The organism is Lacipirellulaceae bacterium, from assembly GCA_040218535.1.
Classification (GTDB): domain Bacteria; phylum Planctomycetota; class Planctomycetia; order Pirellulales; family Lacipirellulaceae; genus Adhaeretor.
The window spans coordinates 865,073-922,743 of the sequence record JAVJRG010000005.1; the positions used below are offsets into that span (position 1 = coordinate 865,073).

At 54.7% G+C, this 57,671-nt stretch carries 45 protein-coding genes and 2 tRNA genes; 22 read left to right on the forward strand and 25 right to left on the reverse strand.

Going from position 1 to position 57,671, the window contains the following annotated elements; genetic code table 11:
* Positions 1-150: 150 nt before the first annotated feature.
* Entirely contained in the window at positions 151-1,272 is a 1,122-nt protein-coding gene (locus RIB44_03685) for a Gfo/Idh/MocA family oxidoreductase (GenBank protein MEQ8615675.1), read from the forward strand.
* Positions 1,273-1,368: 96 nt separating this feature from the next.
* Here the strand turns inward: RIB44_03685 and RIB44_03690 are convergent, their stop codons facing one another.
* Positions 1,369-2,169: a DUF2817 domain-containing protein gene (locus RIB44_03690; GenBank protein ID MEQ8615676.1), complete on the reverse strand. Its 801-nt coding sequence runs from the start codon at positions 2,167-2,169 to the stop codon at positions 1,369-1,371.
* A 328-nt stretch (positions 2,170-2,497) separates the two neighbouring features.
* Positions 2,498-2,571 (reverse strand) — tRNA-Val (locus RIB44_03695).
* 152 nt (positions 2,572-2,723) lie between these two features.
* Between RIB44_03695 and RIB44_03700 the strand changes: the two genes are divergently transcribed.
* On the forward strand, positions 2,724-3,695 hold the full coding sequence (locus RIB44_03700; GenBank protein ID MEQ8615677.1) for a hypothetical protein: 972 nt from the start codon (positions 2,724-2,726) through the stop codon (positions 3,693-3,695).
* A 13-nt stretch (positions 3,696-3,708) separates the two neighbouring features.
* Here RIB44_03700 and RIB44_03705 read toward each other — a convergent pair whose 3' ends face one another.
* The 3 genes from RIB44_03705 to icd all read right to left on the reverse strand — a co-directional run bounded on the left by RIB44_03705 (position 3,709) and on the right by icd (position 7,440).
* Entirely contained in the window at positions 3,709-4,206 is a 498-nt protein-coding gene (locus RIB44_03705) for a hypothetical protein (GenBank protein MEQ8615678.1), read from the reverse strand.
* Positions 4,207-4,416: 210 nt separating this feature from the next.
* Positions 4,417-5,991, reverse strand: a complete 1,575-nt coding sequence (locus tag RIB44_03710) for a serine/threonine-protein kinase (protein ID MEQ8615679.1) — start codon at positions 5,989-5,991, stop codon at positions 4,417-4,419.
* 204 nt (positions 5,992-6,195) lie between these two features.
* Entirely contained in the window at positions 6,196-7,440 is a 1,245-nt protein-coding gene (icd, locus tag RIB44_03715; protein MEQ8615680.1) for an NADP-dependent isocitrate dehydrogenase, read from the reverse strand.
* Between the two features lie 191 nt (positions 7,441-7,631).
* Here icd and RIB44_03720 point away from each other — a divergent pair, with 191 nt between their 5' ends.
* Positions 7,632-8,570 (forward strand): sugar phosphate isomerase/epimerase family protein, encoded by a 939-nt coding sequence (locus RIB44_03720; GenBank protein ID MEQ8615681.1) that lies wholly within the window; start codon positions 7,632-7,634, stop codon positions 8,568-8,570.
* A 413-nt stretch (positions 8,571-8,983) separates the two neighbouring features.
* Entirely contained in the window at positions 8,984-9,526 is a 543-nt protein-coding gene (locus tag RIB44_03725) for a hypothetical protein (GenBank protein ID MEQ8615682.1), read from the forward strand.
* 434 nt (positions 9,527-9,960) lie between these two features.
* Here RIB44_03725 and RIB44_03730 read toward each other — a convergent pair whose 3' ends face one another.
* Positions 9,961-10,938 carry an HD domain-containing phosphohydrolase gene (locus tag RIB44_03730; GenBank protein MEQ8615683.1) on the reverse strand — a complete coding sequence of 326 codons (978 nt, stop codon included), beginning with the start codon at positions 10,936-10,938 and terminating at the stop codon, positions 9,961-9,963.
* A 288-nt stretch (positions 10,939-11,226) separates the two neighbouring features.
* Entirely contained in the window at positions 11,227-12,204 is a 978-nt protein-coding gene (locus RIB44_03735) for a DUF1571 domain-containing protein (protein ID MEQ8615684.1), read from the reverse strand.
* 318 nt (positions 12,205-12,522) lie between these two features.
* Here RIB44_03735 and RIB44_03740 point away from each other — a divergent pair, with 318 nt between their 5' ends.
* Positions 12,523-13,248 (forward strand): MBL fold metallo-hydrolase, encoded by a 726-nt coding sequence (locus RIB44_03740; GenBank protein ID MEQ8615685.1) that lies wholly within the window; start codon positions 12,523-12,525, stop codon positions 13,246-13,248.
* Positions 13,249-13,371: 123 nt separating this feature from the next.
* Here the strand turns inward: RIB44_03740 and RIB44_03745 are convergent, their stop codons facing one another.
* Entirely contained in the window at positions 13,372-15,162 is a 1,791-nt protein-coding gene (locus tag RIB44_03745; protein MEQ8615686.1) for an ATP-binding protein, read from the reverse strand.
* Positions 15,163-15,574: 412 nt separating this feature from the next.
* On the opposite strand from RIB44_03745, the gene RIB44_03750 reads away from it, so the two are divergent.
* The 4 genes from RIB44_03750 to RIB44_03765 all read left to right on the forward strand — a co-directional run bounded on the left by RIB44_03750 (position 15,575) and on the right by RIB44_03765 (position 19,291).
* The gene (locus RIB44_03750) at positions 15,575-16,186 is read left to right on the forward strand and encodes an OmpH family outer membrane protein (protein ID MEQ8615687.1); all 612 of its coding nucleotides are present in this window, start codon (positions 15,575-15,577) and stop codon (positions 16,184-16,186) included.
* 141 nt (positions 16,187-16,327) lie between these two features.
* Complete coding sequence (lpxC, locus tag RIB44_03755) at positions 16,328-17,206, forward strand: UDP-3-O-acyl-N-acetylglucosamine deacetylase (protein ID MEQ8615688.1); 879 nt, start codon at positions 16,328-16,330, stop codon at positions 17,204-17,206.
* 148 nt (positions 17,207-17,354) lie between these two features.
* A complete protein-coding gene (gene lpxA / locus RIB44_03760; GenBank protein MEQ8615689.1) occupies positions 17,355-18,161 on the forward strand; it encodes an acyl-ACP--UDP-N-acetylglucosamine O-acyltransferase in 807 nt (268 codons plus the stop codon).
* On the forward strand, positions 18,158-19,291 hold the full coding sequence (locus RIB44_03765) for a Gfo/Idh/MocA family oxidoreductase (GenBank protein MEQ8615690.1): 1,134 nt from the start codon (positions 18,158-18,160) through the stop codon (positions 19,289-19,291). Before lpxA ends, RIB44_03765 begins: the two co-directional genes overlap by 4 nt.
* A 31-nt stretch (positions 19,292-19,322) precedes the next feature.
* Here RIB44_03765 and RIB44_03770 read toward each other — a convergent pair whose 3' ends face one another.
* The gene (locus RIB44_03770; protein ID MEQ8615691.1) at positions 19,323-20,786 is read right to left on the reverse strand and encodes an ABC transporter permease subunit; all 1,464 of its coding nucleotides are present in this window, start codon (positions 20,784-20,786) and stop codon (positions 19,323-19,325) included.
* 55 nt (positions 20,787-20,841) lie between these two features.
* On the reverse strand, positions 20,842-21,195 hold the full coding sequence (locus RIB44_03775) for an acylphosphatase (protein MEQ8615692.1): 354 nt from the start codon (positions 21,193-21,195) through the stop codon (positions 20,842-20,844).
* A gap of 96 nt (positions 21,196-21,291) precedes the next feature.
* On the opposite strand from RIB44_03775, the gene RIB44_03780 reads away from it, so the two are divergent.
* Entirely contained in the window at positions 21,292-22,356 is a 1,065-nt protein-coding gene (locus tag RIB44_03780) for a hypothetical protein (protein MEQ8615693.1), read from the forward strand.
* On the opposite strand, the gene RIB44_03785 is transcribed toward RIB44_03780, so the two are convergent.
* The 3 genes from RIB44_03785 to RIB44_03795 form a co-directional block, all read right to left on the reverse strand.
* Entirely contained in the window at positions 22,342-22,800 is a 459-nt protein-coding gene (locus tag RIB44_03785) for a hypothetical protein (GenBank protein ID MEQ8615694.1), read from the reverse strand. The genes RIB44_03780 and RIB44_03785 overlap by 15 nt on opposite strands.
* Before the next feature lie 102 nt (positions 22,801-22,902).
* Complete coding sequence (locus RIB44_03790; GenBank protein ID MEQ8615695.1) at positions 22,903-23,574, reverse strand: HAD family phosphatase; 672 nt, start codon at positions 23,572-23,574, stop codon at positions 22,903-22,905.
* 92 nt (positions 23,575-23,666) lie between these two features.
* Positions 23,667-25,301, reverse strand: coding sequence for a DUF6798 domain-containing protein (locus tag RIB44_03795; protein ID MEQ8615696.1), 1,635 nt, complete (start codon positions 25,299-25,301; stop codon positions 23,667-23,669).
* 97 nt (positions 25,302-25,398) lie between these two features.
* Between RIB44_03795 and RIB44_03800 the strand changes: the two genes are divergently transcribed.
* Positions 25,399-26,220, forward strand: coding sequence for a tellurium resistance protein TerC (locus RIB44_03800; protein MEQ8615697.1), 822 nt, complete (start codon positions 25,399-25,401; stop codon positions 26,218-26,220).
* A gap of 19 nt (positions 26,221-26,239) precedes the next feature.
* Here the strand turns inward: RIB44_03800 and xylB are convergent, their stop codons facing one another.
* On the reverse strand, positions 26,240-27,754 hold the full coding sequence (xylB, locus tag RIB44_03805) for a xylulokinase (GenBank protein ID MEQ8615698.1): 1,515 nt from the start codon (positions 27,752-27,754) through the stop codon (positions 26,240-26,242).
* 274 nt (positions 27,755-28,028) lie between these two features.
* Here xylB and RIB44_03810 point away from each other — a divergent pair, with 274 nt between their 5' ends.
* The 3 genes from RIB44_03810 (at position 28,029) to RIB44_03820 (ending at position 31,082) form a co-directional block, all read left to right on the forward strand.
* Positions 28,029-29,273 (forward strand): beta-ketoacyl-[acyl-carrier-protein] synthase family protein, encoded by a 1,245-nt coding sequence (locus RIB44_03810; protein MEQ8615699.1) that lies wholly within the window; start codon positions 28,029-28,031, stop codon positions 29,271-29,273.
* Between the two features lie 62 nt (positions 29,274-29,335).
* Positions 29,336-29,596 (forward strand): acyl carrier protein, encoded by a 261-nt coding sequence (locus RIB44_03815; protein MEQ8615700.1) that lies wholly within the window; start codon positions 29,336-29,338, stop codon positions 29,594-29,596.
* Positions 29,597-29,669: 73 nt separating this feature from the next.
* Entirely contained in the window at positions 29,670-31,082 is a 1,413-nt protein-coding gene (locus tag RIB44_03820; GenBank protein MEQ8615701.1) for an NAD(P)/FAD-dependent oxidoreductase, read from the forward strand.
* Positions 31,083-31,213: 131 nt separating this feature from the next.
* On the opposite strand, the gene RIB44_03825 is transcribed toward RIB44_03820, so the two are convergent.
* Together RIB44_03825 and RIB44_03830 are read right to left on the reverse strand one after the other, a co-directional pair.
* Entirely contained in the window at positions 31,214-33,736 is a 2,523-nt protein-coding gene (locus tag RIB44_03825) for a von Willebrand factor type A domain-containing protein (GenBank protein MEQ8615702.1), read from the reverse strand.
* Between the two features lie 154 nt (positions 33,737-33,890).
* A complete protein-coding gene (locus RIB44_03830; protein MEQ8615703.1) occupies positions 33,891-34,463 on the reverse strand; it encodes a sigma-70 family RNA polymerase sigma factor in 573 nt (190 codons plus the stop codon).
* A gap of 143 nt (positions 34,464-34,606) precedes the next feature.
* Here RIB44_03830 and RIB44_03835 point away from each other — a divergent pair.
* A tRNA-Arg gene (locus RIB44_03835) sits at positions 34,607-34,679 on the forward strand.
* 166 nt (positions 34,680-34,845) lie between these two features.
* Here the strand turns inward: RIB44_03835 and cysN are convergent.
* The 5 genes from cysN to RIB44_03860 form a co-directional block, all read right to left on the reverse strand.
* The gene (gene cysN, locus RIB44_03840) at positions 34,846-36,780 is read right to left on the reverse strand and encodes a sulfate adenylyltransferase subunit CysN (GenBank protein MEQ8615704.1); all 1,935 of its coding nucleotides are present in this window, start codon (positions 36,778-36,780) and stop codon (positions 34,846-34,848) included.
* A gap of 73 nt (positions 36,781-36,853) precedes the next feature.
* A complete protein-coding gene (cysD, locus tag RIB44_03845) occupies positions 36,854-37,798 on the reverse strand; it encodes a sulfate adenylyltransferase subunit CysD (GenBank protein MEQ8615705.1) in 945 nt (314 codons plus the stop codon).
* A gap of 70 nt (positions 37,799-37,868) precedes the next feature.
* Positions 37,869-38,450 carry a carbonic anhydrase gene (locus tag RIB44_03850; GenBank protein MEQ8615706.1) on the reverse strand — a complete coding sequence of 194 codons (582 nt, stop codon included), beginning with the start codon at positions 38,448-38,450 and terminating at the stop codon, positions 37,869-37,871.
* A 59-nt stretch (positions 38,451-38,509) separates the two neighbouring features.
* Positions 38,510-41,092 (reverse strand): DUF2309 domain-containing protein, encoded by a 2,583-nt coding sequence (locus tag RIB44_03855; GenBank protein MEQ8615707.1) that lies wholly within the window; start codon positions 41,090-41,092, stop codon positions 38,510-38,512.
* Between the two features lie 69 nt (positions 41,093-41,161).
* Positions 41,162-42,727: a proton-conducting transporter membrane subunit gene (locus RIB44_03860; GenBank protein MEQ8615708.1), complete on the reverse strand. Its 1,566-nt coding sequence runs from the start codon at positions 42,725-42,727 to the stop codon at positions 41,162-41,164.
* A 311-nt stretch (positions 42,728-43,038) separates the two neighbouring features.
* Here RIB44_03860 and RIB44_03865 point away from each other — a divergent pair, with 311 nt between their 5' ends.
* Positions 43,039-43,407, forward strand: a complete 369-nt coding sequence (locus RIB44_03865; protein ID MEQ8615709.1) for a MarR family transcriptional regulator — start codon at positions 43,039-43,041, stop codon at positions 43,405-43,407.
* A gap of 41 nt (positions 43,408-43,448) precedes the next feature.
* On the opposite strand, the gene RIB44_03870 is transcribed toward RIB44_03865, so the two are convergent.
* A complete protein-coding gene (locus tag RIB44_03870; GenBank protein ID MEQ8615710.1) occupies positions 43,449-47,573 on the reverse strand; it encodes a chemotaxis protein CheB in 4,125 nt (1,374 codons plus the stop codon).
* 237 nt (positions 47,574-47,810) lie between these two features.
* Positions 47,811-48,206: a hypothetical protein gene (locus RIB44_03875; GenBank protein ID MEQ8615711.1), complete on the reverse strand. Its 396-nt coding sequence runs from the start codon at positions 48,204-48,206 to the stop codon at positions 47,811-47,813.
* A gap of 258 nt (positions 48,207-48,464) precedes the next feature.
* Between RIB44_03875 and RIB44_03880 the strand changes: the two genes are divergently transcribed.
* Positions 48,465-48,827, forward strand: a complete 363-nt coding sequence (locus RIB44_03880) for a LysR substrate-binding domain-containing protein (protein MEQ8615712.1) — start codon at positions 48,465-48,467, stop codon at positions 48,825-48,827.
* An 85-nt stretch (positions 48,828-48,912) separates the two neighbouring features.
* On the opposite strand, the gene RIB44_03885 is transcribed toward RIB44_03880, so the two are convergent.
* Complete coding sequence (locus RIB44_03885) at positions 48,913-50,334, reverse strand: SLC13 family permease (protein ID MEQ8615713.1); 1,422 nt, start codon at positions 50,332-50,334, stop codon at positions 48,913-48,915.
* 176 nt (positions 50,335-50,510) lie between these two features.
* Positions 50,511-50,960, reverse strand: coding sequence for an Rrf2 family transcriptional regulator (locus RIB44_03890; protein MEQ8615714.1), 450 nt, complete (start codon positions 50,958-50,960; stop codon positions 50,511-50,513).
* Positions 50,961-51,077: 117 nt separating this feature from the next.
* Between RIB44_03890 and RIB44_03895 the strand changes: the two genes are divergently transcribed.
* From RIB44_03895 to RIB44_03915, 5 genes are read left to right on the forward strand one after another with little or no spacing between them, the layout of a single operon-like run.
* Entirely contained in the window at positions 51,078-51,635 is a 558-nt protein-coding gene (locus RIB44_03895) for a ubiquinol-cytochrome c reductase iron-sulfur subunit (GenBank protein ID MEQ8615715.1), read from the forward strand.
* A gap of 43 nt (positions 51,636-51,678) precedes the next feature.
* On the forward strand, positions 51,679-52,728 hold the full coding sequence (locus tag RIB44_03900; GenBank protein MEQ8615716.1) for a cytochrome bc complex cytochrome b subunit: 1,050 nt from the start codon (positions 51,679-51,681) through the stop codon (positions 52,726-52,728).
* 22 nt (positions 52,729-52,750) lie between these two features.
* Positions 52,751-53,152 carry a globin gene (locus RIB44_03905; GenBank protein MEQ8615717.1) on the forward strand — a complete coding sequence of 134 codons (402 nt, stop codon included), beginning with the start codon at positions 52,751-52,753 and terminating at the stop codon, positions 53,150-53,152.
* Between the two features lie 15 nt (positions 53,153-53,167).
* Entirely contained in the window at positions 53,168-54,844 is a 1,677-nt protein-coding gene (locus RIB44_03910; protein MEQ8615718.1) for a multiheme c-type cytochrome, read from the forward strand.
* Positions 54,845-54,847: 3 nt separating this feature from the next.
* Positions 54,848-57,181 (forward strand): molybdopterin-dependent oxidoreductase, encoded by a 2,334-nt coding sequence (locus tag RIB44_03915; protein MEQ8615719.1) that lies wholly within the window; start codon positions 54,848-54,850, stop codon positions 57,179-57,181.
* Positions 57,182-57,671: the final 490 nt, after the last annotated feature.

The following is a 57,671-nucleotide window of genomic DNA, read 5'->3' on the forward strand; positions in this document are numbered from 1 at the left end:
ACGCATGCGGAGCAGAAAGCGTAAACGGGGGCACGCCGCGGCTCTTCGCTTGGAACGGATTGCTACCGTAGAATGGTTTGCAGCAGTGGTCGCTAGCGGATGTCCCTGCTCTTCTGCAGAATCGTTACCAGTTGTACCTCCGAGTTCGTCATGAATCCAACAACACGCCTAACACTTACAGGCTTTCTTGCATCATTGATCCTTTTTGCGACGACCTATTCCATGGCCAAAGACCAGACAACTTCGAAGCCAGTTCGACTGGGTGTTGTTGGCCTCGTACACACGCACGTCCACGCGATCTTGGGTCGTCCTGACCGTGGCGATGTCGAGATTGTTGGGATTGCAGAGCCGAACACGGAGCTTGCCGAGCGGTATGCCAAGCAGCATGGCTATGGAATGGATTTGGTCTATCCCAGCTTGGAGGAAATGGTCGAGGCGACACAGCCGGACGCGGTGGCGGCGTTCAACACGATTCATGGCCATCTTGAGGTCGTCCGGGTTTGTGCGCCTCGCGGCATCCACGTGATGGTTGAAAAGCCGTTGGCCGTTTGCCTTGCCCATGCCCGCGACATGGCGGAACTTGCCAGGAAGCACAATATTCTGCTGCTGACGAATTACGAAACCACCTGGTACGCCTCGAATGCTAAAGCGCTGAAATTGGTTCGTGAGCAAGCTCTGGGAAAGCTGCGGAAAGTGGTCGTCCACGATGGGCACCCCGGTCCGAAAGAGATCGGCGTCAATGTAGAGTTTCTGGAGTGGCTCGTCGATCCCGAACTTAACGGCGGTGGGGCGTTGCCGGACTTCGGCTGCTACGGTGCGAATCTAGTTTCGCAGTTGATGGATAATGAGCGACCGCTCTCGGTCACGGCGATCACCCAGCAGTTCAAGCCTGATGTTTATCCAGACGTCGAGGATGAAGCGACAATTCTCATCCGTTATCCAAAAATGATCGGGATCGTCCAAGCCTCTTGGAATTGGCCTTTCCCACGGAAAGATATGGAGATTTACGGTGAGACGGGCCAAGTGATATGCGTTGATGGCAGTCGTCTGCGTGTGCGATTTAACGATGATGCGAAAGAGCGAGAGATCACCGCCCCGAGGATCCCGTCACCTCGCGACGATCCGTTTTCGCTGCTAGCCGCTGCGGTACGTGGTAAGGTTGAAATTCAACCCACCGACCTCTCCTCGTTGGAAAACAATCTGCTCGTAATGGAAATCCTGGAAGCAGCGAAACAGTCTGCGGAGGAGGGAAGAACCATTGAGCTTGACTAAAGCGGTACAGATGCTGGAAAAGCGGCAATCTGCATTGACTAGTTGTGGTCTTCGATCCGCGTATTCCAGCAGATGGTACTTTGCGGAATCGGATGCTCACGGATTCTCAGGTGTGCGTTCTTCTTTCGGTTCCCAACGCAGCGCGGCAATCAGTGCTTCGCCGTACCGTTGCCACAGTTCGTCGGGGTCTTCGCTTTCGTCCTTCGGCATTTCCAGCGTGATGATCGGTTTGCCTAGCGTCTCGCCGACGAAAGAGCCAAACGAGCCGGGGCGGCCACCCAGTTTCTTGACCTTCAGCGGGCACTTTTCTGCCATGAGCTTCGCCAGCTCCTCGCCAGGGCCGTCGTAGTCGATGCAGTTGACGGGTTGGTGAATACTAATCACACGGCTTGGAAAATACTGGCAGACCACCCGCATCAACACGCGCGACTCCGGTTCGGAGAGTGGCGTGCCGCCGTGCAAGTTGACCTTCTCCCGCTTCCAGTTTCCTGCCGGGAAGTTGCGGTTCAGATCGACGCCACGAACATTGAATCGCTTCTGTGCGGCGAAACCGTCTGGATTCGCCACCGGGACGATTACCACTTGTTTGCCGCGAAGTTCCTGCGGATTTGCTTTCAGCCACGCTTGGAAGGGTTTCATCAGCGGCGTGCCGGCATCTTCGTCACCGTGGATTGTGGCGATCACTAGCAACACATCCGGCCCTTTACCAAAGACGATGCACTCGATCGGACGGCCTTCAACCGATTTGCCGACTTCTATCCTTTTGGGCTCGGTTACAGGAGATGGTTCTGCGACGGCGAACCCTGGGTTAGCGATGGTCACAACGATCGATAGCCAAAGCGGCGCAATGAACGGGCGGGAAGCACTACGGCGAGGCGATGGAATTGAAAACGGCATGGCTGAGCCTGGAGACGTGGCAGGTGAGTTACTATTGAAGCGATGTTGAAAGCCGTGGCAAGTATCTCATAGGCGCACAATATAGCGGAACTCAGCCGGCGGTGCCGTGAATAAGGTTGCCAAGAGATGCAATCTGGCGACAAATCTGGAAGAGCCCACTCTGCGATGACGCGTTTGGCGGAAACGATTCGCACGCGTCGCAAAGCGCGCCTCGCACTCTGCATCAACGGGGTAGTTCAGGTTTGCACGCCGAAGAGAAGCGATTATGAGAAAATCCTACAGAAACAGGGAGACGCGAGTGAACGCGACTCCCTGCAATTGGTAAGTGTGGGCGATGAGGGACTCGAACCCCCGACATCTTCGGTGTAAACGAAGCGCTCTAGCCAACTGAGCTAATCGCCCATGATCTGATTGTTGTGAAGCTCAAACGGGAGCCGGTAGTACGTCTTTCGGCATTCCGCTTCACGCTCTTCAGCAAGTGCATTATTTTACAGGCCTTGCGGTTTGTGTAAAGCCGCCGCTCCCTAAGACGTAATTCTCTCTTTGGATTCGCTTTGATCTCTGCCCCACTACTTGCCGTCCACCTGCTGGCCATGAATTTGGCCTGCGTTTTACCGCTGCATGCGTGCTGGTTGGCTGGTAGAGAGGGGACACCCCAGCAGGCGAACAGGTTCTCGCCGCGGCAGGTGGCATGGCACAGCTTGCTGGCTCTTGTGCTCGGCTGCCTGTTGGGTGGATTGCAGTACTGGTTGGGGGAGGATTCTTTACGTGAGGCATGGAGCCGTCTGCCGGCACGTGCTTACAGGTTCGCACTCAGCGAACTCGCGTTTTCGGCAGCTTGCATCGGTTGGCTGATGTTCCTCTTCCCACCAATCTCTGGCGGTATTGAGCTTACTAGGAAGCGGTCAGCACTTGCTTGGATATTGGCGGTTTTGAGTTCATCGAATCTGCTGTATCACTTTCCTTCTCTGATGTCAGTGCTGGGGAAGCTGACAGCGAATCCGTCTTGGTCGCGACTTGAGCAGCTACCTCGGAAAGAACTCTTATTGTTGATGAAGCAACCTGACATCTTGGCGATCAGCGTTCACTTCGCGATGGCTTCAGTAGCGGTCGCGTTAGTTTACGTCCTGTGGTTGTTTGCAAGTGAGTGGTCACACGAAGACTTGCAGCACTCCGGCAGAATGCTCGCGGGGGTGGCTTTGCTGATTAGCCTGTTGCAGTTTGGCGTGGGTGTCTGGCTGTTGGCAAGTCTGCCGGCTGAGTCGCGTGATCGTCTCCTCGGCGGAGACATGATTGCGGCGATCGCGTTCGGTGGCGGAATCTTCAGCACGCTCCTTCTTTGTGGCAGCCTGGCGAACATCGCCTTGGGAAAGGTCACGCAAGCTGATTCCCGCAAAGCAGCGATGTGGACCGTTGTGACCGTTTTATTGATGACAGTTGCTCTGAAAGGGATTCGTTCCGCTAAGGCAACGGTGGAACAAAAAGAGCCGCGGCAGAAAACTGCCACGGCTCGTTTGGTCAGTTAGTTATTCGAAGCGACTATTCCTCTTTCTTGTCGCTGCCCTTCTTGTCGTCCTTGATCGGCTTTTTCTCTTCGGCTTCTCGCGCTTTGATTTCTTCCTCGGTAGGTTCTTTCTGAGAATCTTCGAGTTTTCCGTTCGGGAGTTTGCCCTTGGCGATCAATTCAGCGTAAGTGGGGCTTTTTTCGTCTTTAGGGTTCGACTTCATCTTCCCGACGACATCGAACGCTTGCATGATCTGCTTGGCAACTTTCTCATCCTTGTACTTCTTATGTTCTTTCTTATCGAGGATTCGTGCCAGCTGAACGCCATAGTCGTTGCGGTTTTTCTTCTTCTTGCCTTGGTGGCACGTGAAGCACTTTGCTTTTTTCTCGAGAAGCTCTTTGTACTCGGCTTGCTTTTCATCGCTCGCATACTTTTTGATGTAAAGCTTCTGGAAGCCCGGCAATGCCTGGGCACTTTCCAATGTTGCGAACAGCACCAAAGTAGCGAGAGCGAAACCAACGAAACGAGGCATAGAGAATTCTCCTGAGATAAACGTTTTGAGTGACTAGGAGGGCGGAGATATATGAGAGACAACCGCCTTGCGGCGAAGGCAATCTCTCGGCGGGGCGTACTCAGCAGGGGCATTTGCTTGCTGAGTCCTTACTAATAATAGAACTAGCCTGAAGATGAGTGTCAATCATGACTGACTCATCCAGAAAGTCTCAATTTTCAGCAAATTCTCTTATTCAAACGCGGGCCGCTGGTTGAATTCGATGCCCTCAGCCGATCTGTCGAGGGGATCCATAGAATCAAAATTCGTGATCGGGCTGATTACCTCCTCTTTGTCCGAATCATTCTTATCAACGATTGTTATCGTTGCAGGGTCAAACAGTACTTCCTCTACATCTTCGCGGTTATTGAGTTTTGGCTGATCGACTTCAGTATCAGAAAAGCTGTTTCTGAGAGCAGTATCCGTTGGAACGGCTTCGTTTTCCTTTGCCAAGTTGAGCGTGTTGATTTCCGGTGCTAGTTCTGAGCTTCCTGAATTCTCGGCAGGTACAGATTCTCTCGGCAGAGCGCTGACCTTTTCTTGGGTCGTTACTCGCAACGGAGCAAAGGGAGTATCTGTCGAGTTAGAATTCGACGGGCCGCTGAGCAATGGAATCGCAAGCAACAATGCGCCCAGTGGAATCAGCCACGGTAAATGATTTCGCAGCGGTGAGACCGACGGAGGCTTATTCCAACTGACAGGCCCTAAGGGGTGTGTGACGGTGCTTCCCAGCTCTTGCAGAATCAGGCGAATTTGCTGAGCTAACTGCGCGGGATGTTGCTGGCGTTGGGCGGGAGACTTTGCCAGCATGGTGCGTACGAGCACGTTGACCGAATCAGGGATGTCGTGACGGAAGCTTCTCAAGTCAGGTGGTGTTTCTGTCTGATGAAGCATCAGCTTCTCAACCATCGTGCCGTCAGCGAACGGAGCGCGACCGGCGATCATGTAGAAAAGCGTGCAGCCGAGCGAATAAATGTCGCTGCGCGCGTCGGCGGTCCGCGGGTCACGGGCCTGTTCGGGGGAGATGTAATCAAAGGTCCCCAGCGTCATCCCAGTCGCAGTTAAATCATTGTCTTCGGTGCCGAGCTGCTTCAACCGTGCTAGGCCCATGTCGACAAGCTTGGTCTGTCCTTCGGACGTGATGAGGATATTCGATGGCTTAATGTCGCGATGCACAACGTCACGATCAGCAGCGTGGGCCAGTGCGTGAGCCAATTGGTAGGTGTAGTGCAAGGCATCGTTGACGGAGAGGATACCACGTTGCGAAACCAAGTCGCGCAGGTTCACCCCGTCGATGAACTCAAAGACGATATAAGACAGTCCGCGCGCTTGATTGACCTCGTACACCCGAGCGATGTTCGGATGGTCGAGCCGGGCGGCTGACTGGGCTTCGACCATGAAGCGTCGTTCGAGTTCTTCGGTGCTGACTCGCTGCGAGGCCACCACCTTCACGGCGACGGTCCGGTCTAGCCGCGCGTCGTATGCCTTGAAGACCACCCCCATGCCACCGCCGCCGACAAACTCTTGTAGCAAGAAATGCCCAAGTGTTTCGCCTTTGAGTGCATGGGCGAGCTCTCGCGAGGTGATCCCCGAGGGATACTGCTCGGGCGAAAGAGAAGATGTCGGCGTGAGGACCGTGACTTCAGAGTCTTGGTTACCGCTCAGGGAACTGGGACTCGCAGGGGTGTGAGTGTCGGTGATCGAAGATCCCTGAGACGGCTGCACAGTCCGCGATGAATTCGAAGGCGACGGAGTCGGGGATTTCATGACAATCGTCGCTTGGAAAAGAATGCTGCGGAGGTTGCTTTCGTACCTTCTATTCTAGTTGATGGTCGATAGGGGTCAATTTTGATCCGCCAGAGCCGACAGGCGTCAGCCGTCGGGTTTGAAGCTCGCAACATGCTACGAGACCCGACGGCTGACGCCTGTCGGCTCGGGATGCTACTTCAGTGTCGGCAAGTAGGGGGGGAATTACCCCATGTGCTGAACGATCGCTTCGCCGAACTCGCTGCATTTCACGAGCGTGGCACCTTCCATCAGACGCTCGAAGTCGTACGTGACGGTTTTCGCGCCAATTGCACCGTTGATGCCTTTAATGATTAGATCAGCGGCCTCGCTCCAGCCGAGGTGGCGGAGCATCATTTCGCCGGAGAGAATTACCGAGCCAGGGTTCACCTTGTCTTGGCCGGCGTACTTCGGAGCGGTCCCGTGGGTGGCTTCGAAGATGGCATGGCCGGTGTCGTAGTTGATGTTACCACCTGGAGCGATGCCGATGCCGCCGACACACGCGGCCAGAGCATCAGAGATATAGTCGCCGTTGAGGTTGAGCGTGGCGATCACGTCGTACTCGGCGGGGCGGGTGAGAATCTGTTGCAGCATGGCGTCGGCGATCACGTCTTTGACGATAATCTCTTTGCCGCTCTTGGGTGACTTGAATGAGCACCAAGGCCCGCCGTCGAGTTCCGTTGCTCCAAAGTGGTCTTTCGCACACTGGTAACCCCAATCGCGGAAGGCACCTTCGGTGAACTTCATGATGTTGCCCTTGTGAACGAGGGTGACGCTCTCGCGATCGTTATCAATGGCGTATTGGATCGCCGCTTTCGTCAGGCGGGCGGTTCCCTCTTTGCTGACCGGCTTGATGCCGATGCCGACGGAGTCAGGGAAGCGTACTTTTTTCCAACGCTCGGGGAACGTTTGGCTGAAGCCCTGCTTGAACTTCTCCAGGTCTTCGCTGCCCGCTTCGAACTCGATGCCCGCGTAGATGTCTTCGGAGTTCTCGCGGAAGATCACCATGTCGGTCAGCTCGGGTTGCTTGACCGGCGAAGGAACGCCTTGGAAGTACTGCACCGGGCGGAGGCAGGTATAAAGGTCAAGGATCTGCCGCAGTGCTACGTTCAAGGAACGGATGCCGCCACCAACTGGCGTAGTGAGCGGGCCTTTGATGCCGACCAAGTATTGACGAAATGCATCGAGCGTCGCATCGGGGAGCCACTCTCCGGTCTGGTCGAACGCCTTCTGCCCGGCAAGTACCTCGTGCCACTGGATCTGCCGCTCGTCGCCATAGGCTTTTTCGACTGCTGAGTCGAAAACCTTCTGGCTAGCAACCCAGATGTCAGGGCCGATGCCATCGCCTTCGATGAAAGGAACAATTGGGTGGCTGGGAACGGTAAGCGTTCCGTCCTGCATGGTGATAGGCTCGGCAGTGGCGCTTGGCATGGTGGTGCTTCCTGAATATGTCTGGAGTGGTGAGAGCTTGCGAAGCTGTCTATTGTCGGATTCTGCCCAAAGGTGGTCAATGGGCGAGAGGTCAACTATAGAACGGCTACGAAATTGCGAGCGGCTCTACTTCACGGTAAGATGATTCCCTCCACTTCAACTCCCTCCCTCTCTGTTCCCAGGGGCACTTCATGTTCGACGATCCGCAATTCTCTCGCCGCGGGGTACTCGCCACCGGTGCTGCCGCCCTCGCGGGATTTGCTTTACCTACCCAAGCTCAGGAGTCAGTAGCCGTGTCGCAGTCCGCCGATGAACCACTTTTCAAGATTTCCCTCGCTGAGTGGTCTCTGCACAATGCCTTTGGCCGAGACGGCAAAGACAACCTGAGGTTCCCCTGGATCGCAAAGAAGCTCTGCGGCATCGATGCGATTGAGTACGTGACGGCCTTCTTCAAGAATCAGGCTGAAGACAAGAAGTATCTGACTGAATTGAAGGTCCGCTGCGACGACCTGGGCGTGAAAAGCCTGTTGATTATGGTCGACGGGGAAGGGCACCTGGGCGACCCCAACGAGGCAAAGCGAGCCAAAGCGGTCGACAATCACAAAAAATGGGTCGAGGCAGCGAAGTTCCTCGGTTGCCATTCGATTCGCGTGAACGCCCATTCCAGCGGGTCGCGACAGGAACAGATGAAATTGGCCGCTGACGGTTTGCGAAGCTTGACCGAATGGGCCGCACCACATGAGATCAACGTCATCGTCGAGAATCACGGTGGCCTCTCCAGCGATGGGGATTGGCTCTCCGGCGTCATGAAACTCGTCGATCTGCCAGGCTGCGGCACACTGCCCGATTTCGGCAATTTTCGCATCCAGGGCGACCAATGGTACGACCGCTATAAGGGGGTTACCCAGCTTATGCCGTTCGCCAAGGCTGTGAGCGCCAAATCCCACGAATTCGACGCCGAGGGGAACGAGACAAAGTCAGACTACTACAAGCTGATGAAGATCGTCCTCGACGCTGGCTACCGGGGCTACGTTGGCATCGAGTGGGAAGGCGGCAAACCGAGCGAAATCGAAGGCATCATGCTGACCAAGCACTTGCTTGAGAAGGTCCGCGAAAAACTGTCGGCCTAACTCGACAGGCGCTGGCTTCCACTGGACTTCTTTTTTCCATCTCTAGAGCCGCCAGGCGTCAGCCGGTGGGTGGTACTCTCTCACGCTGCCACCCGCCGGCTGACGCCTGGCGGCTCTTTCTCTGTTTGCATGGAACAGGATCTTTAGCTCTTTTTAGGCCTGGACACTTGGTTTTCTGGGATTTGGCCCCTGCCTAAAAAGTGTGCAGGCCGGCGAAATCCCGGCGAGGCAGCCCGTGCACAAAAATAGGCAGGCGGCAGGGAATGCCGTAAGTGCTGTCACTGCAAGTACCTAGGTGATGCACTTTGACCGCTATCAATCATTGGGGAAACGCTTCGGGTTGCAGAGCCGTTCTGACAGACGCCCGGCTCGAAGTGCCCCTCACCCGCTGATCATGTAAGGAGACTTCAGCCATGCTCACCCAATCGAAGGAAAAGTATCAGGAAGTTCTGCAAGTCGCAGAGAAGCTCAGTCGCCAAAGTCCCGATTGGGTTACCTTCTTCCGCGAAGTGCTTGGGGTTGAGGGCATCGTCCGCACGGCCTTCCCTTCTCACGACGCCCTCACTGAATTCGAGCAGAGCGAAGAATACGACGCCATCCAGCAGATGCTGGTCAAGCTCCGCGAGAAGCGGGCATCCGCAGATGCCGACAACGAGCCGACCCGCGTGATCACCGTCCGCCTGCCTAAGAGCATGCATGAGTATCTGCGCACCGAGGCCCACGACCTGCGGACCAGCATGAACAAGCTGTGCATCTCGAAGCTGCTGCAAGTGATCGACGAAGCAAAGATCCCCAACGAGCGAAGCAGCAGCACGCCCGCTCCCCGAGCCACGACCCCCGAGCCCACCACCAACGGTGCCCCCGTGGCCAAGCCGGCTTCGCAATTGGGCGATTTCACCCAACCGATCCCTCAGCAGTCGCCACCGCCTTATAAGCCGAATCAGACTCGGTTTTAGAGGTTGATTAGCAAAATTAATGAGCTAGGCCGGGGTGCTGAAGCACCCCGGCCTGTTGTCATTCGGTTCCGCAGCTTACTGCCTAGATGAGCGGTTCAAGACGAAGATCGTCCCGCACTCATAGCAGTTCTCGCTGAGGCGTCGGCAGCGGATCACCTCCAGCGTATAGCAACGATTGTCTTTGAGTCGAAGCCAAACGTGTTCTCTTGGGAAAAGCTGGACAGGCGAAATGAGCCCCATGCCGATGCGCGAGCAGTCTCTCATATAGCAAGCATGCGTTTCCAGCTTGCGTTCCATGATTGCTTGGCAACGCAAGTAGTGTCGTTCGTAGGCCCGCTTGGTGTGCGCTGTTTGGGTCGGGCCTGACTTGCCAAAGAACTCGTCCGGCGTCGTTGGTAAGATAGCTTTCGAGGGGAGGCTCTCCCATAAGTCGCTTATCTCTGTTGCATCGCTGAGCTCCAGCACTTTACGTACTCCTGGTCAAATTGTGCCCCTGCTTTGCTACTAAGAAAATCAAGTGTTTCGTTACAACTCATCGGGTTGCGGTAAGGTCGGTTGCCGGTCAGTGCATCAAACACATCAACGACGGCCAGCATCTTGGCCCACGGATGAATTTCATCCCCCATGATTCCCACGGGATAGCCTTGGCCATTGAGATGTTCATGGTGTTGGTAAGTCATCATGAGTTGGCCATCAACTAAATCCTCGCGTTGGCACAGCTCTTCGTACCCCCGTTGTGGGTGCTCTTGAATGGTGTCCCATTCATCTGGTGTGAGTGGCTCAGTCTTATTGAGAATCGAGCGAGGAATATGGCGTTTGCCCAGGTCATGCAAGAGTCCGCCGATAGCCAGCTGCTCTAACTCATTGGGGTCGCTAATCCCTAATTCCTTAGCAAGTAGGGTAACATAGCCCGCAACATTAGTGACATGAACGAAGGTGTGATGATCATGCCGAACAATGTCGAACAGATCTGCTGGCAACACCTGATTCTCATTCACCAAGCGTGCAATCTGGCGACCAATTGATTGGGTCTGCGCCACATACGTGTTGCTGTTCATCATGCAGAGCGACTGCTCAATTTCCAGCGACACAGCACATTGCAACAACTCGTATCGCTCGGTAGCTGGCAGCCTGTCAAGCTCAAGGCAGTCTTCCAGGGAATTGACAAACGCTTTGCTGAACTCCATGTAGTCGCGGCTGCGAACGAACAGCGCGTCGTGACATTCGTCGGCGAGGCCATTGGCACGATCTCGGGACAGTGGGTATCCAGCATCTCGATACAGCACGGGCGGTTCCATGACGTCGTGCTGCAGAAAGAGATCAACACAGATCGTATCGAGCGCCCGCAAGATGCAATTCGGGACGCTGACGAACTCATCCGTCGGAGAAATTGTTGGTGGGGCTAGGGCCATTATTATCCGTCAAGAGTGTGGCCACGAATGCAATGATTGACTCGTTGCTGAAACTTAGTTTCATCCTTTCAGGGGGCAAGCGTTCGAGTGCAGAATTCAGCCCTAGAGATGTGGTTCCAGGAAGTCGAATGCAGGAAAGTACGGAAGGTATGGGAAGTAACGGCATTAGGGATTCTGCTTGCCAGAGCCTCGATTAGGCTCGTTCCGTTTTCTGGTAAAGCAGAAACAAAAAAAGGCCGTCCCGCTAACGCGGCACGGCCTAAGAGTCTCAAAGTTTTCTAACCAACCCTACGGCTTAAAGTAGTCCGGGTTGTCTTTGCTGAAGTCGAGGTCGGTGAAGCCGTTGTTGATCTTCAGGTTCACGTACGTGTAAGCCTCTTCCAGCGGGGGTTGTTCGCCTGGCTTCTCGGGCCACAGGTACGCGGCGTAGCGGATGGGGATCTTTAGTTCGTTGTCGATGTAGACCTGTGCTTTATGGAAGCGGAAAGTCTTCGGGCGGGGCACGGGGTGGGTGACTTCGATCAACGTCACAGGGCGTTTGTTGCCCTTGGGGCCAACGGCGGTTTGGGCGGTGCGGACGTCGCACTCGCCGTACTTAACGTCGTTGCTGGCGACGGTGATCAACTCATTAGTCAGCTCACGGATGCCGAGCTTGGTGATCGGGTACTTCTGGCCGCTCATGGCGAGCTTGCCATTGGGGTCGAGTGAGAAGACTCCCAAGCGTTTCTTGAAGCCGCAATCGCGAGCGTTTAACTTGCCGATCGAGCCATCGGGGTTCTGGCTGTAAACCACCTCGCGGCCTTTGTTCTGCTTGGAAAGGAAGAACATGTAGACGCCGAACGGTTGATGGCGGACCTTCACGAAAGCGACTTCCTGATCTAATAACTCGCCATCGATGCGTTCCTGCTTGTACATGATCGCCGAGTAGTCTTTGATGTTCTGGTCGATGTCCGCCAGGCTTTGCTGCGCGAGACGCAACGAAGGCATCAAAGGATGCTGGCCGGGGATTGGGTCAAGATTCAACCCTGCCGACGTGGTTGTCGCCGGGACGATCCGCGAGGCAACTTTCGCTGCAGGCTCTTCGTTGGCGACGAGCTGAATGTGCTGATCCTGAATGGCTTGCTCATTGGCAACCCGGTAGATCGGTTCCGTCAGATTAGGAGTCGATTGGGCGTGAACGCTCAAGGCTGCGGCTGCGAGCAGGGCAGGTGTCGCTAGGAGTGTTGCCAAACGCGAATAATTGACGGTAGGGAAAAGATACTTCATAGGACTCGACTCTCCCAGTTAGGGATGCACGTGCGGGATCTCTTAGGAACGCCTACCAGTGGTGGCTATCGTTGGTGTATCGCCTGCTACAGACGAAACAATGAAAATTTTCGCTTCGATGCCGAGAGGCAACCCAACGCGGGAATTCTCGCCGACTGATAAACTTGGGCCAGTTCGTGTAAACTACCAGCCTAGGCGTTTCACTTACGTTTTGCGAGCATGTTCAGTTCGGGCGAGTTTTCGCCTGGTCTGAGCCGGTTACTAGCAAAATCGCGGCGAATCGTACTGTTTTGCCCAGGAACTGAAAAGACGGAATTCATGGCCGAGAATACTTCGACTCAACAAGAAGCTAGCAACCCAGACTCTAACAACTTAGGGGCTTCAAACGACCAGTCGCCTCTGAAGTTTCTCGTGGTGACTTCACAGCTGTTCGAAGAGAACTGCTACATCGTCCACCGCGAAGCTAGCACAGCTTGCGTGGTAGTGGATCCTGGGCTGGAGCCAGACCGCATCATCACAGTCATCGAAGAGGCGGGGCTGGAGCCGGAGGCGATTCTGCTCACGCACGGCCACGCAGATCACATCGCTGGTAATGCCGGTTTGCTCGAGCGTTGGCCCGGTCTGCCGTTGATCGTTGGCAAAGGGGACGCGACGAAGTTGCTCGACCCAGTAACGAATCTTTCGGAAGGATTCGGCCTCGGCTTCACCAGCCCTCCAGCAACGGGAACGGTCCGCGAAGGTGATACGCTCAGCTATGCAGGCATAGCTTTTGAAGTGCTCGATACACCGGGGCATAGCAGCGGGCACGTCGTGTTCGTTGCGAGGGATTCCCAGCAAGTGCTGATTCTCGGTGGCGATGTGCTGTTCGCAGGAAGCGTCGGACGGACTGACTTCCCCGACAGCGACCCGGCGGCGCTGTTTTATTCGATTCGCGAGAAGCTCTACAAGCTTCCCGACGAAGCGTTAGTTCTTCCAGGCCATGGACCCACAACAACAATTGGTCGCGAGAAGCGAACCAATCCGTTCGTTGGTGCAGTAGAGTGAAGCTTCTCTGAGCCGCCAGGCGTAAGCCGGCGGGTTGCACTCTCTGACGCTTCAACCCGAGAGCTTACGCTTCTCGGCTCGGAAGTCGTTTCACCTTCTCGCTCATAGCGTTTCGAAAAAAAATCAGTGCACTGAGGACGAGTCGCTGACTAAATCCTCGGGCTCGATCGACTCCGTGACGCGTGGGGGCGCGGCTTGTTCGGGTTGAGCGGGATTCGCGGGGAACCTTAGCGTGAACTTGCTGCCCTTACCTTTTTCGCTTTCGACAAGAATGTCGCCGCCATGTTCGCGGAGGATTTTTTGGCTCACGGGCAGACCGAGACCGGTGCCGCGGCCCCCTTTGTGCGAGACAAAGACGGTGAAGATATTCTCTAACTCCTCGGGGTCGATCCCACCACCGTTGTCAGTCACGATCAATTCAGCAGTGCTTTCCTCCTCAGAGTAACGTGTCTCTACGCTGACAGTGCCGTACTCGGTTTCATCACAGGCGTCGATGGCGTTGGTCACGATATTGAGAGCCGCCCGATGGAGGCCTTCGGGGTCGAACATTAGAGTTGGCATTCCCTTATACGGGTGCCAATCGAGCTTCACGTCGAGTTCCTTTGCTCGTGATGTCATCAGTTCCAAAACATCGGCAACAATCTCGTTCAGGCTACTGGGCTGTGGCTCTGGTTTGCGTTCCTTGCTGAAGGTCAGCATGTCCAGGACTAGAGTCGAAATGCGATCTTGGTTCCGCTCAACGATTGACCAGCCCTTGCGAATCGTGTCGACGGCTTTCTTCGAGTCTTCGCTACCAGCCTGCGTGTCGCTCGCTTTGTCATGATCTTGCAGACCAAGTTCGATGAGGTAGCTGCCGCCTCGAACACCTTGCAAGATGTTCTTAATGTGGTGCGAGAGTGAAGCGATTGTTTGACCGACCGCGGCAAGGCGTTCTGCCTGGACAAGCGCTTTGTAGTAGGAGGTGTCTTCAATCGCGAGCGCCGCTTGATGAGCAATGGCCACCATTAGTCGGAGATGCTCTTCGGTAAATTGTGGTCCCTTACCTTGGTTAAGCAGCATTCGCTGAGGCGATACTGAAGTGTCAATATAAATAACGCCAACCATGTCGTAGCGGCCTTGCATGGGGACGCAGATCGCTTCGCGAACGCCTTGGCTGACGATGCTTTGGGCCGGATCCCAACGTTCGTCATCGCGGGCATTGCTCGTGAGCACGCCCTCGTTGTGATCGACGACGTAATCGAGAATCGTCTTGCTGATCGTGAGCTTATCCGTATCGCGCACGCCACGACGTTGGCGGCGAACCTTGGGAGCGAGCTTGCCCGTCTCTAGGTTCTTCAACATGATGCAACCGCGGTCGGCATCGACCCAATCGAAAATCATTTCCATGATGCGATTGAGCAACTGGTCGATGTCCATCGTATGGCTAACTGCTAGAGCCGTACGATACATGATTTGCAAATTGTTCCTGGCGTTGGCGAGCCAGGGATTCGAGGGTTCGCCAGTGCTGGGACGAAGCCAGTCGCTTTCACTGCCGGCTTGACTCAGTGAGGCGACAATCCGTGATCCATCGTCATCCACACGCGGAATAATATCGATCTGGTCGGCGAGGTCCGATGGGTTTGCTTCCATCGCGCCAGTGAACAAGAGCAACGAACGACCAAGTTGCAATTGATCGCCACTGGCTAACTCATGCTCGGTGATCAGCCGCCCGTTCACAAAGGTGCCGTTGGAGCTTCCAAGATCCTTCAGCCGGTAACTGTTTCCACTGATGGAGAGCTCCGCGTGCTCGCGGGAAACTTCGGTGTCGTGAAGTCGAACGCCGTTGGAGTGCGTACGCCCGATCGTGTAGACCGGGTCCTCAAGCTGGAAACGCGTACCTTGATCACGCCCTTGAATGACAAACAGCGAAGCCACGACCGAACGACTCTCCGAAGATAAGATAGGTGCCCCGGGCGGTCTGGAGAGACCGCCGCCTGAACTCCAGAAGTTATTTGATTTTACGAGCGGCTAGGCCTTGAGGGTAGGCCTCGCCGAACGCCCTTTCGAGCAGATTTGCTCATCTGACGGGTAAGTGGAGCGATTGTGAGGCTCGCACTGCATCGAGTTCTTCAGGAAACCGGGTGTCTGCTGTTGAGAATAAACGAAATCGGCAGGATTTTACGGGAGCGGATAACTGCTATTTACGCGCTGCCCAGGACTCGACACAATACGCCGCGAATTGACCCAACGCCCCCGCCCGTGTTTTTCGGGGCGTGTTGTCCGCCTTTTGAGGACGGGTCCCAATCCCACTGGTCATGGATGGCCTTTTTCAGCAAGGAGTGCTGACGTGAGAACGCTTTTGCTCTCTACCCTCGTATGCGGCCTGGTCGCTTCCCAAGTTTCCACCGCGGTCGCTCAGAACCCAGCCGGCGCCAAAGCAAAGCAGTTCGGCGTGGCAGTTGTTGACGTGAGCTACGTCTTCAAAGAATATCCTCGCTTCACCCAAGCGATGGATGGCATGAAAAAGCAAATGGAAGCGGCTGAGGCTGACCTGAAGGTCGAACGCCAGAAGATTCAGCAGCAGGAAGAACAACGCAACGAAGCCAAAGTCGGCAGCGAAACTTTCAAGCGGCTTGATGAAGCATTGGCTCGCTCCAAAGCGGACTTCAACATCAAAGCCGGCGGTATCCGTCGCGACTTCCTCGAACGCGAAGCGAAGGTCTACTACGATACTTACTTGGAAGTAAACAACGCTGTAAAGTCTTACGCCGAGGCGAACAGCATTGGCTTGGTCTTGCGTTGGAACGGCAACCAAGTTGATCCTACCAAGCGAGACGATGTCTTGCGGGCGATCAGCCAGCCGATTGTGCATCAGAACTACATCGACATCACCCCAGACATCTTGGGTGTGCTTCAGCAGAGCAGCGGAGTTGCCTCGCGTCGCGGGACCACTCGCTAGTCGATTTCTTTGGAAACGCCGCACGTGCCTCGACGGTCGTTCAGACCGTCGAGGCATCGTCATGGCGGCTTATCAGATACACTTGGCTCGCGTAACGCAGGTTGGCTCGAGTCGAACGCCGCAGAGGGATGCACTTCTTCGATGATTGCAGCGCGTTGTCAAAATACGATCGCCCGACCCGTGGTTGTTTCCGGGTTTGGATATTGGAGCGGAGAAGACATTGATGTCGAGTTCCGGCCTGCTCCTCAGAATTGCGGCCTCAACTTTTTACGGCGCGACATAGGCCCACACGCGCGAATCCCCGTGCGTCCTGACTTGCGGGTTGAAGTGCCGCGGCGGACAAATCTCGAATGGGGAGAGGTTCGCGTTGAAATGGTTGAGCACGTCTTAGCCGCTCTAGCTGGATTGCAAATCGACAACTGCGAGATTTGGGTCGACGCGGCAGAAATGCCAGGCTGTGATGGCTCCGCTTTGCCGTTTGTTGAAAGCTTGCAATCGGCAGGAATCGTTGCCCAACCGATGCCGGCACGGCAATTGAATGTCACGGAATCGGTGCGTGTTACCGATGGCGACAGTTGGATCGAGGCTCACCCTTCGGCAGAAGGGGAGTTCAGCATCGAGTTTCAGCTCGACTATCCGCATAACCCACGGATCGGGCGTCAATCAGTTCATAGTGTGGTGACCCCTGAGAGCTTCCAGTACGAATTGGCTCCTTGTCGGACGTTCATTACTGAATCGGATGCGGCTCAGTTAACTTCGCAAGGCATGGGTACACGTGTTCGCACCAGCGATCTGTTGGTTTTCAACGAACATGGACCGATCGACAATCCGCTGCGTTTCGCCAATGAGTGTGCCCGCCACAAGGCACTCGACGTACTGGGAGATCTAGCACTGACGGGTTGCGATATCACAGGAAATATCGTTGCCTACCGTAGTGGTCATCGTTTAAACGCAGCGTTGGCCAAATTGTTGCTTGAGCGTTTTGCTAGCTCGAAGCCCGAGATCAGGATATCAGCCTAGTTCTGTTTGAGAGAAATCTGTAAGTACAAGATTGAGGAGCGGATCCAGAGAAGAAATGGAGCTCACGGAAGAGCCCAAGAGGAAAGACCAAACCGGTGTTGTCTCTTACCACAAGAGCGACCGAACGTCCCAGAAAAGAAACCCAGTCATGGCAACCAGCATCGCCGCAAACGCGTGGGTCGATCCCCGTGCCGAACTTGACGAGGATGTCGAGATCGGACCGTTCTGCACCATTGGCGCCGGCGCAAAGATTGGCCGCGGCACGCGGCTCTTGAATAACGTGACGCTCATGGGGGATGTAACCCTTGGTGAGAACAACGTCCTCTACCCCAATGTCGTCATCGGGGCAGAGCCACAAGACATCAGCTACCAAGGTGGCGAGACGTGCGTCGTTATAGGCGACGGCAATCTCCTACGTGAAGGAGTGACCGTCAACCGTGGCAGTGAGAAGGAAGACGGAATCACACGGCTTGGGAATCACAACTTTCTGATGGGCAACAGCCACATCGCCCACGATTGCAAGCTCGGCAGCCACATCATTATCGCCAACGGATCGTTGCTGGCAGGTCACGTGCACGTCGACGATTACGCTTCGATCTCCGGAGCATGTGCCGTGCACCACTTCGTAAGCATCGGCAGCTATAGCTTTATCGGCGGACTAAGTCGTGCTTTGCATGATGTTCCGCCCTACATGCTTTGCGAGGGGATTCCTGCCCGTCCGCGTTGCATTAATATCGTCGCTCTCAAGCGGAATAACTTTTCGAAGAAAGCGATTGATAGCCTGAGTGCTGCACATCGATTGCTTTATCGTTCGAAAGTCGGGCTACAACATGCGGAAGAAATCCTCCGCGGCAACGCCCAGAACACGCCAGAAGTTGAGAAGCTACTCGCCTTCGTCGCCGGCCAACAGGAAGGCAAGCACGGTCGAGGCCGGGAAGTGAGGCGAGCTGCGTGACGAACGCGTCGAAACTGCGTCTAGCAGTCGTTGGGGTTGGACACCTGGGCCGCATCCATGCGCGTCTCGCCGCTGCAATGGATGAGGTTGAACTGGTGGCCGTCGTTGATCCGTTCGAGTCGAATCGCGAAGCTTCCGCAGAAGAGACTGGTGCAAAGCCGCTGGCCGACTATCGCGATCTAATCGGAGAAGTCGACGCCGCGGTTGTTGCCACGCCGACCTTTACGCATCGCGAAGTCGCCGGTGACTTGCTAAGAGGCGGGATTCATACCCTGGTTGAAAAGCCGTTGGCTCTTTCTCTGGAAGAATCCGAAGAGCTGGTCCAGCTCGCCAAGCAGAGTCAACTGACGCTACAAGTCGGGCATGTCGAGCGGTTTAATCCCGGCTACCAAGCCGTTCAAGAGCGCATCGGGGACCCGAAGTTCATCCAGGCAACACGACAAAGCAGTTACACCTTTCGTTCGACCGATGTTGGTGTGGTTCTCGACTTGATGATTCACGATATCGATGCGACGCTGGCGCTGGTGCGTTCGCCAGTGACGAGCGTTGAAGCGCTCGGTATTGCCGTGCTTGGCGAACACGAAGACATGGTCAGCGCCCGGTTGAACTTTGCCAGCGGAGCCGTCGCCAGCCTGAGCGCATCGCGCGTGAGTTACCAGCCGCAGCGAACGATGCAGGTGTTCTCGTCACGCGGTTTCGGTTCCATCGACTTTGCCACGCGTACCGCAACGGTCGTCGATCCGACCGAAGGCGTTCTGCGACGTGAGTTCAATGAGAACGACTATACGCCGGAAGAGAAGAAGCAGATTCACGAGAACCTTTTCGACGAACTGCTCGTGAAAGAGTCCCTCGAAGTCGAGGAGTGCAACGCCATCGCCGAAGAAATTCGCGACTTCGCCCACTCGATTCAAACGGGCAGCACACCCCGGGTAACCGGTGCCGATGGCCGCGACGCCGTTGCCGTAGCGGCGATGGTTCTCGACCAAGTCGCCCAGCACCAATGGGACGGCACTGAAGGGGGCCGCATCGGCCCGCTCGCCATGCCTGCGTTGCCACTGCCGATTGCCGGGTCGTTGGAGCCGGCCTCGACAGATGTTGAGGATACGGTGGTTTATCGTAAAGCTGGCTAGGCTTCGCTCCGCGGCTAAGCCGGCGAGCGACTTATGCCAAGTCCCGATCTTCAAACAGAATCAGCGCCAGCAGCATCGCCACGGCGCAGTACAGCGCGCTATAGAGCCCCGCGTAGAGCAAATAGCTGCCGGGGATCGTCACGGAGTCCAAGGCGATCGCTCCTTCCGCTTCAAAGTGATCGAGCACCGGTAGGATCACCGCGAGCAATTGCCCAATGAAGCGGACGTAGACGATATCGCCCACGCTGGAGTTTACGATTAGTGCTGCCAAGTGGCCAAGCACGTAGATCGATCCGCAGATCACTAGGTTGGGGATCATCGGCAGGCGAGTGGAGACCGCCACGCTGATGGCGGCCATGATGACCGCTTCGAAAAAGGCGAGGGTTAGGCCGGGGAGGATTTGGATCACTTCGCGGTAGCAATCCTGCCAGATCGGTGTTCCCTTTGACGCCTCACGGGCGTCGTAGACCACTTTGAACGAAACAAGTCCCACGAAAAAGATGCCCAGGATAATGAACATCAACGTGACGGGCCAAACGATGCCGAGGAATTTGCCGAGAACAAACTGACGCCGACCGACGGGTTTAGAGAGTACAGTGAGTGCCGTGCGGCCTTCGATTTCGTCGGCGATCGTCACACTGGCGGTCCAGAGGGCCATGATGATCGAGAGGACCTTGATCGTCGTCATGCCAGTGGTTTTGACCATCTTCACGTCCTCGCCAAACGTGTTGTACGGAATCCAAACGTAGGCGAACAGCAGCACAGCCCCGCCCATCAGCAGGAGCAGAAAGATCGGCTGGCTGATCGTTTCTTTGCTCGTGGCCGAAGCAATCACCGAGACCTGCGGTGCAAGCAACTGGATCAAGAAATAGAGCAGCACCAGACCGATCACCGAGATTGCTGAGTCCAGAATCAGACGCACCTGCGGCATCTCGACGTCGCGTACGAAGTCGAGAGTGACTTCGCTATCCGATTTTGTTTCGTTCACCAAGTAGAACTTCTCGACATCGCCCTCAAACGCACGAGAGCGAAGGCCGCCAGTGTTCCATATGTAAGGAGTCTCGCCCTCGACGGTCAGCAACGGTGAAGCGTAGCCTTTATCGGGCTCGGTGTTGAGGACGATCTCTTCTTCGCTGGTGATCGTGTAACTCTGGAGCTCATCTGCTTCGAAAGCTGCAGCGACTTCCACTTCTTCGCCTGCGGGGACGGTCACGGTCTTGGAAATGGGCGACACGGAGCCGAGCTTCTGGAGTGACTGCCAAGATTCTTTCAGCGGCATTGAGGTCGTTGCCAAAGCAGCAATCAGCGCAAGTCCACCAATAAAGTAGCTCAGCGGCAACAGAATCCCCTCGCCCATCGCCCGCGTCACACTCCCAGCTGCTTGCGGCTTGGCCGCGCGAAGCACCAACCAAGCGAGAAACAAAACAAGTGCACCAGCAGTGATCCCCGTAGCGATCAACCAGAGCGGAGTAAACCAAATCGCGATATTTGACATGAAAAGCTTCGAGTGTTGTTCGGTAGAAAACTTGTGCCTGGACTGTCCCAGAACTCTAGCGGCGGATTGAAAACGTGGTGAGTCTCTCGGGCTGGCTTGCCGTACTGGCGGTATGCTGCTGCACGTCGAATATGTTCCTGGCCATCCGCTCGGCAATTGCTGCTAAAAAGTCCTTTAGTACTCTCGGTTCCCCTTCGGCAAGCAGGTGCACTCTGCCATCAGCAAGGTTCTCAACGTAGCCGACAACGGCGAATCGTTTCGCGATCTGGTTGACCGTGTAGCGAAAGCCAACGCCCTGCACGTTGCCGGTATAGAAGACCTCTGTGCATTGGAGATCCGTGCTCTGGAACTCAGCGCATTGAGGACCTGTCGGTTCCGCTTCACTGCTAGCTGCATCGTCCGAAGACATATCGCCAGTATATCCAGCGGCAATCGCCCGTTCTAGGCAGTCGCACAGCCTATTTCGCCTTGTCCACGGGTGGCGAGCCTCGTAGACTCCGCAGCCATGTTTTTCACTATTTTCGCGAATGTACGCCGGCTTCCCTGGGCGAGTCTTCTTGGCTCCGTCGTGCTGCTGCTAAGCATTAGCTTGGTAGGGCAGAGCGATGAGAAAGAGAGCTTGCCGGTCGAATCGATAAATCCGACTGACAACGCCGTTTTGCTGCTTCATACCGAGGGAGTGATCGAAGGGACCGTGAAGCGTGCGGGCGATTGGTATCAGGTGCGTCAAGCGAATGGGGCTGAGCTGGAGATTCCCGCAGATCGTGTTGCTGGCTATTTCCGTACCCTGCGCGAGGCTTACGAGTCAAGCAAACCGCGTGGGCAGCAAGCTACGCCGCGTCGGCATCTCGCTTTGGCGCATTGGTGCTTGGAGCACGATCTGATTGACGCGGCTAGGGAACAGCTCTCTGCAGCCCAAAGTATGACCGGGCTCGAAACGGAAAAGGTGCGACTTGAGAAAGAGCTACTCAAGAGAACCGAGGTTGCTAAGGCCTCTACTGCCCCATCGAAAGTTCCTCCACAAGTAGCACCAGTGAATCGTGTGGCAGAGGAAGCACCCTTAGCAGGATTCTCTCTCAAAGTACGGCAGGACTTCGTTCGTAGTATCCAGCCGATGCTCATTCGCAATTGTTGTCAGTGTCACGCGGAGAACTCTGATAGAGCGTTTAAGCTCAGTCGCGCTGCCCTCAACGGCAGCGGTGACGCGAACCTCATCGGCCAGAACTTTCTTGCAGTGGCTAACTACATCGATCAAGAATCGACCCTTGATAGCGAACTTCTAGCATTTGCAAAGCAGACGCATGGCCAGGAAGAGAGCAGAGCGTTTCCTAGCGGTTCGAAGCCCTTACGCCGACACCAAGCGATTCTACTGCGAGATTGGTGTTACGCTGTTTTCGAGGTACCAAAGCCTGGCGAGGTGGCTGACAGCGAAGCAACTGTCGAAGAGGGTGATCTGCGAATCGATGAAGCTGAGGATTCACCTATCCGGGACGAGTTCGACCCGGCGATCTTTAACCGCCGTTCAAAGCAAGTCGAACAGGACGCCGCTCAATCCTCATTGGACGAATAACGGTGGCAGGTTCGTGACGGTGGGCTCGTTTGGGATCTGCGGCATCACGACCTGAACGGTTGGAAGCGGTTTGTCTGCTGACGTTGGCTTATCGGCCATGGTCAGCTCTGCCTGCGGCTGCTCATCGGTCACTTCAGGGAGGGGAGCGAGGATGACGGCTTCCCCGGCGGGAACTTCATAGCTGGCGGGTTCGATCGCCAGCGAGTAATCGATTTCAGCGTGCTCAGCTTGAGGCTGTTCAGTCGCGACTGCTAATTGTTGCTCTGGCTGTTCCGTTTTGCGAGGAGTTTGCCGTGTGCCGTCGGCAAACACGGACCCAGCACGACCACGACCGGAATAAGGCCCTGGAGCAACGGGCGAGCTGTAGTCGTAGCAATTGCTGCACGCGCGACAACCTCCGCTGGCGGCGAGAATCAAGAGCAAGCAGGCGAGTCGGCAATTCACGGTGGGAGGGTCCTGTACGATCAGGGAACAAGTGGTCCTAATCGATTATTCGGCATCTGCGGATTGTTCGGTTGACGGAAACCCCTCGCGTTTTTGACCGAATCAGCCAACTGCTAGCTGCAACGCTTGATAGATCCTCGCGTCTCGCAAGGAAGTTGCTTCGAAATTCACGCCCTCGAATGAGTGCGTGTTGCTATGTTCGCTCGGGACCGCCACGGTGAAAGCCCTGGCAGCAACGCCGGCACGGCAGCCGATTTCGCTATCTTCCAGGACAAGCATCTCCTCTGGGAGAACGTCGTGCTTCTCTGCTGCTAGCAAGTAGACATCAGGAGCCGGTTTGCCGTGTTCGATATTCTCTGCGGTGAGAATGAATGTAAATCGCTCACGAATGTTCATTAAACTCATGATGTGATCGACAAACGCCTTTCCGCTGCTTGTCGCGATTCCTTTGGGAACGTTTGCCTGTTCGAGAGCTTCAAGTAGGTCCAATAGCCCGGTCATTGGTTGGAGTCGACCCGGTAGCAACGAGCCGAAGACCTCCGCGGACTCGACTGCCAGCTCGTCCGTCGAATCTTCAAAGCTGTGGTAGTCGATCATCAGTTGCAATGCGTCCGTTGACTTGCGACCCATCATTTGATTTCGCAAGTCTTCGGGGAAAGCCTTCCCGCGACGCTCGCAGATGGTCGTGCCCACTTGCTGGTAGATGTCTTCGGTATTGAACATCAAGCCATCAAGATCGAATGTGACGGCCTTAATGTTTTGAGTTGATTGCACGTGGTTTATTTCCTTAGTTTCTTTCCTGAGATGTCGAATGATTAGCCGCAGATGAACGCTGATTAACGCCGATGAATAAGCATTCAAGACTATCAGCGTTTATCTGAGTTCATCTGCGGCTGTTGCGTTGTTTCGGCGTCTTGATTGGTGCGAGCTTTCGGTAACTTATAGACTGCGTAGGTTTCGTTTTCGTGAAGTACCGTGAAAGGTAGCGTCGGCTTTTTTCTGGTAAGCAGATGAGTTGCGTCGTATTCTGTCGCAGTGTCAATAAGGGTTTGTGACCGCTGCTTGGCTAAGACGGAAACTGTTCGCCCTCGTCGATCGGGAGCGTAGAGTTTTTGGCAGCGATCAAACCAGTCAACGATTCCTTTTGCATCTTGCGGGATATCCTTCCAGTTGGCCACATCACCGCGGTGAGCGTACCACTTGAACGATTGCGCGTGGCGATCGACAAGGAAGATCGCTCGCTCGGGTGTGTTCTCACGAATCCAAGAGCAAGCGTCTCGCCAGTCCTCAGTGCTTTTCATCTTTTTGATTGCGGGCGGTGTCTTTGTTTTCCAACGGGCAAGCGCGGTTCCGCCTAGATGCGCGCAAGAACCGCAGATGGCGGCGAACACCAACAGGCCGGACAGCCAGCTTCGGCTTCCCTGTGAAAGTTGAAGCGTCAGCAATCCAACACCTGTCGCAACCGCCAAAGGAACGGCGACATCGGCCTGTCGGAACCAATAGTAACGGAGCACTTGAGCGGCGAACTCCCGGTTGCCGACAAGCAAACGCTCGAACGCCAAGCCGACGATGCTCGCTCCGACAGAAAAAACAGCGAACATGATTAGCCGTCGTAATCCATCGTGTCGCTGCTCCTCGCCATCCCAATTTTCGCTTTGTCGTCTGCCGGCGAGCCATACAACGAGCATTGCAGCCATCAGCCAAGAGAAACGCATCGCCTTCTTGGCGAGCTCACTCGGCTTGAGTTCCAGCGGCGCGAGATGATGGGGCAATCGCTCAAAGACATAGATTTCAGCCGCTTCGGCGCGGACTTCGCTTGAGGTGCCAAAGTTGAGCGTGAGCGTGAAAAGCAACCCCGGAACGGCAAGCAAACCGCCTACGATTAACCCTAGCGCGGCGCTGCGAGCGTTTGGCCTGTCCGACTTGTCGATGGTGGCCAGAACGAACCAACTTCCCAGCACGGCCCAGCCGCCAACCAAAGGGTGAAACGCCGAGGCAAGACCGAGCCAGATCCACGTCGCGGGCCAGCGATTCTCTACCATGGCTGTCATGCCGAGCAAGAAAAAGCCATAGGCAAAGCACTTCGCTTCGACGCCGCCGATCACCCACTCACCGGCGAAGTTTCCCCAAGCGATCAGCGTCGGAAAGAGAGCGGCACCAAGCACCGCTGTCCAGCGTACGGGAGCTACCGCCAGTGCGAGCCGTTGCCATGCGAAAGCGAGCAACCCCCACGAGAGCGCGCGACCGATCCATGCTGTAGCCTCCAAGGAAAAGAACTTCGTCAGCCAGCCGACGGTCCAATAAAAAACCAGATGAGCGTCCGCCGTATCAAGGAAGGTATCGCTGGGGCAGAAGCTGGCGTCCCAGTAATGTTTCGCCTTGGCGAGGTACTGCGTCTCATTCACGTGCGGGGCAGGCGCTCCGCCAGCGATGAAAAACACCATAAGAATCAGGACGAACTCGAAAGGTCGGCTCGGTTCTTGTTGTCCAATTCGCTCCATCCCCCTACATTAAGCCAACAAGTAGGGCAAACCTACCCCTGCGGTGACGTCTCCGCGAAGCTCACAACTGTCCTAGCAACCACGGAATCTTCTCAAGATGGAATTCTTGAACTTTGAAGGCGTATTTACCATCCAGAGCCTTTTCACGCTCCTCATGCTGATCCTGCTTCAGGCGGTTCTGGGATTTGACAACCTGCTTTACATTTCGATCGAATCGAAGCGAGCTCCCAAGGAGCATCAAGCGAATGTACGCAAGTGGGGCATTCTGATTGCAGTGGGCCTGCGCTTGGTGCTCTTGTTCGTCATCATGATGGTCCTCAATCTCGTGAAGAAGTCCCTGTTCGACGTCACCCTGGAGGGAGTTCTTGAATTCAAAGCGACTCTTCAAGCGCTGGTTGAATTTGCGGGTGGCGTATTTTTGCTCTACACCGCCTTACGCGAGATCATGCACATGCTTGCAGTCGAGCACTTGGAGCACGCTGAAGAAGAGCAGCCCAAGTCGGCAGCCGCGGTTGTAACGACCATTGTTTTAATGAATTTGATTTTCTCTTTCGACTCAATCCTTAGTGCGTTGGCACTGACGCAGGTCTTTCTGGTCATGGCAACAGCCATCGTGATCAGTGGCGTCATGATGCTTCTGCTTGCGGATTATGTCTCTGATTTTCTGCGCAAGAATCGGATGTATGAAGTGCTTGGGCTGTTCATCCTGTTTATTGTGGGCATCATGTTGATCTCCGAAGGGGGAGAAAAGGCGGCCCTAAAGTTGTTTGGGTACGAGGTCCACGCAATGACGAAGAGTACTTTCTACTTTGTGATCTTCGTTTTGGTGATTGTGGACATCGTGCAGGGGCGATACCAGAAGAAACTACTCGCTCAGCGAAAACGAGAGTTGGAGAGCGTCACTGAGACGGCCTTGTGACGTAGAACCAGCGTTTGATTCAGTTTGCTACACGCGAGAACCGATCTCTGAGATCCCCATACAGGCTTTGGAACTCGGGGAATAGCTGATCGTATTGCTTGCGTGCCTTAGTGCTTGGTTTCGTTTTCTCTGCCGTTTCGATGGTCGCTTTGCAGGCTTCTTCAATCGATTTGTATTCCCCCGCGCCAACGGCAGCGAGCAAAGCGACCCCATAGGCGGGACCTTCGTCGGCGGTCATCGTGCTGACTGGTTTGCCGAAAACATCGGCCTGCATTTGCCGCCAAAAAGGGTTTTTGCTGCCGCCACCTGAGCCACGGATTTCCTTCACTGGGACATCTAAATCTTGCATGATTGCCAGGCTGTCTCGTAACGCGAAGGTAACACCTTCAAGAATCGAACGCACGATGTGGCCTCGTCCGTGAGCGAGTGTCAATCCAACTAGTGCACCACGGGCATTGGCGTCGAGGTGTGGGGTGCGTTCTCCGGCAAGGTAAGGCAAAAACTGTAGTCCTTCGGCTCCTTCAGGGGTTGCCTTCGCTTCGTCGACGAGTTGATCGAAGGAAACGGCCTTACCATTTTTCCCCAACCCTCTGCAAAGAGCCTCTTGGAACCAACTGAGCGCACCGCCTGCGGTTAAGGTAACGCCCATCATGTGCCACTTACCACGAACAGCATGACAGAAGGTATGGAGACGGCCAGCCGGGTCGTATTGGGGCTCGTCGCTGTGGACAAACATCACACCACTGGTGCCAATCGACGTGCTGAGTAAGCCCTTCTTTACGATACCGTTGCCAACTGCTCCTGCAGCGCAATCTCCTGCGCCGCCGACGACTTTGCACGCTGTCGTGAGGCCCAACTTCTTGGCGGCGTCTTTGGTGAGTGTGCCGGTCACCTCTTCCGACTCGACGCATGTTGGCAGGAGGTCCATATCGAGATCGAGCTTGGTCATCAGCGTCTTCGACCAACGCCTTTTCACGACATCCAGCAGTAGAGTGCCGCTGGCGTCGCTCACTTCGGTGGCGAACTCACCTGTCAGACGGCGGCGGATGTCATCCTTCGGGAGCAGCACTTTGACAGTCTTCGCGAAGTTCTTGGGCTCATTATTGCGTAGCCAGAGAATCTTCGGAGCTGTGAACCCCGTGAGCGCCGGGTTGGCGACCATTTTGATGAGCTTCTTCCGTCCGCCAGCGCGTTGCTCAATTTCGTCGCATTCAGCGGCGGTGCGTTGATCGTTCCAGAGCAGGGCAGGGCGGATCACTTGGTGGTTCTTGTCCAAGAACACGGAGCCGTGCATTTGACCCGAGAGCCCAATCGCCGCCACGTCCGCCGGTTTAAGCTTCGCTTGTTTCACCACGGATTTCACGACCTTTTGCGTGGCCTTCCACCAATGCTCAGGGTCTTGCTCGCTCCAGAGGGGCTTCGGATGGTCGCACGGATAGGCCGCACTAGCTTCGGCCAGGATCTTGCCGCTGGGGGAAATAGCCAGGGCCTTCGTGCCCGAGGTGCCCACGTCGATGCCGATGAGGTTGCTCATGAGGAGATGTCCATTTGGTAATACTTTCCGACGAAAGGACTTGCAGATGCGGGTCGCCGTTGCTCGCAAGTGTCGCATGAGTATAGCCGAAGCTCTTGGCGTTGCCAGGACGCACGGATTGGGCGATTCGCCCGCCTCGCCGGTTGCCAAAAAGGGCCTCGAACACTACTGTAAAGCGTTCGCCTGAGCTGTTTTTCGCAGTCTATTGCTGTTGGCCCTCGGGCATCCTCAAGACCGTCGCATCCACCATTTGTTTTTTGGCCTTGCCGCCTCCATGATTCGCAGTCTTCAAGACGATCACCGAATTGTCATCACTGGCATCGGCCTGACGAGCCCTAACGGGAATTCTCTGGGCGAGTACCGTGAGGCGTTGCTGGCGGGTCGCAGCGGCGTCGATAAGTACAACATCCGCTACGTGGGCGATACCCTAGCAGGGCAGTGCGACTACGACGAGCTTCGCTATCAGAAACGCCGCGAAGTCCGCCGTGGCACGCGGGCCGGAAGCGTTGGCATTTACTGTGCGAACGAAGCGATTGCGGATTCAGGCATCGAGTGGGACAGCATCGACCGCAGCCGAGTCGGCGTCTATGTCGGTGTGACTGAACACGGCAACGTTGAGACGGAAAACGAGATCAACGAGATCAAAGCCTTCGACTACGACACGAAGGTTTGGTCGCACCATCACAACCCGCGTACCGTCGCCAACAACCCGGCTGGTGAAATCACTCTGAACATGGGCATCACCGGCCCCCACTATACGATTGGCGCGGCCTGTGCGGCGGGGAACGCAGGGCTGATCCAGGGTGCCCAGATGTTGCTGCTCGACGAGTGCGACTTCGCGATTGCCGGCGGTGTTTCGGAAAGTATTCGTACGTTCGGCATTTTTGCAGGCTTTGCCAGCCAAGGCGCTCTGGCAGAGAACGAAGACCCCACGCAAGCTTCACGTCCCTTCGATGTCGATCGCAATGGAATCGTCGTTTCCGAGGGGGGCTGTCTCTACACGCTTGAGCGTTACAGCGATGCTGCAAAGCGAGGGGCGAAGATCTACGGCGAACTCGTCGGTCACGCAATGAACAGCGACGCCAGCGATTTCGTCATGCCGAATCCCAAGCAGCAATCCGAGTGCATCAACCTTGCATTGAAGCGCGCGGGTTTGAACGCGGAAGACATCGACATCGTCAGCACCCACGCCACGGCGACCACCAGTGGTGACATCCAAGAGTGCGCCGCATTGCGACAGGTTTTTGGCACCTCAAAGAACACACGAATTAACAATACAAAGAGCTTCATCGGCCACGCGATGGGGGCAGCGGGCTCGCTGGAATTGGCTGGCAACTTGCCCTCGTTCAACGACCGCGTTTGTCATGCAACGATCAACGTGGAAAACCTCGACGAGCAGTGCCAGCTTGATGGACTCGTGCTGAATGAGCCACAACAATTAAACGGAGTCGAGTACATCTTGAACAATTCATTTGGTATGCTGGGCATCAACTCAGTTGCCATCATTAGAAAAATCTGACCGCTTGCGGCTTAGCCGGGTGGCTATGTCGCAAGCGACTATCGATTGGAGAACCCGCGGATATGGACCGCAGTGAAATTAGAGAAGAAGTCCTCGACATTCTCGCCGACATTGCCCCGGACGAGGATCTTTCGAGCCTGAAAGACGATGAAAGTTTCCGCGAGCAGATGGAGCTCGACAGCATGGACTTCCTCGATATCGTGATGGAGCTTCGCAAGCGTCATCGCGTGCAAATCCCCGAGGATGATTACGTCAACCTGGCGAGCATGAACTCGACGGTTGAGTACCTTGAGCCACTGATGGCGGATATTCAGAAGGTGTGATTCCAACAGGGTGGCATGGGCAACTTGTTGCCCTTGGTTCCTTCAGACTTACATCACGGGCAGCAAGTTGCCCATGCCACCCATCCATGCTCTCGCCATGTACGACACCATCATCATCGGCGCGGGGATGAGCGGGCTGGCGGCGGGCATTCGGCTGGCCCATTACGACCAACGGGTCTGTATTCTTGAACGCCACTACACCATTGGCGGTCTCAACTCTTTCTACCGTCTGCGCGGTCGTGACTATGATGTTGGCCTCCATGCGCTAACGAACATCACGCCCAAGGGAACGCGTAAAGGTCCGCTCGCGCGGCTGCTCCGGCAACTGCGAATGTCTTGGGACGATCTGGAAATCTCACCGCAGATTGGCTCGGAGGTTGTGTTCCCAGGGAACAGACTAAAGTTCTCGAACGATCTCGATCTGTTACGCAGTGAAATAGCCCGCGAGTTTCCTCAACGCGTCGATCATTTTGAACGCATGATCGCTGAGATCGTCGACTATGACGACCTTGATGAAACCCACGCGGCGACCAGCGCACGCGAGCGGCTCAACGAGCTGCTTGATGAACCGCTGCTTATCGAAATGCTCTTCTGTCCGCTCATGTTCTACGGCTCAGCCCGCGAGCATGATATGGACTGGGGGCAGTTTTCGATTATGTTTCGCAGCATTTTTATGGAAGGGCTTGGCAGACCGCAGGCAGGGGTGCGGTTGATTCTTAAGCATTTGGTTCGCAAGTTTCGCGGCTTAGGTGGTGAGTTGAAGTTGCGATCTGGCGTGAAGCAAATGAAGGTTACCGACGGCGAGGTGCAAACGGTCGTCCTGGACAGCGGGGAGGAAATCACCGGGCGGCGGATTCTTTCGTCTGCCGGTTGGTGCGAGACGATGCGGCTCTGCGATGATGGCATCCCCGTGACAAGCCGTGCCCCCGGGCGTCTTAGTTTCTGCGAAACGATTGCCGCGATTGATGTTGAGCCGCAGACGCTCGGTCATGATAGAACGATCACGTTCTACAACGACAACGAACAATTCGCCTGGACTCCACCTGAGGAGCCATGTGACTTGCGCAGCGGGGTCATCTGTTCTCCGAATAACTTTGACTATGGCGAGCCATTGGACGGTCCCGATGGCGGTGGCACGATGCGGATTACGGCACTCGCCAACTTCGACTATTGGAACGGACTCGACGAACAAGAGTACCAACTCGAAAAGCTCCGCTGGTACGATCGGATTACCGACTCGGCCGTACGGTTCATTCCCGACTATCGCAACCGCGTCGTCGACACGGATATGTTTACGCCGACGACCATCGTCCGCTTCACCGGCCACGACAACGGTGCCGTTTATGGGGCACCCGACAAGCAGGCGGATGGAACAACGCATCTAAAGAACTTGTTCATCTGCGGCACCGACCAGGGGTTTGTCGGAATCATCGGCAGCATCGTCAGCGGCATTAGCATGGCCAACATGCATTGCTTGCGGGACTAGCACACGTTTCATTCCGACGGGAGGCTCACCGACCGAGGAATCCAGCTTGAAGTTAGGCTCGGTAATTCATGTCGATGAGAGACTGGGCTAGATTTCTCGGTCGCTGTCGCTCGGTCGAAATGACAGGATAGTTACTCCCCTGCCAACTCCTTCGCCCGCTGCACCAACTCCAAGAACTCGGCTCGGTAACCCTGCTTGTCCTTGCCGAGGGCACTCTCGGCGATCTCCAGCACCGCAGCGTAACTCGTGTCGCCACGATGCTCTGAGTCCCGCAGCAACATCCCAAAGCTTGCCACCGCTGAAGCGAATTTGAAATCGTCGGTTGCTGCCGAAAAAGAGCCGCCACCGTCAGCAATCGGAAACTCCAGCTTGGTACTCTTCTCTCCATCGGGCTGTTTGTAGCGAAGCTTCAAGGTCAACAGATCATCACTCTCAACAAGGTTCGCTGACTTTTGACCTAACTTCTCGGCTTGATTCTTCGGACCATTCTTTTGTTTCTGGTACTTGAGATCGTCAACTTCTGGGGGCGGGGCGTCCATCTCCACCCCAGCCGGAACAATCTCGTACAACGCCGTCACCGTATGCCCGGCACCGATCTCGCCGGCGTCCTTCTTGTCGTCATTGAAATCCTTCGCTTCCAGCATCCGGTTTTCGTAGCCGAGCAAACGGTACCCAGCGACCTTCGCGGGGTTGAATTCGACCTGTATTTTCACGTCCTTGGCAATGGTCACCAGCGTGCCGTTCATTTCCTCGACGAGCACCTTGCGGGCTTCGCGCTCGTTGTCGACATAGTGATAGTTGCCATTTCCCTTGCCGGAAATTGCTTCCATCATCGCGTCGTTCAGGTTGCCGCGGCCGAAGCCGAGGACGGTAAGAAACACGCCGGTGTCTTTCGCTTTGCTTTCAGCAAGCCGCTCCAGGTCGGCAGTATTCGTGGTGCCGACGTTAAAGTCTCCATCAGTGGCGAGGATCACGCGGTTGATGCCGCCCTTGATGAAGTTCTCTTGAGCAACTTGGTAAGCGAGTTGGATCCCCGCACCGCCAGCGGTCGAACCGCCAGCGCGGAGTTTCTCCAGAGCCGCGAGAATCGTCTTCTGCTGGTCACCTCGCGTGCTAGGAAGAGCCAGCCCTTCGCTGCTTGCGTAGACGACAATCGCTACGCGATCATTCTCACCCAGCTGGCGGGTAAGCAGTTTCATTCCCGAGACCAACAGCGGGAGCTTATTGGGCTGGTTCATTGATCCAGACACGTCGATCAAGAAGACGAGGTTCGACTGCGGGCGTTTCTCTTGCTCAACCTCGCGCCCCTTGATAGCGATCCGCGCAAGCCGGTGTTTCGGCTCCCAAGGACACCCGGCGACTTCAACGTGCGCGGCAAACGGTGTGTCATCGGTTGGCGGCGTATAGTCGTAGTTAAAATAGTTGAGCAACTCTTCCAGTCGCACCGCGTCAGGCGGTGGAAGTCGCCCGCTGTTGAGGAACTGCCGCACGTTGGCGTAGCTGGCGGTGTCGACATCGATTGAGAAGGTGCTGAGAGCGTCTTGGCCTTTGGCTTTGACGAACGGGTTTTCGTAGATGCGGGTGTAGCGATCGTTTGAATGTTGGGGAGGTAGCTGTTCATAAAGATGGTTCAGGTATCTCCGTTTCTCCAGTAATTTCTTCTGCACACTCACCAATTCAGGTGCCTGCATATTGCGTCCGATGCCACCTCTCGCACGAAATTGCCCCTCTAATTCAAGAATCTCATTTTGTGTTTCTCGTATTACTTCGGCTTGGGTATTCTTCTCGCGGCGACTGGTTAAGTCTTCCCAAAAGTCGGAGTCTGGGTACGCAATAGAGGAGTTGTCACGTCCCGGAAGCGTGCCCGATTCCACGCTGTACTGTCCGGTTTTTTCTCTACTGGTTGGCGCAATAGCTAGTGTTGCTCGTTCTTGTGGCGTAGCAGCGTAGGCATCGTTGATTAGGCCCTGGAGGCCCATTTTTGCCTCTGGGACCTGACCGCCAGGGCTCGTTTGGGCGGATGCTTGTAGCTTACTTTCACTCGCTTCAGCAAGATTAGCAAATTGTCTCACTGGAGCTTCCAAAGCATCAATTCCTCGCAAAGCATTCAACTCGCGTTGCAGTTCCTTTGTTTTCATTACTTGTTGAACCATTTGCTTCTGAATCGCATCCTTCGGTCTCTCAGTCCAGATTTTTGTCTCCTCAGGTGTCAGACCTTTGGGTGCGGAGCCAATGTCACGTACTCGAGCCTCTAGAGCCGATTGGATATTCACCAATTCAGCCTCGATCTCCATAATGCGTGCTTGCTTAGCATCCACGGGCGGGCCGCTGGAACTCTTCCCAGAGGGGCTGGGTTGATGTGGCTGGCTCAATTCATTTGAAGGCAAGGTTTTTGCTGAGCGAGCAGTTTCTGAAGCTGGCTCCATGCTGGGCAAAATGAATCCCAAGGCAACAAAAACTAAGCTTGCAGCCACGGCATAAGCGAACCAACGACGTTTTCTTGACTCGGACGTAGCTGGGGAAACTTGAACCGAGGAACTTGCCGCAGTCAATATCCGCTCCGTCAAATCCGGTGGCGTTTCGTCGCCAACGGCCTCACGCAAAGCACGATCAATAAGCTTGTCGTGGTGGTCGGTGTGGGGTTGATCGTTCATGGTTATCACTCGTGGTTGAGTGGGGCTTCTAGAGTTAATCGCTTCTACTCGAAAAAAACTTCTGAGCCGCGAAGCGTAAGCCTGCGGGTTGTCCCTGTACCCGCTTCCACTCGCGGGCTGACGCCTCGCGGCTCGGTTGGGAGTTTCGTGAGTGTCATTCTCGCTGCTTGCGTTCGATGCACGCTCGCAATGCGTCGCGTGTGCGCCGCAACAACGTTTTTACCCCGTTGGACTTCATGCCGAGAGACTCGGCGACCGCTTCGCGGCTTTGCCCTTCCTCGTAAAACTTGTTGATCGCTTCGCGAGCGCGGCCTTCGACCGATTGCAAACAGTCCTTGAGCAAGGCGAGCAAACCCTCGTAGCCGTTCGGTTCGGTCATCTCCGCCCAGGCTTGTTCCGCGTTAGCCAGATCGACCGTGTTGATCTTCGTGCCGCTTGCGCGCCGCCACATCAGGAGTTGGTTGCGGGCGACCTTGCGGAGGTAACCGGCAGTCTCTTGCGGGCTGCGCTCCTCGTAGTCTGCCCGCCGGAATGCTAGGAACGTCTCCTGCACGAGGTCTTCAGCATCGTTGCTATCCGCGCCTAGGTAACGCAGATAGCGCCAGATGTTTGCCTGATGCTCGCGAACGAAGGCTTCAAAGCGGATCCGTTCCAATTCGACCTCAGTAGGCAGGGTTGCTTCCGACAGCGCCAGTTTCGCGACCGACTTTTCGAGCAAGGCGTTCATAACACCTTTAGTGCAAGAACTGAGCGAAAGGGTTCCAGAAAAAGCGCGAATCGACCAAATTTCCGAAGATTCTACCAGATTGGCGGTCTAACGGCGGCTGCGTAGCCACCTCCATTGGCCCTTGTTAGAATCATGACACGTGAGCCCCCGTAGCTCAGGGGATAGAGCATCGGTTTCCTAAACCGTGTGTCACAGGTTCGAATCCTGTCGGGGGTACTGATTGAACACCAGTTCCAATCCAGAAGCTGCTAGCCTTCGTTAGCCACGGAGGCGAACAGTAGGAAGCAAGTGAAACGTTTTTGGTGCCAGAGCATCCTTCTTTGCTTGCACTGCTTGTTTCGAACGAACTCCCAAGTCCTCGCTTGCATACCTTCAAGTGGACTCAGCTCAGCCAAGATCGCTGCAGAAACAGCGCGAGAACTTGCGTCGCAATTTCAGCAACTGAAAGGTCTTCCGTGTCGACGACAAGATCGGCATCCTGAGGCTGCTCGTAGTCGAAGGTCACGCCTGGGAAACTTGCAATGCGCCCGTCGTCCGCGGCTTGGTACTGTCCCGTGATGTCGCGCTCACGACAGACTTCAACCGAAGTTGCTAGGTGAACGTGCAGAAAACGATCAGCTCCAACCAGATCACGCGCCTTCTGCCGTACCCAGTCGCTGGGTGCTACGAAAGCGGCAATGCAGATCTGCCCGGAATCGTTCGTCAGCTTTGCTATTTCGGCCGCTCGACGAAGGTTCTCAGAACGCTCTTCGGCAGAGAAACCTAGGTCGCGACTGATGCCGAGCCTTAAGGTCTGGCCGTCGAGGACGAGACAGTGACGACCATCCTCGAACAATCGACGTTCGAGCTCCATGGCCACGCTCGTCTTGCCTGAACCGCTAAAACCGGTAATCAGCACGGTGAACGGCTTGTGCCCGTACTTCTCTTGTCTTGACTCTGCGGAGACGAGGCCTCGAGCCAGGCGCGGAGCAATCGTCGAAGACTGCTCGCCCCAGTGGCCGGCAGTCTCAAGCTTGCCAGAGATCTCTTCAATCATGCCCGCGGCGACGGTTTCGTGAGTAACTCGATCGACGAGGATAAAAGAACCCGTTTCTCGATTTGAACGATACGAGTCGTGAAAGATTGCATGATGTAGTTTGAGTTCGCAGAGACCAATCTCGTTAAGTGCAAGCGAGCTGGCGGATTTTCGCTGCAGCGTATTGACGTTTATCTCGTAATGAATCGACTGCACTTCGCAGGAATTCCTTTGCGAGGCGTGCTTCAGCCAGTACGACTTCCCTGGGACCAAGGCTTGGGAGGACATCCACACAAGCTTCGCAGTGATGTGCTGACTCGAGTTCACCGACGCGTCTGGTGGGACTAGCATGTCACCGCGGGTGATGTCGATCTCGTCTTCCAAAGTTACGGTGATCGAATCAGAGGCGACAGCCTCGGTTAGATCTCCGTCCATGGTCACGATACTTTTCACTCGTGATCGTTTTTTTGAGGGAAGCACCATGACCTCGTCACCGACTCGCACTGTCCCTGAGGCGATCGTTCCGCTAAACCCACGAAAGTCTGCGCTGGGGCGATTCACCCATTGGACTGGGAAACGTAGTTCCGACTTCTCAGCACTGCTATCGATCGTGACCGAATTGAGGTGGCCGAGTAACGTCAGGCCCGAATACCACGGCGTCTGCTCACTGGGCTGGACGACGTTGGAGCCCTTTAACGCGGAGAGAGGGATCGCAACGGTTTCGATCGCTGGCAATTCTTCGGTAAACTGCTTGAACTCATCGCGAATACGCTCAAAAGTGATCTGATCAAAATCAAGCAGATCCATCTTATTGACGGCCAACACGACCTGCTTGATGCCGAGCAGCGAAACGATAAAAGCGTGTCGTTTTGTTTGCGTGGTAATCCCTTTTGTCGCGTCGACGAGAATAACCGCCAGATCAGCCGTCGAGGCTCCGGTTGCCATGTTTCGCGTAAACTGCTCATGCCCTGGTGTATCGGCGATGATGAACTTGCGGTACTCGGTTGAAAAATAGCGATAGGCGACGTCAATGGTGATGCCTTGTTGTCGCTCATCTTCAAGGCCATCGAGCAGCAACGCGGTGTCGATCTCTGCGCCGGTTGTGCCGTGCTTCGTCGATTCGCTCTTTAGTGCTTCGATCTGATCGTCGTAGATTGCACCCGCGTCGAGTAGCAATCGACCGATGAGTGTACTTTTTCCGTCGTCAACATTTCCGCAAGTGATAAATTTCAGTAGATCTTTCGCGTTATGGCTGGAGATCAGAGATTCGATGCTACGCGGAGATTCGTTGGTGGCAAGCATGGTGTTCAGTGACCAATTCAACTTTTCTTAGGGGGATAAATGATGGAAAGAACGCGAGATGTTATTTCATGACTCAAAAGTAGCCATCGCGCTTTTTCTTCTCCATCGCTGCCGCTTCTTCTCGGTCGACAGCACGACCCTGTCGCTCGGAGACGCGTGTCGTAAGCATTTCGCCGACGATGTCTTCGATCGTTTCGGCGTCAGAATCCACAGCGCCTGTGACAGGATAACAGCCTAGCGTTCGAAATCTCACTTTCCTCATCTCTGGGGTTTCCCCATCTTCGAGACGCATCCTCTGATCATCAACGACAATGAGATCGTCGCCCCTTTGGACTACCGGCCTTTCTTTCGCAAGGTAGAGTGGGACGATAGGGATCTCTTCCTGCATGATGTATTGCCAGACATCCAGCTCGGTCCAGTTGGAAAGCGGAAATACACGAAGGCTTTCCCCCGGATGCTTCCAGGTATTGAAAAGATGCCAAAGCTCCGGCCTTTGATTGCGAGGGTCCCAGCGATGATTGCGGTCTCGAAAAGAAAAGACTCTTTCCTTGGCACGCGAACGCTCTTCGTCACGGCGTCCGCCGCCTATTGCCGCGTCGAATTGGTACTCGGTCAACGCCTGCTTGAGCGGCTGAGTTCGCATGATGTCTGTATACGCTTTTCCGTGGTCGAAAGGATTGATCCCTTCCCGCACCCCCTCATCATTCACATAGGCGATGACGTTTAAACCCAGTTGCTGTCGAGCGTACTGCTCTCGGAAGTCGATCATTTCTTGGAATTCCCAAGTCGAATCGATGTGCAGCAACGGAAACGGTGGTTTGCTTGGGTAGAACGCCTTACGGGCGAGATGCAAGATCACCGAAGAGTCTTTCCCGATGGAATAGAGCAGAACCGGGTTGTCGAATTCTGCGACGACTTCGCGAAGAATGTAGATGCTCTCCGCTTCCAGTTTCTTCAGATGAGCTGACTTGCTCGCAGAGTTTTTCGGTGCTTCTTCAATGGTGCTTAGGTTAGTCATAATCGAACAGCAAAGAGGTAGGAACCTAGAGTGGGTGGGCGGCTACTGGGAGGCTTGACTCTTGTGGGTGTCATGCAAGAGGTCGCAAGGTGCTTGAGTCAGAGTCGTAAGCCATGAAAGCCCCGCTTTGTGCCAGGTAGAAGAAGCCGTAGAGTTCTAACGTTTTCTCTTCCAGTGCTTTGCCGATCTGTTCGTGGCGGTAAAGTCCGTCAATCTGGTTAACGAAGTGCTGCTTCGATTCCTGCAGCGTCTTCTGAGCGCGTTTTGCCCCTTCGAGTACAGGGCTTCCAGATTCTCTGGACGCATTAATTACTCGAGAAGAGTCGCCTTGTTCAACCTGCCAAGATTGGACGCGATCCTCGGTATAGCCCTGAGAGTGCCCAACGAGAACGAGGCGCGAGACCCCTTTCTCAAGAACTGCGAATTCGAGGACACGTCGATAACTATCCGAGTCGAGGCCCCACTCGCTCTGAGGAACCTTAACGACGACAGCGGGAAGGCCTTCAAACACACTCACAATTGCGTTGACGGCAACTTCATCCGAATGAGCAATGATCAATACTTCTGGGGCACGAACACTTTGCTCGAAAGCATCCCGGACTTGCTCTAGGCTGAAAGTGCTTCCCTTTGCCACTAAAGCTGCTGCGACCATTTCACATGTCTCCTAATTTTGATTGGGTGCGATAAATTACCGAATGCGTTCGTAAGTGACTAATTCAAGGCCAACTCTTCTGAGGTTTGCTTCCCGGCATTCCGAGAGGAGTCTCCTTCAAGCGAGCGCGTCCCCTCCTTGAGCAGCTGCCAATCTCCAGATGGCAGGTACCGGTGGATGCCTTCGTCATCAATGGCAATCAGGTGGAGCCACTGATTCTCAAGCAAAGCAGCCAGCGAACTTTGCTTGTTGATGATACGGTCAATCGACTCTAGCGGAGCAGCAATGACTGCTTGCAATCGCATTGGCTCATGCTGATAGTTCTCGCCAGAATGAAGCGACTGCCATGGCAGTCCCGTCATCAAATCGCCACTGTTGCCGGAGAGGATTCCGAACTTCCCGACGACGTTGTGGATCGTCTTGGTTCCGCTCCCAAAGTGCTTCTGGTCTACGGTCGATGCGTAGTACTGCATATTGATCAGATGTGCAACGATCATCGGAGCCGTCATGATGTTCTCTAAGACTTCACCGTTGGGGTCGTCCTGATGGTCGTAACTGTGAAGGAATGAGCGACCATCAAGATCAAGGTTTTTTGTATGAGATCGCGGGGCAATGATAAATGCCGCGTTCCCTGCCAAGCCCCACTCCGGTCGCACTTCCGACCAGTCCGTTGCTCGCTTGGCCAATCCTGCCAGCGACTGGCTGTCCACGATTGGAAGACGTTCAATCCGCGTCGCATGCGTAGCTGCTTCGGAATATCGGACGAGCTCTTCGTAGTCGATCTGATGCGTTTCGGGGAGTTGATCGAGATCAAAATAGGAAATTGCGTCGGTCGTCGTGTTGTGAAGACCGCCCAAGAACCAAGTATCACTTGGGATCTCAACGCCCCGCTTCGCCAACTCCTGACGAATGTACGGCTGGTTGAGCAACAGTGCTGCCATCCGGGCGTTAGGCTCGCCAGAATGACCGCCACAAGCACCGCAATCCAAGCCCGCGGCAAGCGGGTTGTTCTCGGTTTGACAGGCGTGACCACAGAAAGCGACGAGCCTAGCGAAGTTTTTCTCCAGTCCAAGATTCTTCAGCATGCCGTGAGCCAGATCGACTTGCTTACTGGTGGTGATGCCCTGGTGGTTCAAGTCGCGTAAAGTCGGTGCAAGGTGGTATTGCTGGTCGGAGTCTATGCCGTCGAACTTTGCGTCCGATCGCGATTGCTTCCAACCAAGTGCTCCCTTGAAGAGCTTGCCGGCAAAGAGCAATCCGGCAGTTTCTACAAACGAGAAACAACTAACGGCCGATGACTGGAACGACTTCCAAAGTTTCCTAAAGGATCGGATCTCCTGACGCTTCGCGATCACCTCGGCCTCGAGCGCCGGGTCAACCGAATCGAGCCCCTCTCGAAGTCGGAACTGCGGCTGAAGCAACACGGGCACGTTGGCACTGCCTGATTCGGCTCCGAGCGGGACGAATTCGATAGGCATCGCAAAGAAGCCAGCGAAGCCGAACGTTTCGATAGCGGCCGACTGTGCTTCAAGATGACGCCTAATGCGCTCGGACCGAACATCTATGCAGAACACCAATTGAGCCAGCTTTCTACTTTGCTTGACACGCTTACTTTCGATTCCCCCATCGAGCAGGCCATCAACAAGCTTGCCTCGGAAGGCCAGCTCGCTGGCCCTCAGAAGTACGAGTCGCTCGTCAGTGAGCTGTCTTTCGGCTGGTTCGCGGTCGACGTTGGTTTGCCAATCGAATTGAAGCGAGAACGCTTCACCGAGGGCTGCCTCGAATGCTAAACGAATGGCTAGGACACCGTGCAGGTCGCCTGAAGTTTGATTCGACTGCGACTGATCTTGATACTTCGCCCACGCACACCAGCCGGGAATGGAATAGGCCATCCTGAGCAGCACACCTTCCCAAAGATGCTCGGGCACTCGCATCTTCTCTAAGCAGTGCACAATCGCCGCATCAGGGGTATGGGGGATTGACTCGACAAACGTGCGGAAATCCTTAAGCCCAAGAACTTCGACGTTGCGGTCATGCTCCGCTGCAGATCGCCATGCCAAAAAGAGCGACATCTCCTTCCAGGGGCTCTGCCAGGTGGACTGCCCTTGGTCGTAGTGGGCAGAACAGTGTTTGGAAATCTCGTTGGTGATAACCTCGTTCCAGTCCAACTCCGAGCGGAGTGAGACATATTCCGCTATTGTCGATGGTGCTGTGGTCGATTCGACTTCCTCTGCGGCAACTCCTGCATCGAGCAGCTTGCTGATCAAATCCTCGACCGTGACTTTGTGATCTGAGCCCGAGTTGTGGAGTTCCTTAATAGCCTCTTCAATGTGAATGGCCTTGATCTTCCCTTGTTGGAAGAGCTTCGAATAGTACGCTAGCGGCATCAGGGTTTCACACTTCGAGAAGCTCTGTAGGTAGTTTCGAGCTTCTGCGAATTGTCGGTCTGCCAAGCCGCCATAAGGATTAATCGCAACGTAGTCTTGCAGTGGCCAGACCGGAGCGATAATCTCCTCGACGCGGCTGAGCAATTCCTCTAGCTGAGAGATCATTTCGGTCGTTTCGAAAAACGACACTTGTCGCGGCGTTGTCTCAGCGACTGAGGAGTTCTTGGCTTGCGGTAGAGATTCGACTGCTGACATTTTCATTCTCCAAGAGAGATTAAGCTGTATTCTTTTGAGTCTTCTTAATGTTCGACGATTCTGTTGCGGCTATTGCGTTGCCAAGCGACGGAGCAAGCTTTCGAGATAGAAGCCGTTCGAAGCGTGCACGTAAAAGGCTCGCCAACGCTTGGATTGAGCGATACTGGAAACCGACGCTTGCAGGAGAAAGAGCCCGGCGAACCCAGTAAGAATCATTGCTGGCAAGAACCATCCACTGGCCAGGAGTGCCGTAGAAGGCAGGCTTTCAGCAACGATCGAGTCGACGACCGAGTAGGATGCGGCATAGGCCAGACAAAGCGAGACGGTAACGCCCATGGCGTAGTAGAGCAGACGGCTGTTCTCAGCTCGCATCACTTGACTTAGCCAACTCGTCATCGCGAGGCATAGAACTCCGCCCAGCAGTAGCCCGCCCGGCTTAGCAATCGGGTCAACCGCGAAAATGGCGAGTGAGATATCTAGAATTAGGAGCGTCGCCAAGCCGATTCCAGCGACTTTGAACCAGGAGGGTTTCTTCGAATTAACTTTCGCCCCAAGCGTAGCCGCCTGCTGAGAAAGCACGCTGCCGCTGGTTAAAAAGGCGTGAGCCTTGTAGAGCGAGTGTGCGATGATGTGCAGCATGGCAGCCGAAAAAGCACCTAGTCCGCATTGCAGCATCATGAAACCCATCTGCGCCACAGTTGAGTAAGCTAACGACTTCTTCACACTCGTCTGGGTCAGCATCACCACTGCTGCATAACATGCGGTGACCGCACCAAAGATTGCTAGAATTACCAACGCGGTGGGAGCAAGCGAAACGATGGGGCTTGTGCGGATGATCAAGTAACCTCCTGCATTGACAATCCCGGCATGCATAAGTGCAGAAACTGGTGTGGGAGTTTCCATCGTCTGAGGCAGCCAAGTATGAAATGGTACTTGTGCTGACTTCGTGATCGCGCCGACGATCAGCAGAAAGCTAGCCCAAGTCGACGCATCGCTTGGTGGTACCGATTGCTGCTGAATCGCGGCGAAAAGTTCACTGAAATTCAGGGTGCCAAATTGGCTGTAGAGGATGGTGAAACCGCCTAAGAGCGCGACGTCCCCGAGACGGCTAACCGTGAATTTGCTCCAGGCCGCTCGCCTTGCCGCTGGTCGCTCGCCATAGTGCATCAAGAGCTGGTGCAACCCGAGGCTCGTCATGACCCAACAAGCAAAGAACAAGAGCAAGTTGCCGGAAACAACCATCAGCGAAACGGCACCGATAGTAAAACTCGCCCACCGGAAGTACCGGCCTTGATTCGCTTCTCCATCGAGATAGCGAATCGAGTATTTGCAGATAATCCAACCAATGAAAGCGACCAAAGCAAGCATGAGGCTGGCAACGCCATCGTAGTAAACCGACAATGTCGCAAGACCTGTCTCCCCAAGGGATAAAAACTCAGCACTGATCGTGGAAGTGAAACCCGTCGCTAGCCCAACACAAATCAGACCTGCTGCGACCGCCTGCAAGGCTGCGATCCAAGTCACTAACTGACGGAAACGGCCCGAGGAACGGTTGGCCACCGAATTGGGAACTCCTGCGAAGCCAATGAGGCAGAGGGCGGTAAGACTGATCAAAAGGGCGAGAAATTCATGCATCGCGGGTTCTCCATGAAAACTGACAATCGTTGCGTGAAATCTAATACGCGACAAGTATGTCGTCAATATAAATTCGTGTTAAATTTGCCGCATCTTTAGAAGTTGGCGTGAGAATGTCCCTAAAAGCCCTGAAAACGCCAAAAATAGGGCGAAATATTTTTCGCGAATTTCTTTTCTCGTGTTGCGTGTTAGAATTCAGTGAGTCGGGAACGCCTCGAAGCAGGTCCCTTGCTCGCTGAGATGCTCGCAAGCACCGCTCTGAGTGAATCCAGTCCCGGACCAGACAGTTCCCCTGAATTAAGGCGGCAGTTATGGGTAAAGCAGCAGCGAAACGCGCTTCGACGGGTGAATCCAAGAAGAAGAGCACCACGGCACCGAAAAAGCCCCCGTCTGTGGCGACGGAGTCTGGAAAAACTTGGACTTTTCTGACCAATCATGCGCACGTTTTAATTGCACTAAACGCTCAGCCTGATCTCGTGCTGAGAGAAGTTGCCCGCCTCGTGGGGATTACCGAAAGGGCCGTGCAGAGAATCGTCCAAGACCTGGAAGAGGAAGGATTTCTGCGACGTGAGAAGATCGGCCGCAAAAACCACTATGAGGTCGTGACGGATGAACCACTGCGTCATCCGATCGAGTCCCACCGACAAATCGGCGATCTCCTGAAGTTGATTACCGGCTGAGTGAACCGAAGGTTGCCTTTCGGCAACAAACTTCCAACCGCTTACAGTTCGAGAAGAATGCTGCTTAAGACTTCAGGATTGACGGGCTTCACGAGGTGCTTATCGAAGCCAGCCTGCTTAATTGCCACGCGATCTGATTCGCGGCCATAGCCCGTCAGCGCCACGAGGCGGACCGATTGATTCTCGTTCTTTTGCCTTACGGCGCGAGCGATTTCGTACCCGTCGACTTCGGGTAACCCGATGTCAACAATGGCCACGTTGGGCACCTTCTCGTCAATTATCGCTAGCGCCTCTTTGCCGTCGCTCGCGGTGCGAACGCGATACCCTTCCAGTTGGAGAACTTCTTCCAGCATCTGCCTCGCATCTTGGTTGTCTTCCACAAGGAGGATATCGGTCTCTTCCGGCTTACGAAGAGTCTTCGGACGAGCAGGCGTAGGAGTTTGCTCTAAAGGCTTGTCAGTGATTGGCAACAGTACGGAGAAGGTGCTTCCTTTTCCAAGGCCTTCACTGGCTGCTTTCACCGTTCCTCCATGCAGCTCAACGAGTTGCCTGACAAGCGTCAGCCCAACCCCCATTCCACCGCCAGAATCTTCACCAGTCTTGGATTGGACAAACAAGTCGAAGATACCATCCAACATGTGTGGTTCGATGCCAATGCCGTTGTCGGCAACTTCAACGATCGCTTGATCGTGTTTGCGTCCTAAAGAAAGCGTGATCTGACCTCCGTCGGGAGTGTACTTTGCTGCGTTCACGAGTAAGTTCTCGATGACTTGCAGCAAGCGTATTCTATCACCTTCGATCAGCAGGGGTTCCTTCGCGGATTCGATCGAAAACGTATGCTTTCGGTTGTTCATTAAAGGAGCAACGACTTCCTTGGCATCGTTAATCAGCGAGCAAAGGTCGAGAACGACAGGACGGGTTTCAATCTTTCCTCGACTGACGCGAGACACATCAAGCAGATCGTCAAGCAACCTCCCAACGTGCTGTGCTTGACGCTGAATAATCTGGATCGGTCCTTTGGAGCTTTCCTTCTTGAAGCGACGCTGTAGAACGTGTGTCGCATTAAGAAGCGCACCCATGGGGTTTCGCAGTTCGTGCGATAGCATTGCCAGAAACTCTTCGCGTCGGGTCGCCTCTTCCACCGCATTTTTTTCAGCGGTGAGGAGACGATCGACCGTATCACGTAGCTTTTGATTGGTTTGCTCAAGCTGTGTTGAGTAGTTCTGGCGTTCCTCTTCCGCCCGTTTTCGACGGGAAATGTCCTTGGACATCCAGGCAATCGCCACGGGCTCTCCGGATTCATTCGATAGTAGGGTCAGCGTGAGGCTGATGTCGGTGGACTCTCCCGATTTATGTTTATGCGTCAGCTCGATATCCCTGACGGATCCTGTGTTGCGACACTCCTGGCGCAACTCGGCGATCTTCTGATGGTGCTTGCTAGGAATCACCGAGAGCGTTTCTTCGCCGAGCAGTTCATCACGAGACCAGCCAAAAATTCGGGTCATCGCGTTATTCACGTTAAGGATTCGCCCAGAGAAGTCTTCGACTATCTTGGGGTCGCCTGCATCGAGGAAGACTTTCGACATCATCACGAGCTGAAACTCGCGTTCCTTCTGCATGGAGATATCAATCAGCGAAAGGACGACGCCATCAACTCCGCTATCAGCCCGGTAGGGCAAGATGCGCATCAAGAACCATCGCCCCTGGTTGTCGCGGACTTCTCGCTGGATAGAGTCTTCCGAACGAAGCACATACTCGACATCCTCAAACACTTTTTCGTAACGCAGGCTGTGTGTGAAACCATTGATGCGACGTCCGACATCCTGCGGGAGGATACTAAAGGTTTCGGTAATCTTCGGAGTGATTTTTCTGATGCAGAGGTTCCGGTCGAGAAACAGCGTGCCAACCTCCGTGCTACGGAACAGGTTGTTCATGTCATCAGTCATCACCATCAATTCTTGGATTTTTCGCTGGTGCTCGGCATTGACCGTGTAGAGCTCTTCGTTGACTGAGTGCAATTCCTCATTCGTGCTTTGAAGTTCTTCATTCGAAGCGACAAGTTCCTCGTTGGTTGCTTGTAGCTCCTCATTGGTGGTCTCCATCTCCTCGGTATTCGCTTGCAATGTCTCACGCGAGTACAGAAGCTCTTGTTCCAAAGTAGCGATTCTCGTCCTTGTCGGCTCATCCACAACTTGGCTCGGCACACTCGTTCCGTTAGGTGCAGGGAGGGCCTTCAGTTCGGTGGCCGCCGCACTTCTGGGTGAGATTTGAACTAAGTAATGGCTGACAGGGTCGAGTCCTTCTTGCAAGGGCGTCACCTCAACGGTGAGCTGAAGTTCGCGACTGTCGATCAGCGCGACGCAATCGTGTTTGACGGCCTCCGAGTTTTTGATGGACTTTTGGACGGCGCTAGTCACGGCTCCCCTCAAACCGAGTCCCAGGCAATCGCGGAGATTGCTTGAAGGGCGACCGTCCGAAAGTTTGAGAAAACGTCCCGCGCCAGAAAAGACATGCAATAGTTCGAGTCGCTCGTTGATCAGGAAGCCCGAGGGAACGTATTTTTCCAACAGGATGTCGTAGGCTTTTAACAGCGGTCGGCCCGCCTGGGTCACCGCGTCATCCTGGATGAGTTTTCTGGCGGGCTGGATCCTGGTTTGCGGAAGACCTGTTGAGGGGACAGGAAGTCGAGCCTCGGGCACCAGGCGCACGTCCCGTTTCTTCCTGTAGATTCGCCAATGCTGGTCAACGTCAGAGAATTTGTGATTGAGCTCTCCGCAAGTCTCACTGGGTCCGAGAAACAGGAAGCGGCCTTGTTTCAGTGCGAAGTGAAAGAGCGACAGCGCCTTTTTCTGCGCTGAGGGCTTCAAATAGATGAGGAAGTTGCGGCAGGTGACCAAATCAATCTTTGTAAATGGCGCGTCTTTGATTGTATTGTGCTTCGCAAACACGATCATTTTTCGCAACTCGGGGCTCACTCGCCACCCGCCGTTCTCCTTCGTGAAGTATCGATCAAGTCGTTCCTGCGAGACATGCGACAAGAGTTCCTCAGGGTAAAACCCCTGGCTAGCAAACTCTAAAGAGTCTTGATGCACGTCGGTTGCGAAGATCTTGACTTTATTTTTGCGGCCATTCTCGCGCACACATTCGTGCAAAAGAATCGCGATTGAGTAAGCTTCCTCACCCGTCGCACATGCGGATATCCAGACTCTGATCTCTTCGATGTCGCCTGTCGTCTGCACGATTTCCGGGAGGATACTTCTCTCAAGAAGGTCGAAGGCCTCACTGTCGCGGAAGAATCGCGTCACACCAATCAACAAGTCGCCGTACAGAGCACTGAGTTCCTGGTGATCACTAGGAAGCTGTTGGACGTAGGCCTCGAGGTTATCGACTCCAAGCAAATCGAGACGACGTTCGATGCGTCGCAAGACGGTGGCCGCTTTGTAGTGAGAGAAATCAATGTCATATTGCTCATGCAACAACCGAAACACGGTTTTCAATGCGTCTTCCGGAAGGACTTCGGGGCTAATGCCGTCGTTAGCCCTCGGATCGCGAACATGCCGCAGGAGCTCCATCGGCATGGCCTGCGGAGAAAAGATGCGATGGGCTGAACCGGAATCAATCGCGGCCAGTGGCATCCCATCAAAACTTGCCGTTTCGGGCTCTTGAACAAGCACAAGGCCACCCTGCTCTTTGATCGCTTGAACTCCGCGTGATCCATCGCTGCCAGTCCCTGAAAGGATGATGCCAACCGCGTTTTCTCTGCAGTCGATCGCGAGTGAGCGGAAAAACGTATCAATAGGCAACGAAGGTTTCGCGTCTGGATTCAGATCGCTGAGCAAGAGTTTGCCGTCCGACAAAACCATCTCTTTCTTTGGGGGAATCAGGTAGACCGTATTGGCTTCGACTCGCATCCCATCTTCGACCCGCTGAATATCGAGTGTCGTATGGCGGGACAACAGCTCTCCCATGAGGCTCTTGAAGTCCGGCGAAAGATGCTGCACAACAACATAGGCTAAGCTATCGCACGGCAGCACGTTGTCGAAAAAACGCTCAAGCGCATTCAAACCACCAGCCGAAGCCCCCAGGCCGACGATCGTTAAGAGCCTTTCCTGCGAAGGTTCCTCCAGGATCTTGCCACTGGTCGCATGTTCTTCGTTCTCGATCATTGGTCCTGCCTCTTAAGTCGCTCGTATCTTCTAGTCTCTTCCTCCCTTTTGGTTGCCGAGAAAACTTCTTCATGATGCTTGATGCATCTCCAATTCTCTTAGCGACAAGCCCCAATGATCGCCCAGATTCATTGGGGAGAGTCATGCACGTCCAATCACCCCCGGCATCCGGGGGAACGGGGGTGATTGGGAAAGGCATCAAACTGAACGTCAAGTCGATTGGCCAACCAGATTGACTTAGACGGTTGCTGGAAGCATTGCGTCCGCATCTAGGGCATCCCAAGGTCCAGTCTGAAAGGCTGAATCTTTGGTACGGCTACGGCGTCTTGCGAGTCGATTCCGATCAATGGCTCGCGAGACACTTCGCCCCGCACGTTCAGACACGCGGGCGATACAGGTCAGCAGGTCGGAATCCTCATCGCTGACGACGATCTCAGATTCTCGTTTGATTTTCACTCGCAGCTTGCAATGCTTATCGACACCACCCTTGGGCCCATTGATGTCGGAAACGACTAGCGAGACAAAGTCGAGCTTGTTGTCGAATCGCGATAGTGCGAACAGCAGACGACGCTTCGCATACTCTCGAGAATTCGAATCCAAGCAGTCATTTCGGTCGGTGATTGATAGCTTCATTGCACTTGCTCCTGGAAAGAAGTAACAGGTTTCTTGGCCTTCTTGAGTATTTATACGGCGAGAACCGACGATAACAAAATAGAATATATCTCTACCAACCATTCATAAAACCAATGGGTCTCGATCATGGATTGACTGAATTACCACCAACGACTTTTTGCTTTCGGACCGTCGCCAAAGAGGGCAACATGACCTAGGCGGCAAAACAGATCCATCTCGCTCAGCCGACTCTCAGTAGCCAGTTGCCAAATCGAAAGGCTGGCAACCAAATATGAGAAGCAATTCCCTGAGTCGCTCGACGGTGCGCCGATGCTACTTCCGCCGCACAGCGTCACACTCCGGAGACAACTTGAACAGTGGTTTGAAGAGCAGGAAATTCTCCCTGATACCGTTCATGAATTCGAAGACAGCGCGGTGATCAAGATCTTCGGACAAGCGGGCCACGGGCTCTTCATTTCGCCGACTGCGATCGAGAAAGATGTCTGCCGACGTTACTCGGTTGAGATTGTTGGGCGGCTAGACGAAGTCAAAGAGCGATTCTATGCCATCTCCGTAGAACGACGCCTGAAGCACCCTGCTCTGATGGCTATCTCAGAGGCCGCGAAGGGGGATTTCTTGTAGTCAAGAAGCCCTGAACGGGCTTTCGTATAACAACGCGATTAAAAAAACGATAGTTCCAACGCGACAGCGAGACGAAAGATGAAGTTCACCACTTCGTCACTGTGGTGACAATCGTCACCCACGCGAGCGTAATCGGAGGAGCGACCAGCCCGATCAACAGTCCAGCTCGTAAGAGGTCGGCACTCCTAAGTCGATTCGTTCCGTAGACAATGGCGTTGGGGGGAGTTGAAATCGGCAAGCACATGGCGGCTGAAGCGGACAGAGCTACGGGAATCGCCAAGTGTTCTCGGCTCCCAATCAGCACAAGAAAGATCGGCAAAATCAAATTGGCGGTAGCCGTGTTACTCATCAAATTCGAGAGGACAATCGTCACATAAGCGATCGCCAAAGTCATTACCAGAGCGCTCATCCCTTCAAAAGGCAACTGAGCGACCAGCCAACTCGCAAGCCCGGTGTCGCTGACGGCAACTCCCAATGATAGGCCGCCTGCAATTAGTAAGAGGACATCCCACGAAAGACCTCGAATGTCATTGCCTTCCAGAACGCCCGTTGCAGTCAGTAGGCAGATGGGAATCAGCGAAACGACGGTTGTGGGTAAGCCATGGAGAGGGCTCGTCATCCAAAGTAGAATCGTGACGGAGAAGGCGAGAATAACGATCGCCTGCTGAAGTCGGGGGACGCTTGAGCTAACGGTGGCCTTATCGAGTTGCGCTGAATCACTCGGCGAAAAGCTTCCCTCGGGAAGATGGGCGTAGATAAGATAACCCCACGCAATGGCCAGCATAATAGTAGCAGGTGGAATTCCATAGACCATCCATTGAGCGAAATTGACCTCGTGCCCACTGGTCAAAGCTGCGGCCGCGATAGCGTTGGGTGGCGTCCCAATGATCGTGCCCATTCCTCCAACGTTGGCTGCCATCGCGATACCGAGAAGTAACGCGCGTGGATACGGAGCTTCTCTTTTCGAACTCACGAGCATGGGGCTCAACACGGCAACCATCATGGTTGCCGTGGCAGTATTCGAAAGGAACATCGACAGCACGACGGTAACGATCATAAGTCCCAGCAAAACAATCGCGGGACGATCACCCAGCCGACGAAGCACCTGTGAAGCCATCCAGAGATCTAAGCCGGTCTTCTTTGCCGCAGCGGCTAGCACAAAGCCACCAAAGAAAAGCCAGATGAGAGGGCTTCCCCAAGTCGCCAAGTATTTCTCCCAGTCGCCATTCTTGCTTGCAGAGTCGCCCAGCAAAGCAACCTCCAATCCGATCGCCAGCAGACTTACGGAAAACGCGGGCATGGCTTCCGTGACCCAGAGCCCCGCGCACAATAGCAGAATGAACAGTGCCCTTACGCCCTCAGAAGAAAGTCCCTCATAAGTGGGTAGTCCGCTAATCGCGAAGGCCACACCGAGGCAAACGAATGTGGTCGTCAGAGACTTCCAAGCAGCAGGAGGGAGTTGCCCTAGAATTCGTCTAGCGGCATACCGAGTGGCAGCGCGATGCATCGGAAGGGATTCGAATTGGGGGGGGTGGATCGGTGGGACTGGCAGACTGTTGATGCTCTGTTCGAGCATCAATGTCGCAACTGTCGCGAGTCTAGTCGTTGTCCGCACGTCATCATAGACACGAAAGTACGAAAGTGGGGATAGACCGCAAATCCGCTTTACTTATGCGATAGCAATCAGAGCTGATAGAGGTCTTGTTCCTTGGGGAACTCGCATTGATTCGCCTTTTTGCGACGCTTTGCCAGCAGTTCGCCGATCGTGTGTCGGCCGAGGGCTTCCTCGATCTGTGACATCGCCTGATCGAGTTCTCCATGCAGCGGGCAAAGTTCCATGTGATCAGGCAAACCGAGTGGGCAGCGTTCAATTCGCTGGATGGGATCAACCGCGTTGACAATATCCAGAATCGTGAGCTGATCGGGCTCAATCTCGAGGACGACCCCACCTCCTGAGCCTCGCTGAGTGCTCACAATATTCGCGTCGCGCAAACGATCAAACACCTTACGCAAGTAGGGCGGATTGACTTGGATGCCCTCGGACATCCCGGGAATCGTGGCGAAGTGATCCGGCTGGGAGGCCAAGTAGGCAACGGCTCTTAGGGCATATTCAGCAGTTTGTGAAAACAGAATGACCTCACGGAGGCAAAGAGTACCTTGACGTACTGTTTTGGTTGGGTTATCAAATAGGGGCGTTCGAGACGCTTCGAACGACTACTCCTCAAACACATACTTTCGTCGACTTGGTTTATGGCAGACCAAGAGAAACCAAAAGTCGAGACATCAAGCGAGGCCCCGCTCGCTGCAAATCCATCTGATTATACATCAAACTCACCTGATCGGCGTTACGTACTTTCCGCAGGTTCGACCGTCTTGATGGCCTGCGGCCTCGCAGGCGGCTATGGCACCTTTTTCGCCATGGCTGGAAGGTATTTCTTCCCGAGTGGCGTCAATCGCGCTTGGATGTTCGTGAGCGATGCTGCCGGAATTCAGCCGGGAGAGTCGGTTCCCTTTGAGTCCCCCGCGGGTGTCAAAGTCACGATTACCCGTCGCGCGGACGTTTCTGAAGAAGAACTTAGTGAGCGGAGCTTCCTTGCTCTCTCAAGTATTTGCCCGCATCTAGGATGCCGGGTTCATTGGGAATCGCAGAATGATCGATTCTTCTGCCCTTGCCACAACGGAGTCTTCGACCCTTCGGGCAAAGCAACCGGCGGTCCACCCGCGGCCGATGGCCAGGACCTTCCCAGGTACCCACTGAAGGTCGTCGACGGGTCTTTGTACATCGAAATGCCCTATCGAAGCGTGTGATTGTCGTGCCAATTCTTCCTAACCAAGCGAAAAGGAGCTACTTGTGTCGCAACTAGTAGCTTGGCTGAAGGAAAGGGTTCCCGTTGATGCGGAACAGTTGCGTGAATTGACCAACGAGCCGGTCCCCAACCACATGAAGAAGTGGTGGTACGCCCTCGGGGGGACGCCTGCCTATCTGTTCGTCGTGCAGATCGTCACCGGCATTATGCTGGCCATCTACTACCAGCCGGCATCCAACACAGCCTATGAATCGGTCCGCCACATCACCGAAGAAGTCCGCTTCGGTTGGTACTTCCGTAGCATCCACAAATGGGCCGCCACGCTGATGATTGCCGCCGTAGTGCTGCATCAAATGCGGGTCTATTTCACAGCTGCGTATCGTCGACCTCGTGAATTGAACTGGATTATCGGCATGTCTTTGCTGATGGTCACCCTCGGGCTTGGCTTCACAGGCTACAGTTTGGTCTTCGAGCAGCTCAGCTACTGGGGAGCGACCGTTGGGGGCAACATCATGGATACCGTTCCATTGGTGGGCGGTCCCCTGAAGGAGATGCTGCTCGCTGGCGACACCTACAACGAACAGACGTTGCCGCGTTTTTATATTCTCCATGCCGCAATCCTGCCGGTGACTCTCATACTTCTTATCGGGATTCATATCGCTTTCATCCGGCTGCATGGTGTGAAAGAGTTAGAACCAGATGTCGACCCCGAAGATCCCAAGAAGCATTTCAATTTCTTTCCTGACCATATGCTCACTGAGCTTTCGCTAGGGCTGGCGTTAATGATTGTCCTCAGCGCGTTAGCGACGATCTTCCCAGCGATGCTTGGCCCTCGTGCCGACCCGCTGACAACTCCCGAGGTCATCAAGCCGGAGTGGTTTTTCTACGCCACTTTTCGTTGGTTGAAATTATTTGGACCCACCTTCGCCGTGCTGAGCATGGGGCTGATTGTGTTCTTGATGTTCGTGTGGCCGTGGGTCGACAAACTGCTGATCAAGGTGACACGCAATGAGGAGATGAGTACTTACCTAGGGATTGTTGCCGTATTCCTAATCGTCGGCCTCACCGTTTGGGAAGCGGCAGTCGCACACTAAATAAGCTATTTCGGAAGAAACAATGGATATCTCTGAGAGCCTGCAGGAAATCTTCGAGAGCAACGAAACGCTCGGTAAGAAGTTCTACAAAAAGTTCTTTCGGGCATGTCCTGAGGCAGAGAAGTTTTTCGAAGGGCTCGACATGCATCGTCAAGCCGTTGTCTTGACGATGGCATTCACCCTGGTCGAGCAGTTCTACAAGTCACCCTACGTGCAGACGGCTGTTTATTTCCATGTCTTGGGAGCCAGTCATCGCGACATGGGCATTCCGAAGTCCATGTTTGAACCTTGGCTACAAACCATGCTGCAGACCCTTGCTGAGTTCCACGGCGACCGGTGGGACAAGGAACTTGAAGAACAGTGGCAAGTTGGCTTAAACGCAGCCGCGGAAGAGATGTTCCAAGGATATGACTTACCAAACTAAGCGGATGAATCAGCAATGAGCATCAAAGCAAAACAGTTTCTGATAGCCTTTTTAGGTTTTGTCTTCCTAGCGTCCTTGCTTTTCGTCCAGTGGATGGAAGTGGCTCGAAAGAATGAAGAAGCCGGGATCACGCCGCACCATGTTTCGATTCCCGCGAATTCACAAAGCTGCGTTGATTGTCACGACAAGCTCTCTCCGGGGATTATTGATCATTGGGAAGGATCCACGCATGCCGTCAAAGGCGTTGGCTGTGTGGAATGTCATCTCGCTAATGAAAAAGACGCCGACGCGTTTCACCACTATGGCGAAACGATCGCGACGGTGGTGACTCCGATGGATTGTGCCCGTTGCCACCCCAAGGAAACCAAAGAGTTTGCGCAGAGCCACCATGCCAAGGGCGGAAATATCCTCGCATCGCTCGACAACTTCTTGGCGGAGACGGTCGAAGGCTCGCGGGAACCGTTCAATCCGCATTCACCGACTCCCGGCATGGAAGTCGACATGGTTAATGGCATGGCAAGCGTCAACACCGGCTGCAAACAATGCCACGGCAGCAAGGTGGCACTTATGGCGACCGATGGAAGTGAAATCACCGCTGAAGATCTACAGCCTGACGAAAAGGGGCGGCCTACCAACTTAGATGCCATCGCAAAAATCAAACGCGACAAGAACAATCAGCCGGTACTGCATACCGCGAGTTGGCCCAACACGGGCATTGGCCGTATCAATCTGGATGGTTCGCTAGGCTCCTGTTCAGCTTGTCACTCGCGGCACGATTTCTCACCACGTCGGGCTCGCCAGCCGGAGAACTGTGCGAAATGCCACCTTGGTCCAGACCACCCGCAGAAAGAAATCTTCGAGGAATCGAAACACGGCGTCGCCTATCGCGATCTCCATGCACACATGAATCTGGACGCGGATAGTTGGGTGCTCGGCAAAGACTACACGCAGGCTCCAACCTGTGCGACGTGCCACATGTCAGCGCATTCGCGCGGGCAAGAAGTGACCCATGACCCCGGTGAGCGTATTTCCTGGACGAACCGTCCGCCCGTGAGCCTGTTGATGGACACCGACATCAATCACAAAGTCATCAAAGAGACGGACCCCACGGAACGCCAAAAACTGATTCACGATAGCTGGCAAAACAAGCGAGACCGTATGAAAGAGGTCTGCACACACTGCCACACCAAGAATTATGTGAATGCCTTCTACCAGCAATACGATGACTTCGTGATCAACTACAACGAGAAGTTCGCTAAGCCCGGCCAAAAAATTATGGTCATCCTGAAAGAAACTGAGCTAGTAACTGCGAAGCAGTTCGACGAGGAAATCGAGTGGACCTGGTTTTATCTCTGGCATCACGAGGGGCGTCGCGCTCGACATGGCGCCTCGATGATGGCACCCGACTACGCTCACTGGCACGGCATGTATGAAGTGGCCGAGCGTTTCTATCAGGAGCTCATTCCACAAGCCCGCGAGATCGCTGAGCATGCGGCGGAGGAAGGGAATGAAGAGGCCGCTGAGAAGGTTGAGGCAACTATCGAGGAAATCCTCGCTCGACCTGAACACAAGTGGTTTCAGGAAGAAAAGTCCTTGGAAGAGACAGCAGAGGAGTCGGATGCCGACAGCAACGAGCCTCCTGCGGAAGATACGGCAGCCAAGCTACCCAACAATACGAATGCGGGAGGGTGAGTTGTGGATCGACGACAGTTTTTAGCGGCTGGTGGCGGGTTGTCTGTTGCGATGCTCGGGTGTGAGCGCAAGACCGCGACAACAGATAATCTGCCAATCGTCGATCTTGATGTCGACTGGAAGAAAGCACCGTGCCGCTATTGCGGTACCGGATGCGGTGTCGAGGTGGGCGTGTCCGAAGGGAAGGTCGTAGCCGTACGCGGCGACGAGCTTTCACCAGTTAACCGCGGACTACTTTGCGCGAAGGGCTACCACCTCCCAGGCATGCTCTACGGAGAAGATCGGCTCACCAAGCCTCTACGGAGACGATCCGATGGGAAAGGATTCGAGTCGATTTCCTGGGACGAGGCCCTCGATCTTGTTGCCGAAAAGTTCTCGGAGACTCTCATGCAGCACGGCCCGGAAGCGGTCGCGATGTATGGCTCAGGACAGTGGACGGTGTTCGATGGCTATGCGGCGCTGAAATGGGTGAAGGGGGGCATGCGGAGCAACAACATCGATCCCAACGCGCGACTTTGCATGGCTAGCGCTGTTATGGGATTTGTTACGCAGTTTCAAAGTGACGAGCCGATGGGCTGCTACGACGACTTTGAAATCGCAGACGACTTTGTCCTCTGGGGCAACAATATGGCGGAATGCCACCCGGTGCTCTTCAGTCGCATTCTCGAACATAAACGCAAGAACCCTCACGTCCGGATCGTCGATATCGCAACGCGACGAACGCCGACTAGCGACTACGCGGACATGTACATTGAGATTGAGCCGCAAGGTGACTTGGCCCTTGCCAACGGCTTGCTTCATCTTCTAGTGAAGAACGGCAAGGTCAACGAAGCCTTTGTTGAAGAGAACGTCGTCTTTAGGCGTGGCATCGAGGATCTCGAAGCGATTGGCTATGGCTGCTTCGAAGATCAGGCAGACCGTTACACCTTCAAGGATCAGGCTCAGGAAAGCTCGCTCGAAGATCTGGAAGAGTTTCTTAGCTATTACTCTCCAGAGAAAGTGAGTGAGCTTTCAGGAGTACACGTTGGGCAGATTGAAGCGCTGGCCAAAATGTACGGCGATGCGAGTCGCGGTATGGTCAGCCTCTGGTGCATGGGAGTCAACCAGCATGTCCGCGGCACTTGGATGAATAATCTTATTAACGACCTTCACCTCATTACAGGAAAGATTGGCCGTCCAGGAAATAATCCGCTAAGCCTAACAGGTCAGCCCTCAGCTTGTGGAACAGCGCGTGAAGTCGGAACACTCTCGAATCGACTACCAGCGGATCGGGTGGTGATGAACCCGGAGCATCGGGCCGAGACCGAAGAAATCTGGGGGCTACAGCCTGGCACCATCAACGAGAAGCCGGGGTATCATGCGGTTGACATGTTTCGCGCGTTAACACGTGGTGACGTCAAGGCGATGTGGATTCAAGTGACCAATCCGTGGGTAACGATGCCCAACCTCGAACGGTTTCAGCGAAAGCCCGACGATGGCCGCTTTATTGTCGTCAGCGACATCTACGCAACACCGACAACCGCAGTCGCTGATCTTATTCTTCCTTCAGCCGCATGGGTCGAGCGGGAAGGAATCTTTGGAAACACCGAGCGACGCACACAGCATTGGGAGAAGATGGTTGACCCGCCTGGTGAAGCCAAAGAGGATGCTTGGCAAATCATACAGGTCGCCAAGCGTATGGGATACGAAAAACTGTTTCCATGGGATGACGACAACTGGCATGAGCAGATGTACGAGGAGTATCGAAAGTTTACCCTTGGAAATGGAAAGGACTTGGCAACCCTTGATCAGCTCAAGGGGTCTCGCGGGCTACGGTGGCCCGTTGTTGACGGCAAGGAGACGAGATACCGGTACGCGGCCGGACACGATCCGTACGTTGAAAAGGCCGAGGGCGTTGAATTCTACAAAGCGAAAGGGTTTGGCAAGAAAGCCGCTTTTTGGATGAGGCCCTACCATCCGCCTGCGGAATCACCCGATGAGGAATTCCCATTCTGGCTCACAACCGGACGTGTCCTCGAGCATTGGCACACGGGATCGATGACTCGTCGTGTCAAGCAACTTCATCAAGCCGTTCCTAGCGCCTATGTGGAGATTAACCCAGCAGATGCGATTGAACTTGGGATCGCCACCGGCGACAAGGTTCGTGTTGCTAGTCGTCGTGGAGCGGTTGAATTCTCGGCAAAGATCAACGGTCGTGGCGCCGTCCCCCGGGGTCGTGTCTTCGTCCCTTTCTTTGACGAATCGAAGTTAATCAACCGCCTTACGCTCGATGCCTTAGACAACATCAGTAAAGAACCCGACTATAAAAAGTGTGCCGTCAAAATTGAGAAGGTCTAGCGCTGTGAACGGCGAATGCCATCGACATCATGCTGAGAGGATAAAACCAGTAACGGGACTTAATCAGTTCCTCGTAGCGTTGGTGTGCATAATGGCATGTTTCCTCGGCTGCCAGCCAGAGGGTACTGGACAGGCCGCAAGCAATGTTCAACCTACCAGCTTTGAGGTGCGTGCTGCACGGCGGGCATTTGATGGTGCGCCTCCTGTGATTCCTCATGAGCGTCTCGGGGCCGATTGCACGACTTGCCATACCGAGTCTGGCAAAGAGGTGCCCCCGCAGGGATACGCCCCGGCAAATCCTCATGTCGGAGATCCACAATCAGGGGCGCTGTCCAACTGCACTCAGTGCCATGTTTTTGCGAGTGCGAAAGGAACCTTTGCCAAGAATCGATTCCAAGGGTTACAACAAGTGCAGCATAAATCGCAGCGTGCTCATCCTTTGGCTCCGTCATTGATTCCGCATTCCGTTGCCATGAGAGCCAACTGCCAA

Excerpts from the sequence above, each read along its gene's own strand:
- RIB44_03730 (MEQ8615683.1), bottom strand. The coding sequence starts at position 10,938 with ATGGCCCTAGCCCCACCAACAATTTCTCCGACGGATGAGTTCGTCAGC.
- lpxC (MEQ8615688.1), top strand. The coding sequence starts at position 16,328 with ATGATTGCAGCGCGTTGTCAAAATACGATCGCCCGACCCGTGGTTGTT.
- RIB44_03865 (MEQ8615709.1), top strand. The coding sequence starts at position 43,039 with ATGGGTAAAGCAGCAGCGAAACGCGCTTCGACGGGTGAATCCAAGAAG.
- RIB44_03690 (MEQ8615676.1), bottom strand. The coding sequence starts at position 2,169 with ATGCCGTTTTCAATTCCATCGCCTCGCCGTAGTGCTTCCCGCCCGTTC.
- cysN (MEQ8615704.1), bottom strand. The coding sequence starts at position 36,780 with ATGCTTGCCACCAACGAATCTCCGCGTAGCATCGAATCTCTGATCTCC.
- cysD (MEQ8615705.1), bottom strand. The coding sequence starts at position 37,798 with ATGACTAACCTAAGCACCATTGAAGAAGCACCGAAAAACTCTGCGAGC.
- RIB44_03710 (MEQ8615679.1), bottom strand. The coding sequence starts at position 5,991 with ATGAAATCCCCGACTCCGTCGCCTTCGAATTCATCGCGGACTGTGCAG.
- RIB44_03830 (MEQ8615703.1), bottom strand. The coding sequence starts at position 34,463 with ATGAACGCCTTGCTCGAAAAGTCGGTCGCGAAACTGGCGCTGTCGGAA.
- RIB44_03775 (MEQ8615692.1), bottom strand. The coding sequence starts at position 21,195 with ATGTCTTCGGACGATGCAGCTAGCAGTGAAGCGGAACCGACAGGTCCT.
- RIB44_03795 (MEQ8615696.1), bottom strand. The coding sequence starts at position 25,301 with ATGGAGCGAATTGGACAACAAGAACCGAGCCGACCTTTCGAGTTCGTC.
- RIB44_03770 (MEQ8615691.1), bottom strand. The coding sequence starts at position 20,786 with ATGTCAAATATCGCGATTTGGTTTACTCCGCTCTGGTTGATCGCTACG.
- RIB44_03800 (MEQ8615697.1), top strand. The coding sequence starts at position 25,399 with ATGGAATTCTTGAACTTTGAAGGCGTATTTACCATCCAGAGCCTTTTC.
- xylB (MEQ8615698.1), bottom strand. The coding sequence starts at position 27,754 with ATGAGCAACCTCATCGGCATCGACGTGGGCACCTCGGGCACGAAGGCC.
- RIB44_03735 (MEQ8615684.1), bottom strand. The coding sequence starts at position 12,204 with ATGAAGTATCTTTTCCCTACCGTCAATTATTCGCGTTTGGCAACACTC.
- lpxA (MEQ8615689.1), top strand. The coding sequence starts at position 17,355 with ATGGCAACCAGCATCGCCGCAAACGCGTGGGTCGATCCCCGTGCCGAA.
- RIB44_03740 (MEQ8615685.1), top strand. The coding sequence starts at position 12,523 with ATGGCCGAGAATACTTCGACTCAACAAGAAGCTAGCAACCCAGACTCT.
- RIB44_03810 (MEQ8615699.1), top strand. The coding sequence starts at position 28,029 with ATGATTCGCAGTCTTCAAGACGATCACCGAATTGTCATCACTGGCATC.
- RIB44_03870 (MEQ8615710.1), bottom strand. The coding sequence starts at position 47,573 with ATGATCGAGAACGAAGAACATGCGACCAGTGGCAAGATCCTGGAGGAA.
- RIB44_03875 (MEQ8615711.1), bottom strand. The coding sequence starts at position 48,206 with ATGAAGCTATCAATCACCGACCGAAATGACTGCTTGGATTCGAATTCT.
- RIB44_03885 (MEQ8615713.1), bottom strand. The coding sequence starts at position 50,334 with ATGCATCGCGCTGCCACTCGGTATGCCGCTAGACGAATTCTAGGGCAA.
- RIB44_03905 (MEQ8615717.1), top strand. The coding sequence starts at position 52,751 with ATGGATATCTCTGAGAGCCTGCAGGAAATCTTCGAGAGCAACGAAACG.
- RIB44_03705 (MEQ8615678.1), bottom strand. The coding sequence starts at position 4,206 with ATGCCTCGTTTCGTTGGTTTCGCTCTCGCTACTTTGGTGCTGTTCGCA.
- RIB44_03850 (MEQ8615706.1), bottom strand. The coding sequence starts at position 38,450 with ATGGTCGCAGCAGCTTTAGTGGCAAAGGGAAGCACTTTCAGCCTAGAG.
- RIB44_03820 (MEQ8615701.1), top strand. The coding sequence starts at position 29,670 with ATGCCACCCATCCATGCTCTCGCCATGTACGACACCATCATCATCGGC.
- RIB44_03895 (MEQ8615715.1), top strand. The coding sequence starts at position 51,078 with ATGGCAGACCAAGAGAAACCAAAAGTCGAGACATCAAGCGAGGCCCCG.
- RIB44_03780 (MEQ8615693.1), top strand. The coding sequence starts at position 21,292 with ATGTTTTTCACTATTTTCGCGAATGTACGCCGGCTTCCCTGGGCGAGT.
- RIB44_03725 (MEQ8615682.1), top strand. The coding sequence starts at position 8,984 with ATGCTCACCCAATCGAAGGAAAAGTATCAGGAAGTTCTGCAAGTCGCA.
- icd (MEQ8615680.1), bottom strand. The coding sequence starts at position 7,440 with ATGCCAAGCGCCACTGCCGAGCCTATCACCATGCAGGACGGAACGCTT.
- RIB44_03685 (MEQ8615675.1), top strand. The coding sequence starts at position 151 with ATGAATCCAACAACACGCCTAACACTTACAGGCTTTCTTGCATCATTG.
- RIB44_03860 (MEQ8615708.1), bottom strand. The coding sequence starts at position 42,727 with ATGCATGAATTTCTCGCCCTTTTGATCAGTCTTACCGCCCTCTGCCTC.
- RIB44_03825 (MEQ8615702.1), bottom strand. The coding sequence starts at position 33,736 with ATGAACGATCAACCCCACACCGACCACCACGACAAGCTTATTGATCGT.
- RIB44_03910 (MEQ8615718.1), top strand. The coding sequence starts at position 53,168 with ATGAGCATCAAAGCAAAACAGTTTCTGATAGCCTTTTTAGGTTTTGTC.
- RIB44_03720 (MEQ8615681.1), top strand. The coding sequence starts at position 7,632 with ATGTTCGACGATCCGCAATTCTCTCGCCGCGGGGTACTCGCCACCGGT.
- RIB44_03815 (MEQ8615700.1), top strand. The coding sequence starts at position 29,336 with ATGGACCGCAGTGAAATTAGAGAAGAAGTCCTCGACATTCTCGCCGAC.
- RIB44_03855 (MEQ8615707.1), bottom strand. The coding sequence starts at position 41,092 with ATGTCAGCAGTCGAATCTCTACCGCAAGCCAAGAACTCCTCAGTCGCT.